Origin of the sequence: Mastigocoleus testarum BC008 (assembly GCF_001456025.1) — a bacterium.
GTDB classification, from domain to species: Bacteria; Cyanobacteriota; Cyanobacteriia; order Cyanobacteriales; family Nostocaceae; genus Mastigocoleus; species Mastigocoleus testarum.
The window spans coordinates 230,686-288,356 of sequence record NZ_LMTZ01000001.1; the positions used below are offsets into that span (position 1 = coordinate 230,686).

37 protein-coding genes and 1 riboswitch (1 of these 38 running past the window's edge) are annotated in these 57,671 nt (G+C 37.2%); of the genes, 18 read left to right on the forward strand and 19 right to left on the reverse strand.

Annotation, left to right across the window (positions count from 1 at the left end; translation table 11 throughout):
- Positions 1-145: 145 nt before the first annotated feature.
- From BC008_RS00805 to BC008_RS00815, 3 genes are all read left to right on the forward strand, one after another.
- Positions 146-1,174 (forward strand): iron ABC transporter substrate-binding protein, encoded by a 1,029-nt coding sequence (locus tag BC008_RS00805; protein ID WP_058182951.1) that lies wholly within the window; start codon positions 146-148, stop codon positions 1,172-1,174.
- On the forward strand, positions 1,175-2,767 hold the full coding sequence (locus BC008_RS00810; protein WP_027846269.1) for an ABC transporter permease: 1,593 nt from the start codon (positions 1,175-1,177) through the stop codon (positions 2,765-2,767).
- A gap of 91 nt (positions 2,768-2,858) precedes the next feature.
- Complete coding sequence (locus BC008_RS00815) at positions 2,859-3,914, forward strand: ABC transporter ATP-binding protein (protein ID WP_027846268.1); 1,056 nt, start codon at positions 2,859-2,861, stop codon at positions 3,912-3,914.
- Between the two features lie 340 nt (positions 3,915-4,254).
- Here BC008_RS00815 and BC008_RS00820 read toward each other — a convergent pair whose 3' ends face one another.
- Positions 4,255-5,718 carry an FAD-binding protein gene (locus BC008_RS00820; protein WP_027843557.1) on the reverse strand — a complete coding sequence of 488 codons (1,464 nt, stop codon included), beginning with the start codon at positions 5,716-5,718 and terminating at the stop codon, positions 4,255-4,257.
- A gap of 531 nt (positions 5,719-6,249) precedes the next feature.
- Here BC008_RS00820 and BC008_RS00825 point away from each other — a divergent pair.
- Complete coding sequence (locus BC008_RS00825; protein ID WP_027843558.1) at positions 6,250-6,426, forward strand: chlorophyll a/b-binding protein; 177 nt, start codon at positions 6,250-6,252, stop codon at positions 6,424-6,426.
- A gap of 252 nt (positions 6,427-6,678) precedes the next feature.
- On the opposite strand, the gene BC008_RS49210 is transcribed toward BC008_RS00825, so the two are convergent.
- Positions 6,679-6,831, reverse strand: a complete 153-nt coding sequence (locus tag BC008_RS49210; protein WP_161938058.1) for an ABC-2 transporter permease — start codon at positions 6,829-6,831, stop codon at positions 6,679-6,681.
- 237 nt (positions 6,832-7,068) lie between these two features.
- A riboswitch (cobalamin riboswitch) is annotated at positions 7,069-7,248 on the forward strand.
- Positions 7,249-7,269: 21 nt separating this feature from the next.
- On the opposite strand from BC008_RS49210, the gene BC008_RS00830 reads away from it, so the two are divergent.
- Both BC008_RS00830 and BC008_RS00835 read left to right on the forward strand, forming a co-directional pair.
- On the forward strand, positions 7,270-7,695 hold the full coding sequence (locus BC008_RS00830; RefSeq protein WP_027843559.1) for a DUF1636 domain-containing protein: 426 nt from the start codon (positions 7,270-7,272) through the stop codon (positions 7,693-7,695).
- A 147-nt stretch (positions 7,696-7,842) separates the two neighbouring features.
- Positions 7,843-8,379 carry a GNAT family N-acetyltransferase gene (locus tag BC008_RS00835; protein WP_027843560.1) on the forward strand — a complete coding sequence of 179 codons (537 nt, stop codon included), beginning with the start codon at positions 7,843-7,845 and terminating at the stop codon, positions 8,377-8,379.
- Positions 8,380-8,522: 143 nt separating this feature from the next.
- On the opposite strand, the gene BC008_RS00840 is transcribed toward BC008_RS00835, so the two are convergent.
- Together BC008_RS00840 and BC008_RS00845 are read right to left on the reverse strand one after the other, a co-directional pair.
- Positions 8,523-8,873: a 4a-hydroxytetrahydrobiopterin dehydratase gene (locus BC008_RS00840; protein ID WP_027843561.1), complete on the reverse strand. Its 351-nt coding sequence runs from the start codon at positions 8,871-8,873 to the stop codon at positions 8,523-8,525.
- A gap of 376 nt (positions 8,874-9,249) precedes the next feature.
- Complete coding sequence (locus tag BC008_RS00845) at positions 9,250-10,227, reverse strand: sucrase ferredoxin (RefSeq protein ID WP_027843562.1); 978 nt, start codon at positions 10,225-10,227, stop codon at positions 9,250-9,252.
- 1,786 nt (positions 10,228-12,013) lie between these two features.
- On the opposite strand from BC008_RS00845, the gene BC008_RS00855 reads away from it, so the two are divergent.
- Both BC008_RS00855 and BC008_RS00860 read left to right on the forward strand, forming a co-directional pair.
- Complete coding sequence (locus BC008_RS00855; protein ID WP_153009499.1) at positions 12,014-13,522, forward strand: hypothetical protein; 1,509 nt, start codon at positions 12,014-12,016, stop codon at positions 13,520-13,522.
- Between the two features lie 76 nt (positions 13,523-13,598).
- The gene (locus tag BC008_RS00860) at positions 13,599-14,726 is read left to right on the forward strand and encodes a DUF1822 family protein (RefSeq protein ID WP_027843563.1); all 1,128 of its coding nucleotides are present in this window, start codon (positions 13,599-13,601) and stop codon (positions 14,724-14,726) included.
- Positions 14,727-14,961: 235 nt separating this feature from the next.
- Here the strand turns inward: BC008_RS00860 and BC008_RS00865 are convergent, their stop codons facing one another.
- Positions 14,962-20,604 (reverse strand): nSTAND1 domain-containing NTPase, encoded by a 5,643-nt coding sequence (locus BC008_RS00865; protein ID WP_058182954.1) that lies wholly within the window; start codon positions 20,602-20,604, stop codon positions 14,962-14,964.
- A 1,059-nt stretch (positions 20,605-21,663) separates the two neighbouring features.
- On the opposite strand from BC008_RS00865, the gene BC008_RS00870 reads away from it, so the two are divergent.
- Positions 21,664-26,826 carry a chemotaxis protein CheB gene (locus tag BC008_RS00870; protein WP_058182955.1) on the forward strand — a complete coding sequence of 1,721 codons (5,163 nt, stop codon included), beginning with the start codon at positions 21,664-21,666 and terminating at the stop codon, positions 26,824-26,826.
- Between the two features lie 135 nt (positions 26,827-26,961).
- Here the strand turns inward: BC008_RS00870 and BC008_RS00875 are convergent, their stop codons facing one another.
- Positions 26,962-27,183: a hypothetical protein gene (locus BC008_RS00875; protein WP_027845933.1), complete on the reverse strand. Its 222-nt coding sequence runs from the start codon at positions 27,181-27,183 to the stop codon at positions 26,962-26,964.
- 234 nt (positions 27,184-27,417) lie between these two features.
- Between BC008_RS00875 and BC008_RS00880 the strand changes: the two genes are divergently transcribed.
- Together BC008_RS00880 and BC008_RS00885 are read left to right on the forward strand one after the other, a co-directional pair.
- Positions 27,418-29,400 (forward strand): ATP-binding protein, encoded by a 1,983-nt coding sequence (locus BC008_RS00880; RefSeq protein ID WP_036267756.1) that lies wholly within the window; start codon positions 27,418-27,420, stop codon positions 29,398-29,400.
- 147 nt (positions 29,401-29,547) lie between these two features.
- The gene (locus tag BC008_RS00885) at positions 29,548-29,955 is read left to right on the forward strand and encodes a response regulator (RefSeq protein WP_082650450.1); all 408 of its coding nucleotides are present in this window, start codon (positions 29,548-29,550) and stop codon (positions 29,953-29,955) included.
- 49 nt (positions 29,956-30,004) lie between these two features.
- Here BC008_RS00885 and BC008_RS00890 read toward each other — a convergent pair whose 3' ends face one another.
- On the reverse strand, positions 30,005-30,532 hold the full coding sequence (locus BC008_RS00890) for a GAF domain-containing protein (RefSeq protein WP_027845931.1): 528 nt from the start codon (positions 30,530-30,532) through the stop codon (positions 30,005-30,007).
- A gap of 674 nt (positions 30,533-31,206) precedes the next feature.
- On the opposite strand from BC008_RS00890, the gene BC008_RS00895 reads away from it, so the two are divergent.
- Together BC008_RS00895 and BC008_RS00900 are read left to right on the forward strand one after the other, a co-directional pair.
- Positions 31,207-33,030, forward strand: a complete 1,824-nt coding sequence (locus BC008_RS00895; protein WP_036267753.1) for a hybrid sensor histidine kinase/response regulator — start codon at positions 31,207-31,209, stop codon at positions 33,028-33,030.
- 171 nt (positions 33,031-33,201) lie between these two features.
- A complete protein-coding gene (locus BC008_RS00900) occupies positions 33,202-34,155 on the forward strand; it encodes an ROK family protein (protein ID WP_027845930.1) in 954 nt (317 codons plus the stop codon).
- Positions 34,156-34,522: 367 nt separating this feature from the next.
- Here BC008_RS00900 and BC008_RS00905 read toward each other — a convergent pair whose 3' ends face one another.
- Entirely contained in the window at positions 34,523-35,203 is a 681-nt protein-coding gene (locus tag BC008_RS00905; protein WP_027842917.1) for an HAD family hydrolase, read from the reverse strand.
- Positions 35,204-35,382: 179 nt separating this feature from the next.
- On the opposite strand from BC008_RS00905, the gene BC008_RS00910 reads away from it, so the two are divergent.
- The 3 genes from BC008_RS00910 (at position 35,383) to BC008_RS00920 (ending at position 38,470) form a co-directional block, all read left to right on the forward strand.
- On the forward strand, positions 35,383-36,159 hold the full coding sequence (locus BC008_RS00910; protein WP_027842916.1) for a glucosamine-6-phosphate deaminase: 777 nt from the start codon (positions 35,383-35,385) through the stop codon (positions 36,157-36,159).
- Between the two features lie 128 nt (positions 36,160-36,287).
- Positions 36,288-37,130 carry a YaaW family protein gene (locus BC008_RS00915; RefSeq protein WP_027842915.1) on the forward strand — a complete coding sequence of 281 codons (843 nt, stop codon included), beginning with the start codon at positions 36,288-36,290 and terminating at the stop codon, positions 37,128-37,130.
- Positions 37,112-38,470, forward strand: a complete 1,359-nt coding sequence (locus BC008_RS00920) for an O-antigen ligase family protein (protein WP_027842914.1) — start codon at positions 37,112-37,114, stop codon at positions 38,468-38,470. Before BC008_RS00915 ends, BC008_RS00920 begins: the two co-directional genes overlap by 19 nt.
- A gap of 259 nt (positions 38,471-38,729) precedes the next feature.
- Here BC008_RS00920 and BC008_RS00925 read toward each other — a convergent pair whose 3' ends face one another.
- The 8 genes from BC008_RS00925 to BC008_RS00965 all read right to left on the reverse strand — a co-directional run bounded on the left by BC008_RS00925 (position 38,730) and on the right by BC008_RS00965 (position 49,667).
- Positions 38,730-40,094, reverse strand: coding sequence for a pentapeptide repeat-containing protein (locus tag BC008_RS00925; RefSeq protein ID WP_058182957.1), 1,365 nt, complete (start codon positions 40,092-40,094; stop codon positions 38,730-38,732).
- Between the two features lie 655 nt (positions 40,095-40,749).
- Complete coding sequence (locus BC008_RS00930; protein ID WP_036265232.1) at positions 40,750-41,637, reverse strand: isocitrate lyase/PEP mutase family protein; 888 nt, start codon at positions 41,635-41,637, stop codon at positions 40,750-40,752.
- A gap of 326 nt (positions 41,638-41,963) precedes the next feature.
- Positions 41,964-43,520 carry a HAMP domain-containing sensor histidine kinase gene (locus BC008_RS00935; RefSeq protein ID WP_027842912.1) on the reverse strand — a complete coding sequence of 519 codons (1,557 nt, stop codon included), beginning with the start codon at positions 43,518-43,520 and terminating at the stop codon, positions 41,964-41,966.
- A 367-nt stretch (positions 43,521-43,887) separates the two neighbouring features.
- Positions 43,888-45,387: a phytoene desaturase family protein gene (locus BC008_RS00940; protein ID WP_027842911.1), complete on the reverse strand. Its 1,500-nt coding sequence runs from the start codon at positions 45,385-45,387 to the stop codon at positions 43,888-43,890.
- A gap of 1,090 nt (positions 45,388-46,477) precedes the next feature.
- The gene (locus tag BC008_RS00950; RefSeq protein ID WP_027842910.1) at positions 46,478-47,413 is read right to left on the reverse strand and encodes an alpha/beta fold hydrolase; all 936 of its coding nucleotides are present in this window, start codon (positions 47,411-47,413) and stop codon (positions 46,478-46,480) included.
- Positions 47,414-47,444: 31 nt separating this feature from the next.
- The gene (locus BC008_RS00955) at positions 47,445-47,951 is read right to left on the reverse strand and encodes a DUF4112 domain-containing protein (protein ID WP_027842909.1); all 507 of its coding nucleotides are present in this window, start codon (positions 47,949-47,951) and stop codon (positions 47,445-47,447) included.
- A 216-nt stretch (positions 47,952-48,167) separates the two neighbouring features.
- The gene (locus BC008_RS00960; RefSeq protein WP_063800726.1) at positions 48,168-48,494 is read right to left on the reverse strand and encodes a DUF4112 domain-containing protein; all 327 of its coding nucleotides are present in this window, start codon (positions 48,492-48,494) and stop codon (positions 48,168-48,170) included.
- Between the two features lie 234 nt (positions 48,495-48,728).
- Positions 48,729-49,667: a GNAT family N-acetyltransferase gene (locus BC008_RS00965; protein ID WP_027842908.1), complete on the reverse strand. Its 939-nt coding sequence runs from the start codon at positions 49,665-49,667 to the stop codon at positions 48,729-48,731.
- 287 nt (positions 49,668-49,954) lie between these two features.
- Between BC008_RS00965 and BC008_RS00970 the strand changes: the two genes are divergently transcribed.
- Together BC008_RS00970 and BC008_RS00975 are read left to right on the forward strand one after the other, a co-directional pair.
- Entirely contained in the window at positions 49,955-51,280 is a 1,326-nt protein-coding gene (locus BC008_RS00970; RefSeq protein WP_036265230.1) for an amino acid permease, read from the forward strand.
- A 482-nt stretch (positions 51,281-51,762) separates the two neighbouring features.
- Positions 51,763-52,749: a hypothetical protein gene (locus tag BC008_RS00975; RefSeq protein ID WP_027842906.1), complete on the forward strand. Its 987-nt coding sequence runs from the start codon at positions 51,763-51,765 to the stop codon at positions 52,747-52,749.
- A 150-nt stretch (positions 52,750-52,899) separates the two neighbouring features.
- On the opposite strand, the gene BC008_RS00980 is transcribed toward BC008_RS00975, so the two are convergent.
- From BC008_RS00980 to BC008_RS00990, 3 genes are all read right to left on the reverse strand, one after another.
- On the reverse strand, positions 52,900-53,286 hold the full coding sequence (locus tag BC008_RS00980; protein WP_027842905.1) for a hypothetical protein: 387 nt from the start codon (positions 53,284-53,286) through the stop codon (positions 52,900-52,902).
- A gap of 515 nt (positions 53,287-53,801) precedes the next feature.
- Positions 53,802-57,365: a WD40 domain-containing protein gene (locus BC008_RS00985; RefSeq protein ID WP_027842904.1), complete on the reverse strand. Its 3,564-nt coding sequence runs from the start codon at positions 57,363-57,365 to the stop codon at positions 53,802-53,804.
- A 46-nt stretch (positions 57,366-57,411) separates the two neighbouring features.
- On the reverse strand, positions 57,412-57,671 hold the end of the coding sequence (locus tag BC008_RS00990; RefSeq protein ID WP_058182958.1) for an AAA-like domain-containing protein. 1,033 nt of this gene lie beyond the right edge of the window; only the last 260 of its 1,293 coding nucleotides appear in the window; the start codon falls outside the window, past its right edge; its stop codon occupies positions 57,412-57,414.

Here is a 57,671-nt window from a genome sequence, read left to right on the forward strand (position 1 = left end):
ACAAGCCTGATGAACAAAGGGAAATTTACCCGAAAAATATATCAATTAAGTATTGGAATCAACTAAGTAGAGACCTAGGATGTGATATCTCTACGAATCAATTTAACTACCTGAGACATATAGTTTTTAATGGAGTCAGCAGTCTATGAGAAACATAAGACGGAAGTTTGTTTCCCTTGGATTAGCAGCCGTTGCAACTGGTTTGAGTTTTGCTAGTTGGGGTTTGGGTACAGAAACAGCTCAAGCACGTCGCAAAACTTTGGTAATTTATTCCGGTAGAAGCGAGAAGTTAATTGGTCCGTTAATTAAGCAGGCTAGAAAAGATTTAAATTTAGATATTAAAGTACGCTACGGTAAAACAGCTCAGTTAGCGATCGCGCTTTTGGAAGAAGGTAGAAATAGCCGCGCAGATTTATTCTTCGCTCAAGATGCTGGAGCTTTAGGTGCAATAGAAAGAAGAGGGCGTACTTTACCTATCTCATTCCGACAATTGAATAAAGTACCTGCTCGTTTCCGTTCCCCAAGAGGAAACTGGATGGGAATTTCCGGACGTGCTCGTACTATTGACTACAACACTAAGTTAGTTAAAAAAAGCCAATTACCAAAATCAATTTGGGAATTAACTAAACCCAAATGGCGTGGTAAAGTCGGCTGGGCTCCTACAAATGCTTCATTCCAGTCATTTGTAACTGGTATGCGAGTAATGTATGGCGACAAAAAGACATTAAAATGGCTCAAAGCTATGAAAGCTAATGGCACCAAAAAATACCCCAAAAATACTCCTATTGTTAAAGCATTAGGACGTGGTGAAATTCACCTCGGGTTGGTAAACCATTACTATTTAGCTCGGTTCCAAAAAACCAATCCTAAGTTCCCTGTTGCTCATCACTATACCCGCAGAGATCCAGGTGCAATGATCAATGTGGCTGGAGTATCAGTCCTGAGGACTACCGATCAAAGAAGAGACGCGGAAAGATTTATCAACTATCTACTCAGTCGTAAATCTCAACAATACTTTTCTTCTAAAACCAAAGAGTACCCCCTACGTAAAGGGATTGCATCTCCCAAAGGACAAGTACCTTTGTATCGACTCAGAGCGCCAAGAATCAACCTAACCAAATTACACACTCTCGAAGCAACCTTGAAGTTATTACAAAAAGCAGGAGTTATCTAAATGTCAAAAGCGGTTCGCCCCCCATTATTTCTCACAATAGCGGCGGTGGTGGTGGCGACCGCCATCGCCCTACCCCTAGTCTATTTAACGATCCGCACGGCATTTATTGGTGGGGAAGATTTATGGGAGTTAATTACTCGCCCCCGCAATTTAATGATTCTGGTCAATAGTGTCACCATGATGGCGATTGTGGCATTATTATCTGCAATTATTTCGATACCTTTGGCATTTTTAACGGTACGGACAGACTTACCTGCTCGGCGGTTTTGGTTAATAATGACAACATTACCATTAGCTGTTCCTAGCTATGTGGGTAGTTTTGCCTTGATTGCTGCTTTTGCACCCCGGGGAAGTTTTCTGCAGTTATTACTACAACCTTTTGGTGTAGAAGAATTGCCTTCTATATATGGTTGGCCGGGGACAATGTTAGCATTAACTTTGTTTACCTACCCATACATGTTACTGAGCATACGTTCTGCTTTGCAAGGTTTAGACCCTTCATTGGAAGAAGCTGCTCGTAGTATGGGTTATAACAGCAGACAAGCTTTCTTCCGAGTAATATTACCGCAACTAAACCCATCTTTAATTGCTGGGGGGTTATTAGTTGCTTTATATGCTTTGCGAGACTTTGGGACGCCATCCCTAATGCAGTTTGATACTTTTACACAAGCGATTTTTGTCCAGTACCAAGCCAGTTTTGACCGTGACTCAGCAGCAGCTTTATCTTTAGTATTGGTTGCAATTGTATTATTTATGTTGTGGCTGGAAAATCGCACCCGTTCCCGTGCAGGTTACTACACCCGGGGTTCAGCATCTTTGCGTCCAGCGAAAATGGTTAAACTGGGAAAATGGAAATTACCAGCCCTGATTTTTTGTGGAATCATAACTTTTTTGGGCGTATTACTACCTATAATTATCACTGCATTTTGGTTGATTCAGGGATTAAGCACAAATTATGAATTTATCGATCTGCTTTCACCAGCCCTAAATTCAATTACTGCAGCAGGACTAGCTGCAATTATTACCACACTGTTTGCTCTACCAATTGCCATACTGTCAATACGCTTTCCCTCAAAAGTTATCGCCATTATTGAACGTTCTACCTATGTATCTTTTGGGGTCCCTGGCATTGTAGTTGCCTTGTCTTTGGTGTTTTTCGGTGCTAATTACTTGCCCATACTGTACCAAACCTTACCAATGTTGCTCTTCGCTTACTTGGTGTTGTTTTTGCAACAATCAGTGGGAGGAGTACGTACTTCCTTGTTGCAAGTAAATCCCCAAGTAGAAGAAGCAGCACGTAGTTTGGGAAATTCACCTTTGCAAACTTTGAAAAAAGTTACGATTCCCCTAGTTAGCCCAGGTATTTTAAGTGGTGCAGTATTGGTCTTTTTAACTGCAATGAAAGAACTACCTGCAACCATGCTATTAGCACCAATAGGTTTTGATACCCTAGCAATGGAAATTTGGAAAGCTACGGAAAATGTTGACTTTGCTGATGCTGCTGCTGGATCCCTAACAATATTATTGGTATCAATGATTTCGACTTTCGTTGTCCTATCTCAAGAGAAAGTCAAAAGTAAAGCAAAGGTGTAAAACTATCTTGGAAATTATTATTTTGGAAGCAGAAAATAAGGAATTTCAATTTTTATTCTACTCCCCAATCTTTAGTTCCTAATCGCCAATCATGGAAAAAGTAATTCTAGAGTTAAAAAATATAACCAAAAGATTTTCTGAAAATCCGATCCCTGCTGTTAATGATGTATCTTTAACATTGCAACAGGGCGATATTTTAGCACTGCTAGGTCCTTCTGGTTGTGGTAAAACAACATTATTGCGAATGATTGGTGGTTTTGAGGAAGCATCCCAAGACGGAACAATAGAAATTGACGGACAAATAGTTTGCAGTTCTGATACTTGGATTGCGCCAGAAAAACGCGATATCGGGATCGTTTTTCAAGATTATGCACTTTTTCCCCATCTGACTGTTGCTCAAAATGTTGCTTTTGGTTTGAAAAATCTCAATAAGGAGCAAGTACAAAAGCGAGTGACGGAAGTTTTAGATTTAGTCAGCCTAAAAAACTTAGAGGAACGTTACCCCTACGAACTTTCTGGAGGACAACAGCAACGTGTAGCCCTTGCTCGGGCTTTAGCACCCCAACCAAAGCTGATGCTTTTGGATGAACCCTTATGTAATCTTGATATCCAAGTTAGATTAAGATTGCGACAAGAAATCCGGGACATTCTTAAAGCTGCAGGAACTTCAGCAATTTTTGTCACTCACGATCAAGAAGAAGCTCTTGCAATTTCTGATGTTGTTGGCGTCATGCGTCAAGGAAACTTGGAACAACTTGGTACTCCGGAAGAAATTTATACATGTCCGGCATCACGATTTGTTGCAGAGTTCGTTACCCAAGCAAATTTTCTACCCGCTACCCGTAAAGGCGAACTTTGGGAAACAGAAATTGGTTCTTTTCCTGTAGAAAGAGGTCAAATCCAAGATTCTGTAGCAGACACAGGAGAATTAATGATTCGTCAAGAAGATTTAATTTTGAAAGCAACCCCAGATGCTTCGGTAAATATTCGCAGTCGAAGATTTTTGGGACGGGAATACCGTTATTGCTTAGAAACTCTTTCTGGTAGAGAAATTCACGCGCGGACATTAACCCATACAGTTTTACCGGAAGGTGCATCGGTAGAACTTGCGATCGCGGATAATGCTGTACAAATATTTCCAGATTAGATTTCTCCAAATTACATTTTTGAGCTTCACATCCTCCCCATCCGTTTACTAAATTAATTCGGGTGGGGATATTAAAAAGCTTCTTCATTTGAGATTCGGCTTTAACCAGCAAATCATAATACCAATTTGGAAAAATAATGAGACAGATAGATTTCTGTAGAGACGTTGCAGAGGCTAACGCCGACGCCGCAGGCTCTGCAACGTCTCTACCGGAGAATCTGTTGCAATGATTTATCGAATTGGTATAACTTTCTTGAGCAGGTACACCAGAGTTATCATCGACAAATAAGTCACAATTCCTCTCATTATCAGTGCTGTACCAGAAAGATTCTTGTGTCATTTATTGATTGAAAATTCCCTGACCAGGAGTCAGAATATTTTTGGGATCGAGGGATACTTTTTGCCGTCGAAATTTATTCCAGCTTCGAGCAAAGTGTTCTATCCAGTCTTGTGGGCTGAATGGAAATGCGCTAATGCGGTAGCTCTTACCTCCTTGGTCTCGTGCTTGTTCAAATAAGGAGCGATTGGCAGCCACCATTGCTTGAACAGTATTTGGATCATCGGATGGAGCAGTGCGAAGAATACTGAAAAGATAAATGATCTCCTCAGACGGAACTTTAATAAAGGGACGGGTTAACTTACTGCGCAGAAATGGATACAACAAAATTGGTCCATTTACATCTGTGGATTTTAGATTTTGCAGCACTTGGTGAATATAAGATTCCACTTTTGAATTAGGAATGAAAAGATCTAGCCAAGGATGAGGAAACTGCCAAACACCACTTTCTTGTAAAGCAGCGACAAGCGGTGCTAGGCGATTTTGCCAGTCGAAATAACTAAATTCATCAATAGTCGTTCCACCATCAGGACTCAAGCCATCTAGCAATGAATCGCTGGGAGCTTGGGGTGGGGTATAGTAACTGGCAGCCTCTAAGAGATAGGTCCAGCCTGTTGTAGATGAAGGGTTTGCAATTACTTGCCCTTCGAGATAGTTAAATCGACCATCTGTGACAGCTTGATTTTGGTCTGCGATGTACTGTTGCAGACTTGTATAAGAAAGTTGATAAACTCTGGCATGGGTAGGAGCCCCAATTAGAGGTAGAGTTGTTTGGGTGATAATGCCAAATTGACCTAGACCTCCAATAAGTGAATTAAATAAACTAGGCTTTTTGTTTAGGGAAGATACAGTTGAAACACCTTTGCCAAGTATTGCTTGCACTTCTAATACGTTGTCGGCAAACAAACCAAACTTTTGTGTATGCCCTCCAATACCACCAACCTGTAAAAGCCCTCCTACAGATAGTCCAAGGTAATCAGGAAACACCTTAGGAGTTAATCCTTGAGCTAAAGTTGCCTTCAAAAGATCCAGTATCAGTACACCTGGTTCCACAATGACTTGTGTGGAACTAATGTGATGAATCTTATTTAAGGTTTTGGAGTCAATGACCACACCAGCATCAACTTGAGCTTGACCATAAGTGGTGTGTCCTTGTCCTCGCATTGCAACTTTGATTCCAAATCTGTTGGCGTAACGAATTATTTTTGCAATATCCCTTTTAGAACCTGGTTGTAATACCGCCATGGGGGTTTTTTTAATGATATGACCGAAATCATCAGCTACAGCAGCTAAAGATTCAGGGTCGAGTAAAAGTTGACCATCTAAATTAGGAATGGTGATTGAACTGGTAGATTGGGCTTGTACGTCAGTAATCCATAATTTCTCTACCGGGTCAAATGCTATGACACCAATAGTTGCCGTTGTTCCTATTAGTATGTCTCGACGCTTAATCCTTCCAGTATTCATGTTTAATAAAGTCTTAATACTAAAATAGTTTTAAAAAATTCCAACAAACAGGCGTGTAACTCGATCAAAAATCTGCCTGGATTGTAAATTTACCAAATCTCCAATTTCAAGAATTTTCCATGTAACTTAATGAAAGAAATGAGGTAGTAATTTCCATGTAGTGAAACCTAAATATTAATTACTTAGTAAGTTGGTAATTTGAAAGAATGTACTTATGAATTTGCTAAACCTTGACTTCGATAAAATGCCACTAAGGATTGGAGCATTATGTGGTTTCATAATCGCTGTTGGAATTTTGTCAACCGGTCAAAATATTTTTGCAACATAAGCAAATACATTTTATACAAGCTTTTCAATAGATATCAGCTAAAAATGGATAAACTTCGACCGCAGCGCGTAGCGATCGCAGTTAATTTAATCATAATTATAGTTAATAAGTATATAAACTCATTTACATTTATTAATAAAAATTCGCTATACTCTGAAATGTAAATTAACAAATTATGTTTTCTCCACTTTGGAGTCGCTATTATGCAAGATACAACCAAAACCGCAACTTCCGAACCCGGTAATAATGCTTGGCGTTGGGGCTTTACTCCCCAAGCTGAAACTTGGAATGGTCGTTTGGCAATGCTAGGCTTTTTAGCTGCTGCTTTGATTGAAGTATTCTCTGGTCAAGGTTTTCTCCACTTCTGGGGTATTCTGTAAGTCTTAATTTCTATAAGTCTTAACTCAGACAATATCAGACAGTAGATGAAGGGTAGTGTTTAATTATAATTACCTTTCATCTATTTACAAATATCCCTAAGAAGTTTAATTATTATTTTGCTACAAAATAACATAAGAAAGCACAACTTGTAGAATTGTTTTATAGATCGCTTTGATAGGCTTTTATTGCAAGGGTACTGAACACAGCAGTCAGTAAAAAACTCCATAGCAAAGCTTTCAAGAGTTCAACTGTCACCGACCACCAGAGGAAAGAGTACGAAGCGCCTGAACTGCAGAAGAAACCGGATTAAATTCTACAAAGCCCTGAAGCCATTCTGGAAAACCTTCTTTTGGTACATAACCGATACTCAAGAAAGTAAGAAGCAGCAACCAAGGAATCATCACATCTTGAATCGCCTCTGCAGTTATTGCGTACTGTAGGTATTACTTTTAAGCGCGAAGCGCAGGCTACGCCAACAAAAATCAAATATGAGTCCTATATGTTGTCAATAAAAGATTGTGAATAAATATCTTTATTATAGGAATTAGTTTTTTATTTTGTTGCAACTATTGAAGAGTCTAAAATTATTATCGTCAGAAATTCCTATTAATAATTTGATAACTTCAATCATCTTTATGTTACCTTAAACAAATAATGTTGGTTCTAATGGAAATTAGCCATTAGAGGTAACGGGGAAAGTTTGGTGTAATTCCAACACTGTCCCGCAGCTGTGATGAGGTCAGTTAAATGAAATCTTGTTTCATTTAATCTCTAGATCAAAATCTCTGAGTCAGAATGCCCGCCAACAAAAACATAACTTAGCTACAGTCTACGAGGTATAGATGGAAGCCCAACATACTATGTTTGTCTGCACCACCTGCGCCAGTGTATGGGAAGATGGAAAACGCATCGGTGAAAGTGGTGGCGAAAAATTATTTCAGCAATTGCAACGAGAACATCAAAACTGGGAACTAAAAGGAAGCTTTGCGATCGCACCAGTTAAATGCATGAGTGCATGTAACCGCTCCTGTACAATTTCTTTTGCTTTTCCAGGGAAGTCAACATATCTTTTCGGTGACCTTTCCTCTGAGCTATCAGAACAAGAAGTTGCAGGAGTGTTTGAATGTGCTAGCAAATATTACGCTCATACAGAAGGTTTGTTACCTTGGGCACAGAGGTCTGAACCTCTTAAGAAAGGTATTTTAGCAAAAATTCCAGCGCCAGTAGTAACAGCGGTCGAGGAAGCTGAAATGAGCGTAACAGCATAATTTATTTTTGATTTATTCTGCCGGTTCGTAGTTACGCTCTAGTGCTCTAGGGTAAATCCTAAGTAAATGAGTACTGTCTACCCTAGAGATAGTTGCAGCTGTTAACTGCATATGAAAAGCTGATAGCAGCTATGAACCGAATCTGAAATGAATATTCCCCGAATAGAAACCAAACGATTAATATTGCGCGGTTTTCAAGAAAAAGATCTCGATCCATACACCGAGATGTGCAATGACTCCGATGTGATGCGTTATATCGGTACAGGAATAACTCTATCTCGAGCGGAAGCTTGGCGCAATATGGCAATGATTATTGGTCATTGGTACCTACGGGGTTATGGTTTGTGGGCTGTAGAAGAACGTCAAACCGGAGAAATGATCGGTAGGATTGGTTGTTGGAATCCCGAAGGCTGGGTTGATTTTGAAGTTGGTTGGATGCTACGTAAAGCTTATTGGGGTAAAGGTTTTGCCACAGAAGCCGCTCGAGTTGTAATGGACTATGCTTTTACAAGTTTGCATCAGCCTCGAGTTATCAGTTTAATTCTTCCTGAAAATCTGGCTTCTCAACGCTTAGCTCTAAGACTAGGGGAAAAATTGGAAGGAAACACAGAAATATTAGGCAATAAAGTCAGAATTTACGGAATTTCCCGAGAAAAATGGCAAGCGATTAAAAGTAAGAATTAAGAAGTAAGAATTAAGAAGTAAGAATTCAAAAGTCAAAAATCTTTCTTCTCTTGATATCTCATGAGAACCCAGTCTCTGGAGTTCTGGGTTTATTTCTTCGATCAACAATCAATGACCAATTACCAATTACCAATTACCAATGACTATTTAACCAATTGTTCAGAAATTTTATCTGTTTTTGCAGCCATCACAAAATCATTTTGATGGAGACCACCAATATCATGGGTCCACCAAGTTACTGTGACTTTACCCCACTCAGTCAGTAAAGCTGGGTGATGTCCTTGATTTTCTGCTTCCTCACCAACTTTTTGAGTAAAAGCCAAAGCTTTCATAAAATTAGAAAACTTATAGCACTTTTCTAAACGTTTTTCTCCATCTTGTTCTTTTATTTCCCAATCTGTTACTTGTGCTTGATATTGTTTTATTTCTTCGTCATTTAACTTGGAACTATTTCCCGAACAAGCAACACATTTTTGTTGTGAGAGATCTGCCATTGTTTTAACCTCGATTTACTACCTAGTGAGATTGGGTATCTCACTTTGAGAATTTATACTTTTACGATTGATTCTGCAATCTCTCTGTAGTCACAAATTAGCGACTGCTTACCAGTAAGAAGGGATAAAATATTTGTCAGCTTTCGGTTCAGAAGCCAAAAAAATTATCCATAAAAATGGATAATTAATCTTACGGTTATAGGATTTGATTTACTTATAATCTAGCTATAAGTTTATCAACTATATTTTTATATTCCATTTGTTCGCGTGCGTAATCGTTTTTTAAAGCAATGAATTTTATAAAGTTGTGATAGCACCTACGGATATTATCCTGTGCTACAAAATTGGAATACTTCCCTTTACTCCCAAGAAAATATTATGCAACACAAGTGGCTGATTGACTTGAAGTTAATGTTAGACTTGCGACGCTATATTTGGCACAAGTAATTTTTTCTGTTGCATTACAAGCGGCTTGTAAAGTTATACTTTTGAAATCATCTTTTACCAACTTTGCTTTAAAAGTATGTAGGGATTCATCTGGCTTTTCAAAACTTAGTCTAGCTTGGAAAATACAACCATCGGGACTTTCTTTTAAGATTTTAGCTTCAACTTTGTAATTGAACCAGTCCCACCCATGAACAAGCATTAATTCTCTTTCTAAAACTTGAATTGGTCTTGGCAAAAATCCCCAACCTCGATAAACTTTAATTAAATTTTCAATCTCGCCACTACGGGTCAAAATAGATTGAAATGAATTTAAGTCAAGTTTGCCATAGTATCTACCATCGGGTAGATCTATCATAGTTGGTGCAAACCTATGTCCTCCAAAATGGCTTGATTTCCAAATTCTCACATTTTTCAAGCCCATTTCGGTAATTTTATTCGATGCATGGAAGTAAAATCGACCACCATACCTCGCACAACATTTGTCATGGCTACCATGAGTACAAATGAGAAAATCTCGGGTGATATCCGTACTTACTTCATATCTGGAAGGTTTTCCCTTTAACCATTTTTTTATGGTTGTTGCCGCTTGCTCAATATTTTCTAATTTAAATTCTCGTTTGCTGTAACCGTTCCCTAAACCTTTATTACTTTCATAAATTAAAAGCGTAGTAGAATCTACTTTATGGGATATATTATTAGCAATCAGCAAAAATCGAATTGGTAGTTCGGCTTTCTTACATTCTTTAACTAAAACACTTAAATTCTCAGGTACCCATTTAGAATGAAAAGCTGATGACATCCAAGGCTGAGGACATTCAATCAAAATATAAGTTTGATTATTGGTTGCAGTTCCAATCAGTTCTTCTCCTTGTTTTCGTGAATTATCAGCACAAAAGAAATTGCTCATTTTTACCCTTTGAAATTGAATAAGTTATGTCTAAACAAACAAAAAATTAAAAATTCACTACAAATCTGACTAATTATAGTATCCTTAGATTATGTAATTAACTTCAGGCAAATAGGGTAGAATTACATAATTTATTGACCAAAATTACTTAAAAAATTCACTACCAATAAGCGTTCCTCCTGCATACTTTTAGGGAAAAGGATAGAAGGTTATTTAAATACAATTTTTCTAAATAATTAGTATTAGGTTTTTTTTTGAAATAATACTCATAAAATGTTCTTTTGATAAAGCAGATTATTTGCTTCAATAGATGCTTGACAGAAAATTTATTGGGTTTGTGCATAACAGCCTTTTGACAATCGGTCAACCCAATACTTGGGGTATCTGAATTTTCGTCCTTTCGGTATAACCCTTATCTTCCAAGTGCTAACGCTAATTTTCTTTAAAAAGAGAAAATACGTTAAACTCAAAAAAGTAATGTGGAGATTTGAAGGGGCAACACCAAAATAATGAGCCCAAGTTTCTATTACCATCATAACTAAATCTTTCATAAATTAGATATTTTTCTCAATTAACGTTGTGGCTGTTTATCCACTTCATCATCTATTTGTGCCTTATTATCACTGGCTGCTTTTATTAGGGTTACAAAACAGCATTTATTTAAGTGATATTATTTAATGCTAGTTTTTGTCAACTGTATCGCGAATGATTCTTGGTTTAATTTGTACGTAGGTTATACTTTTCAAAGTTGATAGTAAAAATTTTCAATTATTTACCGATCCTGGGTCTTTTATATATCCAAAGCTTTTGAGTAAAAATGCCTAATGGTGCAACAATTAGAGTGAATAGAACGCTCACTCAAAAAATATTATCCTTCTAAATTCGTCTTACCCCCTGAAACTCTATTGATAATTATTATCAATTTTTTCTGCCAAGAACCTGGTAAATTAAAAATTCCTATGGAATTTAGCAGTATTGATAATTTCTAGCTTTTAATGCTGCAATATCGATTTTTTGTTGTAAAAGGCTAAATTACTTAAAAAATCGATTGTTAACTTGGGTGTTCACCTCCTTTCTTATGCTAATTTATGGAGTATTTGGCAAGTATAGTAGATGAGAAAGATTGTTTTAGTTATATATTCAACTTTTTAGTCATTCTGACATTGATACCCAAAACCGGAATTAATACTAGTAAAGTCTTTACTAGGTATCAACCATATGACCGAAAATAATGGGATACAAGCCCCGTCCTTAAGCGGACAGCTTTATATTTCTTCCAAATTCTTCTATTAACTCGCTAACACTAATACCACGCCTACTTGCTTCTTCCTTCATGTTTCCCCAAACAGAATGAAAAGTATGGTTAGCCCATATTTGCTAATCAACAGAAAATCTTAGTTTCAGTCCAAGAAATTAGTCTTATTCCTATAAGAAGTTACCCAATTGAGTGAAAGGGGGAGTGTGGGAAGAGAAGGAGGCGTTTTTGTGGGAAATCACCTCGATCGCTAAGAAGAAATTCAAAAAATATAGTTTAATTTAATATCCTAGTTGCGCAATCTATGTAGGAAAGCATAAAAAAATGTATGGGTCGTCAAAAATGCACCTATACAGATACATGGGTTCAAAATCTTAGTAAAAAGACGCCAGTAACAAAATCGGCTTTCTTGTGGCTACCATGTTTCATAAATTGTCTAACTTACCCAGTTTATACATTACAAGTTGTGTTCTTGTTAAAAAAAAATTTATTGAGAACACACAAAATAATAAGATGCTAGCTCAAGGAACTATGGTTACCACATCAAGATATTGGAATATTTGCGTCATTAGCCCTCCAATGTATGAAAAAAGTAGAGTGAGAGGTGGTTATAAAGATGTCAAGCTAAATTTAGCAGAAGAATTCTTTAAAGTTCAGTTTCCGGACTTAGCTGTCTTAGAAAATCTTCCTAGTGAAGATGAAAGATATGTCCAAAGGATTTTGTGGCAAATTTTCTATCATGGCGAGACTATTAGAGAGCGCGCTTTAGCCGGATTATGTCTCAGGTGCTATATATCCCAGAATATCTTAATTGCTTGTCGTAAAATCGCAGCTTATAAGCCCGGAAATGAAAGACCGTTTACGTACGTCGATTTACTCCCATTCGTCCTCAACGATGATGGTAAGACCCTCATCGTTTTGGACAGAGATGGGAAAAATCAAATCATGTTAGGTGCTAATGGGGAATCTCGCTTACTGGAAAAGGAAGGAAGGTTTTTTAGTGTTGAGATTATTCGAACATATAATCCCGAACTGAGCAAAAGTCAAAAGCTAGATAATTGGGTAATGAGACGGACTCCCCAGTGTCTTGAATTGAAGAAATATCTGTGGAGTTTTGGATATCGTACTCCTAGTGATTGGGCATTACTATGTAGGGATATTCCTAAGACCCTTGAGCCTCTTTTAGAGGTTAGCGATCGCAAGATTGTAGAAGTTTTTCATGCTGTTTATCGTCGCGACAGACTAAACTCGGGAAAGCAAGGATTATCTTCAGAACCGACAACAAAACAATTGCAGGAAATGATCCATTTACTGGGTCGTCAGGATCTTGTTTTTTCTACCCAAATACTTATTTATAATCTCAGAAGAATCGCGGATATTTTACGTCAAGATAAGCTTTCCAAAGAAACAGGAAGTCCGAGAACAGAATCAACGGAAATACCTGAGTATTCGGGTAATAATTTTATGCTTAATCCAAGTAATTATATACCCAACCCAAATTTACCACCTTCTTATAGTAACGATCCTGAAAAAATGGAATATCAGGATTTGCAAAATCTCTGTTCTGACTTAGCTATAGAAGTTTTATCTCAAGCAATCGCCCAAAAAATTGAGCAGAAAAAATTATCTTTAGCAAAAAGAAAAAAATACGCCTATTTTGCAGAAAAATTCCCGGAAGGACTACGGCTATATTACCAAGAAAAAAATCCTCGCAACTTAGGTGAAATTGCAAAATTATGGGGTATTGAATGGCATAAAGCCCGCAGAATTTTTAATTTAAGAGAACTTTTGACTGATATTCAATATTTAAGTGAGGAAATTTTTATGAATAAAATTATCCAACAACAGATAGATTCGCGTTTACAATTGGTATCCCAAGACCCAGATTATCTTAAGGAGGTGGCTGAGGCAATTAGAGGTTTTATCTACGATCTCGCTTTTGAAGAAGCATTTTCTGAAATTTTTACCCCTAAAAACCAAAGTAGAAATAGTTTATTTGCCCAATTGTTACGACAGTATCTCGACAATTCCAGATATTAATTGATAATCAATTAATTAATATTATTAACCACCAAAGAAGATTCATTTACTGTATATGAGAAATAAGGAAAGGAATATGATAAAATCATCGTTACCAATTCCCAGAAAACTAGCATCGCGACTAAAAATTATTGGTTTAGAACCAGAGGATTTTGAGAAAGCGAGAGAAATAAGTCAGGAAGTTAATGACGAACGATGTCGATGGCAAACTTATTTAAATGCATTAGCCTTATTAGGCTTTGCTGAATGGTTACAAGGGCAAATTCCAAATGTAAAAATAAATTCAGATAAATGCTCAGTATTACAACCTGAATGTACAACTAGCAGTAATACTATTTATCACCTACAAGTCGGTGCTTTTAAATTATGTTTAATCGTTGTTTATGAATTAAAGCATGAGTCTTTGAAGATAGCTCATGAATCAATTCAAGAAGTTAATCTAGCTTCACAATTTTATGTGTTAATTGAAGTTTTAGAGGAACAAGAAGAACTAATAGTTCATGGATTTATACGTTACGACGAAATTGCAAAATACCATCAATCGCTCCAGGGAGAATTAGAGGGAGTAAATTATGGTAAAGATTTCAGTGTACCCCTCTCTTGCTTCGATCCGGAGGTAAATAATCTGTTGCTATATACCCGGTTTTTGAAAGTAAATGCGATTCCTTTACCGGGGTATGGGCATAGTATAATAGATGCCACAAACAAGAAAATCAAGTCTTTGGTTGATATTGGTAAATGGTTGGGCGGAATTTTTGATGAAGGTTGGCAATCTTTAGAGGATTTTTACCCTCCTAGTTTATATTGGGAGGAACGTAAATCTTTATCTTGGGGACCTGCTCGAAGTAAATTCAAAAGTACTCAAAATCTTGAAATAACAGGGAGTAAAAAATACGATTTAGGGCTGAAATTAAAAAATAAAAAAGTCGCTTTAGTGATTCGCGTAAAACCTGATGATGAACTTAAAGATGAGAAAGATGTAATCGTACAGGTTTGTCCTGATGAGGTGCAGCAATATCTCCCACAAAACTTGAAGCTCAAAGTCATACTTAACCCAGATACTGAAAACTCAGACACTGAAGAAGTAATTGCAAGAAGTTCTGATAATTTTATTCAACTAGAGTTTAATGAATCTCCAGGGAAACAATTCAAAGTTGAAATTAGTTATGAAGAACTGGCTATAGTCGAGCAATTTGTGTTGTAACAATTACTTTTAAGTCAATTATATTAATTTGTAAGGATTGGTAATGGATAATTGGTGGTAACGCATGACCGATCCCAATCAAAAGCTGTAGTAGATCGCAAATAAGTGAGGTAAAGTTAAGCCCCAAAGGTAGAGATCGAGTGGGTTCAAAGAGTGTTCTACTCCTGACTCCTGATTACTGTTAGCAAAGCGGGGCGCGACCTAGCGTAAGCGTACTGTAAGTATTGCGCATAATTTAGCGGTAAAAGTTAACTTCACCACATAAATATCGCTCGTTCTCATTGACATCAGGATTGTTTCGCAGATACCCACGTATTAAGTTACATCCTTCGTCAATCAAATCTACTAGATCGAAGTTCCATAGCATCACTTTACCGTGACTTGATGAAGAAACAATTGTTTTGCCGTCGGGAGAGAAGCTGACGCTACGAACCCAACTGTCATTTCCTTTTAGGGCTTTGATTTCCCGACCGGTCTTTGCATCCCACAGTCGCAACTTACGGTCAGCAGATCCAGAGGCAATAATATTACCATCTGGGGAAAAGCTGACGCTGATTACCTTGTCGGAATGTCCTCTGAGGGTTTTAATTTCTTTACCTGTGTGGGTGTCCCAAAGTTTTATTGTGTTATCAACCGCTCCAGAGGCTAAGATTTTACCGTCGGGGGAAAAGCTAAGACTTCTAACTTCCCCTGAATGTCCTTTGAGGATATGAATTTCCCTTCTAGTGGAAAGATTCCAAACTCTAATGGTATTTTCATTAGAATTAAATGCGATAGTCTCACTGTCTGGGGAAAATTCTAGTGTTCTTACCCTTGTAGCTTGACTTTTATCGTTCTTAATTTGTTCCGGAATTAAAAGATTCCATATTTTGATGGTTCCATCCCTATTCCATATCGTTACGCTACCATCATCTGTACCAGAAGCAATCATTTTTCCGTTGGGGGAAAAGTTAACAGTATTTACTCCGCTAGCATGTTTTAAGGTTCTAATTTCTTTACCTGTAGAACTATTCCATAGCCTCACGGTGCGATCGCAAGATGCAGAAGCAATTATTTTTCCGTCGCTGGAGTAATCAATATCATTGATGGAACTGGAATGAAGCTTGATGTTTTCTTTTCTTCCCCCACTTTCAACATCCCGCAGTTTGACGCTACCATCACGGGAGGCAGATATAATATTTTTTCCGTCAGATGAGAAATTAACACTGGTAATTGTTCTATGGTGTCCTCTAAGACTTCGTATCTGCTTTCCTGTGGAGGTATCCCATAATTTTACTGTTTTATCCTTGGACCCAGAAACTATGGTTTTACTGTCTGGGGAAAAACTAAGGGTAGTAACTGAACGAGAATGTCCCCCAAGAATTTGAATGTTTTCTCCTGTGTTCGAATTCCAAAGCTTAATGTTATTATCTGTCGAACCAGAGGCGAGGATTTTACCGTTGGGGGAAAAACTGAGGCTGGTAACTGGGTGAGAATGTCTTTTAATCGTTCTGATATTTCTTCCCGTATTGGGATCCCACAGTTGGATTGTGCCATTTTGTGAACCCGAAGCAACAATTTTCCCATTGGGGGAAAAACTGACACTACCAATTCGGTGAGAATCTCCAGTCAAAGTTTTAATTACTTCGCCTGTGTTAGGGTTCCAGAGTTTAATAGTTTGGTCAACAGAACCGGAAGCAATTATTTTGCTGTTGGGGGAAAAGCTAATGCTGCTTACTTCTCCTGAATGTCCTTTCAGGGTTTGAATTTGTTTTCCTGTATCGGTGTCCCAAATTTTTATGATATTTTCGTCAGAAATTGAGGCAATAATTTTCCCATTGGGGGAAAATCTAATTTCTCTAATGGGGCGGTCATGGGCTTTTAGAGTCCGAATTTCTTTCCCCGTAATCATTTCCCAGATTTTAATTATGCCCTGTTCTGTTCCAGAAGCAACTATTTTTCCCAATCCTTGGGAAGTTTCTACATCGACGGGAGATAAGCTAAAACCTCTAATTTCACCGGAATGACCTTTGAGGGTATGAATTTCTTCTCCTGTGTTCCGGTTCCAAATTTTCAGCATCCCTGCACGAGAACCGGACGCAATACCTTGAGCTAATCCCTGTGGTGTTGAAATGTTGATGGGAGAAAAACTGACACTAATAACTTCATATTCATGTTTTTTAAATTTTTTTCTTTTTTTAAGAATATTATTGTCAATAGTATTCCAAATCCTGATTGTACCGTCAATGGAACCAGAGGCAATAGTTTTACCATCGGGGGAAAAACTGGTGCTTCTGACTCGATTGGAATGTCCTTTAAAAGTCCTAATATTTTCCCAATTTTTAGTATCCCACAGTTTGAGAGTATAGTCATTGGAACCAGAAGCAATGGTCTTACCATCAGGTGAAAAGCTAACGCTATTAATTGCACCCCTATGATGTTTAAGGGTTTGAATTACTGTACCGGTATCAACTTCCCAAACTTTGATTGTGCGATCGCTCGAACCAGAAACAATTAATTGACCATTGGGAGAAAAGTTGGCATCAATTACTCCCCCCCTATGACCTTCCAGGGTTTTAATTTCTCTTCCTGTGGCTACATCCCAAAGTTTTATCGTGCTGTCACTCGAACCCGAAGCTAGTTTTTGACCATCGCTTGAGAAATTAACACTATAAACTTCATGTAAATGACCAGTGAGGGTTCTAATTTCTTCTCCTGTATCCACATCCCATAGCTTGACAGTAGCATCACTAGAACCCGAAGCAATAATTTTACCGTCTGGGGAGAAAGCAACACTAATAACTCTTGATGAATGACCGGTAAAAGTCTGGATCGTTTCTCCGGTTTCAACATCCCAAAGTTTAATTGTACTGTCAGCAGAACCAGAAACAATTGTTTTACTGTCTGGGGAAAAAGCAACATCAATTACCGCACTTTTATGACCAGAGAGAGTTTTGATTTCTTCTCCCGTATTCGGATTCCAAAGCTTGATGGTGAAATCTCCAGAGCCAGAAGCAATTAAATTCCCATCAGATGAAAAGTTAACACTAATAATATCCCTTAAGTGTCCCTTAAGGGTTTTAATTTGATACCCATAAACGGTTTGATTTAATGTGGATATTACCTGCATGCGGGTTTCAGAGGGGATCCACGGTTTCAAGATATTTTGCTGGAGTAATTTACCTGCTTTGATTGCTTCCGTTAAAGCTGCTTCGTGGTCATTCTGAGTGAATAACTTTTCCGCAATACTGCTTATTTTCTCAACTTCAGCATCAGTCCTACGAATTTCACTGATACCAGCAAAGGTGGAAACTAACATCAAACCACTAACCAATCCAGAAATAGTCAGGTGTCGTCCGCGTTTGTGTTTGCGTCGTTCTTTATTTCTTTGTCTGACACTAGCACAGATAAAATCTTGCTCTACTAACGTCAATTCCTCAGGACGTTGTTTTAACCAATCTTGAGCGACCGCCAATCGAGTACCTTGTAATAAGGCTTCTGGATCGTACTTTTTATTTTCCCATTGGCGTACTTCCGGTTTCAAACGTTCTTGCCAAATTCGAAACTCACGGTTGCGTTCGATCCAATCCCGTAAGGTCCCCCACTCCCGAATCAAGGCTTCATGGATAATTTCTACGGTTTCAACTTGATTTGTTTTATCCCATCCAGTTACTACTAAACGGCGATCAGCTAAGCATTTGACTAGATTCCAGTTATTTTCTCCTACTTCTGCACGAGTCGCCATCCGTTTGGTATCTTCCGTACCCTCCCCAGGACGTAGCAATTGAATAAATATCCGTTCGGCTTGTTGTTTTTCTGCAACAGATAGGGGCTGTAATACTGAATCTGCATATTTGGCTAGGGCTTTATCTAAACCACCAATTTCCCCATAAGCGCGATGAGTAAGATACCATTTATTTGGTTTTTGCCAAAGTTGCGTCAGGGTGAACTCCAACAAAGGTAAACGCCCTGGCTGCTTTCCTAGATCGTCAATTAACTTACTAGTTAACCCTTGTTCTAATTCTACCTTCATTTTTTCTGCCGGTTTTTCTATTGCTACCCGCAATTCAGAAGGTTTCATGGGGGTAAGTAACATTGGTGGGTATGTCTGCAAATTTTCACCCATTGGTTGATAATCCAGTACTTTCCCCATGAAATCAGCCCTGAGGGTGAACACTAAAGTAAAACCTGGAGTAAATTTAATTGCATAAAGTAATGTATTTAAAAACTTTTGACGCTGTTCTTGTGCAGCCAAAGTATATATTTCTTCAAATTGATCGGCAATTAATACTAAGCGTTCCAATGGGCTGGAGGTACTAGAATTGACGATGTTTTCCACAATTTTGCGTAATTTTTTCTCATCGTCATGCAGATCGATTTCCAATGCCAATTCCTTTAACCTATAACTGTTTCCTGTGGTGGTGTCCTCCTCTTTACTATGTTCTGGCTCTTGGGATTTATAGTGGGCGCTCAGAGCTACAGCTAGTGCATCAAAAGGATTTTTCCCCGGGCGAAAAGATACAATCTTCACTCGATGGTTATTTTTCAACTGAGGGACTAAACCCGCAAACACAACAGAAGATTTACCACTTCCAGAAGCCCCAACTACAGGAACTAAAGGTTTATTCAACACAGCTTTAACTAAATCTGCGATAAACCGATCTCTACCAAAGAATAATCCTGCATCTTCTTCTCGAAAAGCAGATAGACCCTTATAGGGAGAATCGGGAAGTTTACCGGTAAGTCCACCCAAATCTTCCCAGGTCGGTGGTGGTTCTGTAGTATTTTGACAGATAATCGGTAACCAGTTTACTCCTGGAAGTTGGTTTTTAGTATCTTCAATATCTTTAAGTTCTTGGAGTTTGATCCTTGCATCTCGCATGGAAGCAAATAAAGACTTACCCCGAGCAAAAGAAACCAGAAAATACTCGAGAAAATATTGAGCAATTTTATCTGGAACGGCTTCCCGCCAAACAATAATGTAAGGTAATTTCAAATCTGACAGTTGTTCGGCTAAACCAAGTCCATCGCAAGAATTGAAAATTGCTAATTTCAAACCTTTGGTATTCGATGCACCCGTAGGACTGATCGCTTCACGGAAAGTATTCCTAATTTCTGCAATACTTAAATTTTCTCGCTGATTAATTTCAATAGAAGCTACCTGATTTTTTCGATCCGTTTGACTATGGCCACTATAAAATAGAATATCGCAGGGTTCATCCCATAGCTGAATTAATTCTGGACGTTTTGGTTGTGAGAGCAAAATTAATTCTGCTCCCCGTGGCTTTAACTTTTCAATTAGTTTTTTATCGGTATCGATATCTATATTGCGACCATCACCAAAAATGCTGGTAATCCTAACTCTTCTAAATACTTCCTCATGTTTCTGGCTTGTAATTTTATGTTCTGATTCATTTAAATATAAAGCAACTTCTACACAGTAATTGCCTGGAAAATAGTCCCATTCTCGCCAGGGTAACCGATGCAAAATATCCTTGGTTAATTGAGATGTAATATCCTGAGTATTGATATTAAGTATAGTTTCTGAATCGAAATTTAATTCAATTAATGATTTTAATTGTAATTTTAGATTTGAAAGCCAATCATTTAATTGAAAACGTAAATCTTCGGCAAGTTGATCGCATTCTTGATATTCGTCAAACCAGGAAAAGTTAGTAGTTTGCTTAAGCTTAAAACCCATTCTCACAGGATTAACTAAGCTGGTGTAGCTGTTTTTCCATTTTTGATATGATACAGGGATTTCAGGTGCTGGAGGGAGTTGAATTTGTCGTGTGGTAGATTCGCTATTACTACTAATTATCTTTACAATGTTAATATTGTTACTAAAACCTCGTTCAAAACAACCATCACCAAACTTTAAACTTACTAAGTTTTGCATTTTTACATCCCTACTATCATTAATTTTGCACAAATCTTACTTTCGTCCCAAAGGTAGAATGTATTATCAGTGCAAGTTTGTTTTTTTACGTTTGTTTTTGTTAAAATAACTCGTCAGTGTTTGAATTATCACCAATAAATAAAGAATAGAATTTTAATTTATTATCCTAATATAGAACAGCTGTTTATTTACTTACTTTATGTTAACTATAGATAAAATATAATCTCCATCTAGTTGTAAAAATTAGACATGAATTAAACAAAAAGGAAAAGATAGTGACCTACACAATAAACTAAAAACTCAAGAGGGTAAATTATCTATCTCCAAACAAATGCAAGTGTATACAAATTTAGCCATTGAAAGACAAATCTAATTTAATGCTGCAGATAAATCAAATATTAATCTTATATCTCTGAAAAATATTACTAAATATTTAGATAAATAGAGACAAAATATCATAAATAAAGAAGGAAGAAGGTCAATTAGTTGGGGTTTTAAACCCACTTAGCTCAAGGAAGAAAGTATTTGGATGCGCCCGCAAGGCGTTCACGTAGTGCATACAAACGATTGTGGTATTTTTATTAAGTTTAATTCTTTTTACTAACGTAACCCTGGGCTAATATATTCCTTCTTCCTTTCGCCGTTTGCACGCAGCAAGCTGTTCACGTAGTGCGTCCAAACACGCAGTGCGTCCAAAGGCAGATAAACAAAGCTCGTATCCCTAATCCTAAAGTCGAAAATATCAAGTCAACATCGGAACCAAAAAAAAGCGCAGTGAATATGAGAAAAAAGGATTTAAAGTATAGTAATCTTATTTGCCAGTATTCTTGGTTAAGTAAATAAGGACTAAAATTTTCAACTAACTAAAATTTTCAACTAACTAAAATTTTCAACTAACTAAAATTTTCAACTAACTAAAATTTTCAACTAGATTAAGATTGTCAGTCTAAATCTCAAATTCTAAATCCCAAATACTTAAGATAAATCAAGATATAGGAAGATTTAATTAATAGGATTATATTATATGACGATAGTCGCTACTTTTCTAGATAGTCGTTTATGTCAGAATATGAATCTGGTGTAAATTCATCCACTTCCGAGCAAAAGGGAAATTTTTTTGTTGTCGGTATTGGTGCATCAGCAGGTGGACTCCGCGCCCTAGAGGAGTTCTTCGAGCATATGCCAACGGACAGCGGAGCTGCTTTTGTAGTAGTTCAGCACCTGTCACCAGACTTCAAAAGTTTGATGAAGGAATTACTAGAGCGACGTACCCGTATGGAAATATATCGGGTAACAGAAGGAATGAAATTGCAAAGGAATTCAGTGTATTTGATTCCTCCGGGTAAAAATTTAGTCTTAAAAAATGGAAAGCTACATTTATTAGAGCAAGAAGAGCGCAACCGTCACGGACTGAACTTTCCCATCGATATTTTCTTAGAATCTTTGGCTAAAAACTATGGGGAAAGAGGGATTGGTGTGATTTTGTCGGGGACTGGTAGCGACGGAACAAAGGGTTTAAGGGCAATTAATGAAGCAGGAGGGTTTGCAATGGTACAAGAACCCACAACTGCTGAATTTGATGGCATGCCTCGAACAGCCATCGCTACGGGAGTAGTAGATAGAATTTTATCACCCCAAAAATTAGCTCAGACGATCTATCAGTTGGTACAATCGCCTAATTCGCCAGATAAAAGTGATACTAACCCAGTAGGATTGTTCAAACCCCATAACTTGGAACGTATTGCCAATATTTTGGCACAGCACGAGCAAACCGATTTTTCTCATTACAAAACTAGTACTCTCTCTCGACGGATCCACCGCCGCTATTTGATAAGTGGTTGTAACAATCTAGATGAGTTTATTCATCTGTTAGAAAACTCCTCCCAAGAACGGGCAATTTTACGGCACGATTTGCTGATCAGCGTAACTCAATTTTTTCGCGATCCACTGGCGTGGAATTTTTTGGAAACTGAGGTGATTCCCCAATTAATAGCTAAAGCCAATCCTCAAGAAGAGTTACGTTGTTGGGTGACTGCTTGTGCAACTGGGGAAGAAGCCTATTCTCTGGCAATGTTGCTTGATGAAGCGGTTACTAAATCCAATAAACCAGTAAGATTTAAAATTTTCGCCACTGATATCGATAAGACAGCATTAGAAAAAGCTACCCAGGGTATTTATCCCCAAAGCATTAGTAACGACATTAATCCCCAACGATTGGAACGTTATTTTTTGCGGAAGGATAATTGTTTACAAGTAATTCGTAAACTAAGAGAAAAATTATTATTTGCACCCCACGATATTACTAAGGATGCCGGGTTTACCCGGATGAATTTAATTAGCTGTCGCAATGTATTGATATATTTGCAGTCAGATTTACAGCAACAAGTATTACGCAATCTTCATTTTTCTTTGGTATCTAAAGGAGTTTTATTTCTGGGAGAAGCAGAAACTTTAGGTCACATCGAACCAGAATTTCAGCACCTAGATAAAAAAAACAAAATTTATCAAAAACGGCGAGATGTCAAACTGAATATACCCATTAGGGGTGTTGAAAAAATATCCCGTCAACTACTTACTTATGTTCCATCAAAAAACCAATCGGAAAATCATCTCGAACCGATTTTGGATAGAACCTTGAGCGCTTTTTTAGAGAAATACAAGGCTACCTGTTTTTTAGTAGATCGCGAACATAAGATGTTTCATTCCTTTACCAATGATGGTATTAACGTTCTGAAGGTACCTTCTGGGAAAACGACAACTGATATTACTAAAATGATCGTTCGCGATCTACAATTGCCTTTAATTACAGCTCTTCATCGTGCAAAGCGAGAGCGATCGCCAGTATCTTATACGGGTATTAAAATAGAATTAGAAAATCGGGAATGTAGCCTGAAACTGGAGGTCACTTATCATGAAAGCAATAAATTAGCCTCGGATTTTTTTTCCATTGTCATTCAGGAAGATGAAGTCTTCCATCAACCTTCAGGAGAGAGGTTTGAGGCTGATGCTGAAGCTTCCCAAAGAATTATAGAATTAGAGTATGAGCTACAGCAAACCCGTGAGAATCTGCAAGCAGTAATTGAAGAACTAGAAACTACTAACGAAGAACAGCAGGCTACCAATGAAGAGTTGACAGCTTCTAATGAGGAGTTGCAAAGCACTAATGAAGAGCTACATTCAGTGAATGAAGAACTATATACGGTTAATGCAGAATATCAATCAAAAATCGGCGAATTAACTGAATTGAATAATGATATTGATAATTTGCTGCGGAGCACGAATATCGGGGTGGTATTCTTAGATCGAGATTTAAAAATTCGTAAGTTTACTCCCGCAGCTACTGTTGCTATTAATTTAGTTGAAGCAGATATTAATCGTCCCCTAAAACACATTACCCATAATCTTAACTGCCCTAATCTGCTCGAATTACTCAAAGCAGTCATTGAAAGCCAAAAAGGTTTAGATAAAGAAGTTAAGTTAGTGGAAGAGGATTTTTATTTATTGATGCGAATTAATCCCTATCTGCTCGAAGATGGTCATTTAGATGGGGTAGTAATTTCTTTCATTGATGTTGACGAACTCAAAACCATTCAGCAACAAATTTACTTAGTTAATGAAGAACTCAAAGAATCTCAACTACAATTACGTCAACTCAATCAAAAATTAGAACAAAGAGTAGAAGAACGGACTCAAGCTCTACAAAAATCAGAAGTGAGATTAAGAGCAATTTTAGCTACAACTTCTTCGATGGTTTATCTCAAGAATACCCAAGGGCGATATTTACTAGTTAATCGACAGTATTTGGAATTACTGAATCTAACCGAAGAACAAATTTTAGGTAGTAGTACTCGCGATATTTTTCCCGAGCAGATTGCTGATGTGTTAAACGCTAACGACCGGCAAGTTTTAGCTGACAAATCAGTTTTACAATTTGAAGAAGAAATTCCTGTGGCTGACGGTAGCCTTCGCACCTATATTTCTAATAAAGCACCTTTAATTGATAATAATGGCGAAGTTTATGCTATTTGTGGGATTTCTACGGATATCAGCGAACAAAAACATACCGAATTAGAATTAAGGGAAGGGGCAGCCAGAGAAAGAACTTTGCTTAGTTTAGTTGAAAAAATCCGCCAAACTCTAGATTTAGACGAAATATTCCAGACTACAACCACAAAAATACGAGAAACTTTAAAATGCGATCGCGTTGCCCTGTATCAATTTAACTCTAATTATGGTGGGGAGTTTGTTACCGAATCAATGGCTAATGGTTGCATTCCCCTTATAGGAGGAGATCTATTACAAAACCCTTGGAATGATACCTATTTGCAAGAAACCGCAGGGGGTAGATATAAGAATCACGAAACTTGTGCTATTGATAATATTGATGAAGCCGATTTTAGCGATTGTCACCGCGAAATTTACCAACAATTACAAGTAAAAGCCTTTTGCATTGCTCCTGTTTTTCAAGGCGATACACTTTGGGGATTGCTCGCGGCTTATCAAAACACATATCCCCGTCAGTGGAAAGATGGAGAAGTTCGTCTGCTAACTCAAACTGGTATTCAATTAGGTATCTCCATCGCTCAGGTCGATCTATTTACCCAAATTCAAAACCAATCCTTACAATTACAACAAGCCAAAGAAACAGCGGAAGCGGCGAATCAAGCTAAAAGCGCTTTCATTGCTCATACTAGTCATGAATTACGAACTCCTCTGAATGCAATTTTGGGATTTGCCCAAATTCTCCAACAAGAAATAGGTTTTAATGCAAAACAGCAACGAGGAATTGAGGTGATTCAGCGTTCTGGTCAACATTTGCTGACTTTGATTAATGACATTCTCTATATTGCCAAAATTGAAGCAGGAAAACTCAATTTAGAATCAACAGATTTTATTCTGTCTTCGTTTTTAAATAATTTAGAAGCAATGATTCGTATTCGTTGTCAGCAAAAGGGAATTGAATTTGAGCATCTTATTCTTTCGGATTTACCCCCAATAGTACGAGGAGATGAAACTCGTTTGCGTCAACTCCTACTCAATCTTCTGAGTAATGCAGTTAAATTTACCCCTAGAGGAAAAGTCACTTTTAGCGTCGGCTATGTTCGAGATTTTACTAAAGACAACCGGGATGCGATCGAGACAGATAACGCTGATAAAATTCGTTTTCATATTGCAGATACAGGAATAGGTATTCCCTCAGATAAGTTAACAGAAATCTTTTTACCTTTCCAGCAATTAGACCATCATCAATCATCTCAAGAAGGTACAGGACTTGGTTTGAGCATCAGTCAAAGTATTGCCGAACAGATGGGTAGTAAAATTTACGTTACCAGCACTTTTGGAGAAGGAAGCGAATTTTGGTTTGACATAAATTTTGCTCATGGGCAATATTCTGTAGAGTCGCTAGCAGATAAGACTAATAATCTTAAGATTACTGGCTATCAAGGAGCAAAGCGTAAAATTTTAATCGTAGATGATTTAGATAATAATCTAGAAGTTTTAGTTAGTTTTTTGACACCTCTGGGCTTTGAAGTCATCCAAGGGAGTTCGGGAACTGAGGCGATTGCTAAAACCGAAAAGCATCAGCCAGACTTAATCATTTTAGATTTGATAATGCCTGAAATGGATGGTTGGGAAGTAACCCGAATCCTGAGACAAGAATCAGCTTGGCAGGGTTTACCCATTATTATGGTTTCTGCCAGTACCCTTTCTGCCGATGAATCCCAATGTTACCAAGCAGGAGCAAATGCTTTCCTCGCAAAACCTTTAAATTTTGAAGAATTACTGAGACTTTTAGAACATTATCTCAAGCTTGAGTGGACAACTCAGGATGGTTTAACGCGGTCGCTCCTTAGTTCAAAAACTTCTAGTTCGGAAACTTCCAGTTCAAAAACTTCTAATTCGGAAACTTCTAATTCAAAAACTTCTAATTCAAAAACTTCTAATTCGGAAACTTCTAGTTCAAAAACTTCTAGTTTGGAAACTTCCCAAATAAAAGCTAGCAACGATTCGGAATCGATAGTTATCCCTACAACACCAGAATTGAAACAACTGTTGGAACTGACAATGGAAGGAGATATCCGAGAGGTATTATCCCAAATAGAACAATGGGAACAAAATCAATCTCAATTGATGCCTTCAATCCAACAAATACGACATTTAGCCCAAACTTGTCAGCTGAGAAAACTCAAAGAATTACTCAAACAATATCTCAAACGGTAGTAAGTAGGTTAGCAAGAAAAATCATAACTTATTTGTAATAGCGTTTTGGCGCTAAAGCGCTACTACGAGCCAAATACAAACATTTTATATTTATTTACATAGTTTACTTTTTCTCGCCTACTTACTTAAATTATTTTATTCAAATTTTGCATAAACTAAGTCTCTAATCAACGGCGTCCTTAAACCAACATATTTTGAGAGAGTTTGACTATCTTCTGGACTAAGAGAAGATACTTTTTCAACTTCATCAATTAATTTTTGGATTAATTCACTATCCGAAAGCTTCAAAAGACTTCCAGGATTTGATGTCTCTACGAAAGCCCAGATCATACGGATAATCTTTATGTCTACATCCATTTGTGTAACAAGGAGCAATATAAATATAATAAGCTCAAATCTTAAGAAATACTTAAGAAAGTGTCATTACTTAAATTATCGTGCGTATGAATTAAGCCTTAATATACTAAAGATATAAAGTATCATCTATCTAGAGATATAATTTACATTGCAGCATTATAAAAGCAAGACTTGTTCTAGGTACAGCTGTAGAGCATCCTGATAAGATTTAGGTGAAGAAGCTCCTGGAAAATTTTGAATCAGATCGAACTACTCAATCGAATAACTCGCAAAATCAGACAGTCCCTAGAGTCGCAAGACATCTTAGATGCGGCAGTAACAGAAGTTCGAGATTTTCTCAAAACTGACCGAGTGAAAATCTATAAATTCGATGAAGACGGTAACGGTCAAGTAATTGCTGAATCTATAAATGGCGATCACCTCCCATCGCTCAAAGGGTTGCATTTTCCTGCAGGAGATATTCCACCTCGGGCACGAGAACTATTTCTTAAGGCAAGAGTTCGTTCTATAGTTGATTTGGAAGAACAACAAATATGTCTAAGTCAACCAGATAGGCTTCCATCTACAGCTACCGACGAATTAACGGTAGAACAAGTGCGTCAATCTTTTCTTGACAATCTACTGCAACGTCCTGTAGATCCCTGTCATGTGGAATATCTCACGCTGATGGGTGTTAAGTCCAGTCTAGTGGTTCCCCTGGTATGTAACGAGGAACTTTGGGGCTTACTCATTGCTCATCACCGTCGTGCTAAAGCTCTTTCTAAGAGCCATCTAAAAATTATCCAAATTGTCAGCGAACAGCTAGAAATGGCGATCACTCAAGCCAATTTATTTAATAAGGTTCAACAAAAAGCCCAACGAGAAGCTTTAATTAATCAAATTTCTCAACTCCTACATTCTCCCTTAGAAAACGACAAAATTTTACCTACGGTACTATCAAAAATAGTTCCTGCAATTGGTGGAACAGGGGGTTTATTATGTATGAATGGTGCCGAAAAATCGGAAATTAGCTTCTACCAATATGGTTCTTTACCAAACCTTTCTACATCCGATTGGTTACAACTGCAAGGTTTAGCTCTGAACGACACAAAAGTCAGAGTAATTGATAATATTGAAGAACAAAAATTAATTAAAACTTTATTACCTGCTCTTAAAAAAAATAAACTCCGTAGTTTACTTTTAATGACCCTACGTTACAAGCAAGAAACTTTGGGCAATCTAGCTATTTTTCGTCGGTCGATAGATACGGAAAAACTGTGGGCAGGTAATTATCAAGATGATGAACGACAACAACGTCCCCGTCAATCCTTTGCAGAGTGGAAAGAACTCACCCAAGGAAAAGCTCAACCTTGGAAGCTACATGAGATGGAATTGATTGAGTCCCTCGGTAACAACTTGGGCATAGCAGTCATGCAAGATCGACTTTACCGTCAGGAACGAAAGCAGCGCTTGTTAGTAGAAATGCAAAACCAAGAGCTAGAAAATGCTCGTAGGGAAGCAGAAAAAGCAAGTAGTCTCAAATCTGCATTTTTATCTTCTTCAAGTCACGAATTACGGACTCCCCTCGCTTCAGTTCTTAACTACCTTAAACTTCTCAAAGAAGGCTTCTATGATAATGAAGAAGAATTATTAGAGTACATTGAAACTGCTCATACTTGGGCAGAAAATCTTCACTACATTGTTAATAATATCCTTGATATTGCCAAAATTGAAGCAGGAAAAATGGAAGCCGATCTGGAAATAGTTGAACTTAAACCCTTATTAAAGGAACAATATAAACTTTTTCAATCTGAGACTATACGACAAGGTATTGAATTGACCGTGGACTGTCAAGTAATAAGTGTTTGTGCTGATAAAATCAAGCTAAAACAGGTTTTGGGCAACCTTTTAAATAACGCTTTTAAATTTACTCAGCAAGGAGAAATTAACCTCAAGGCTATTAGCAAAAGTGAAACTACATCTTCGAAGGAAAAGTCTTTAGTAGAAATTTCTTTAGCCGATACGGGTATTGGCATTGAACCCGACAAACAAACTAATATTTTTGATGCCTTTGTTCAGGAAGATAGCTCAATCCACAGACGTTATGGGGGTACAGGTCTGGGGCTAACCATCTGCAAAGAATTAGTAGAACTCATGGGAGGTGAGATTTTACTCTTCAGTGAAGGTAGAAATCGAGGAACAACAATAACTGTTACCTTACCGCGAGCAGAAGAATAAGCAACCCACGGCTAAAAGTCTGTGGGCTTCAGCCCAGTTTAAAGAAGTTAGTCGGGATAATATTTAACTGTCCTTCCTGCTGAGAACCAATCACCGGACTTCCGGGCTGGCTTACGAACAGCCCCAAAGCTGCAAATGAGAAAAAATATGAAAAGTTTAAAAATTTTATTGGTAGAAGATAATTTAGCATTAGCTAAAAGCACCGCTAAACTGATTAAACGTATTGGCGGACATCAGGTTCAGCTAACTGACGAACCTAAGACTATCTTTGAACTGTGTACGGCAGGGGAAGTAGATATAATACTAATGGACATCAATCTACCGGGGGCATTTTGGTGTGGAAAAGAGGTCAGTGGTACTGACTTATCTCGTTTACTAAAAGCCAACAAAGAAACAGCTACCATTCCCATTATTCTTTTGACAGCTTATGCCACGTTAAGGGAACGCGAATCACTTCTAGCTGATTCCGAAGCGAACGAGTTCTTTGCTAAACCAATCAACGATTATGCTGCTTTAATTAAGGCAATAGAACTACTAGTTGACGCTTCCCTTTAATGATGGGATTCTTAGCTAACGAGATTCCAACGAGTGCTTTACAGATTGTTCAACTTCTTAAAATAGTAGGAGATGTAGCTAAAATTTGTGCTCCTTGTTCCATGACTTCAATATCTGAAATTGACCAATTACGAGGTGCTTGACAATGGTGAGCAACTAATAATCCCCACAAGCCCTTGGGGGTTAGAACCGGTACCACTAAATTTGCACGAACCTGTAGTTCTCGAAGGAATTCACGGTGACACTGGTGAATGGATGCGGTTTCAATATCATTTATTGCTCTAACCCGGCCTTGCAAATACATAGCGGCATATTCATCATTAAATGATTCATCCGGACCTGTGGAACCAATAATTGAGTATTTGCTTTGATTCAAAGATTCAAAAGTTACTTGTCCGCTCCACTGATTATAAAAATAATATAAGACTACGCGGTCAACTTGAAGTGATTCTCTAAGTCGATCAGTTGTTTTGATAATTAGCTCATCTCTTTCTATTCTTTGTTTAACTTGTTGTAGTACCTTTTCTAAACCTACATCTTTATAGCTATTATCCTTGGGTTGATTAAAGTTTTGCATCGTCACTCGGTAAATTAAAGTTTAGTGAGTTAATAAAATAAAAGGTCGATTTATGAAAAAGACAAAATAATCCGATCCAATTTTCAGACAAATCAGTTGAAAATCAGATCCACTGTATAGATATAGAAAAAGAATTAGATATTTATTTAAATTATGCAATGAAGCTAAATTTTTGCTTCAGGTTCTGGGTGTCAAGTTTCAATTTCTTTGCTAGTACTATTAAATTCTGAAATTTTTGTTGTCATATTTGTGACAAGTTAAAACAACATTATTTTTGTAAATTAGTAATTATAGCTGAAATGACCGCTAAACTTTAATCTTTGTAGAGTATCAAAAAGTGAGCGAGTAGGGTGATACTAACGAAAATACAGTCATTTTTTTAGAACATCTTCATTCACAATTTCCAGGGGCTAAATCTTTAATTTAATTACATGGGATGGCGACCAGAGAATTCTACTTTTTCTGCCATTATTTCTCTGTTGTTATAATTTTATTTAAGTTGCCAGTCAATAGTAAAATTTTTAACATTATGAAATCAAATTTCGTATGGTATTTGCCCATGAATCAATCTGGATAACTATATTTCAGTTAATGAAAATTGTTATATAATTTAACATCAAGGAACAATAACATTCGATCAAAAAATTTGAATTCTGGCTTTTGCTCTTAGACTTATGCCTTATCGTCAACAGCTATTGTCCAAATCGGTAAAAACTTTAGCCAAGTTAATGGGGAGTTCATCAGGAGAAGGTTCTGGCGAGCAAAATCAGGAAAGTGGCGAACTAGAAAAGTTTTCCCAAGCTAGTGATTGTTTTGTCACCGATTATCAAGACGGCGAAGCAAGAGCAGAAGTAGACGAGAAAAAGACAAACTCAGAGGTCATTTTAATCGTAGACGATAGCCCCGATAACCTACTAGTATTATTTTCCTACTTAGAAGAAAAAGGGTTTAAAGTCTTGTTAGCTGAAGACGGTGAGAGCGCTTTACAGATTGCTCAATCTAAAACCCCGGATTTAATTTTGTTAGATGTTTTGATGCCTGAGATTGATGGTTTTGAAACCTGCCGTCGACTCAAAGCGAAACCTTCCACGAGAGAAATACCCGTAATTTTTTTGACTGCACTTTCAGAAACTGTCAATAAAGTTCAAGGATTCAAATTGGGAGGTGTAGACTATATCACAAAACCTAGCGAACAAGAAGAAGTTCTAATACGCATTCAAACTCATCTTAATCTGCAAAGAATGCGCTCTACCCTAAGCAAGCAAAATCAGGAACTAAAACAAAGGTTAGATTTTGAAGCCTTGGTACGCCGTATCACCGATAAGTTGCGCGACAGTCTTAATGAAAGCCAGATACTAGAAACTGCTACCCAGGAGCTAGCTCAAGTCCTCCAACTCAGTAGCTGTCAAATCGAACTTTACGATTCACAACAGATAACAGCAACTATTGCCTACGAACATAGTATTACTCTGCCCCAGTGTCAGGGAGCCAGGAGAAATATTAAAGATTTTCCTGAACTTTATCAACAACTGTTAGAAAAAATTCCGGTTCAATTAGTAGAAAAAATTCCTCAATTCAATCCTCAAGAGATTCAAGTTAATCGTTTAGCTTGCCCGATTTTTGACGACCGCGGTATTATCGGTAATCTTTGGGGGCTTAGACCGCCAACAGAGCTATTTACGACTTTAGAAATTGAACTGATGCAGCAGGTGGCTTCTCACTGTGCGATCGCTATTCGTCAGGCTCGATTATACCAAGCTTCTAATCAGCAAGTCGCACAATTGGCTAAACTCAATCAGTTGAAAGATGATTTCCTCAAAACTATTACTCACGAATTAAAGGCCCCTATGAGTAGTATTCAGTTGGCTACACAAACAATGGAAACTCTATTAACCAATCAACAAAATCCTCATAGGTCTCCTATTTTTAAGCGAGTTATCAAGATTTTCCACGAATCATGTCAGCGACAGAAACAACTGATAGACGATTTACTTACTCTTTGCTATATAGACGCAAAATCCAAAACTGTACAACTAGAGTTAATCAATCTAAATCAGTGGATTCCCTATGTTGTACAGTTACATTTAACACCCGTTCGCAATCAGCAACAGCAATTAACTCTAGATTTAGCTGAAGAAGAATTACAGATTGCGGCAGATCCAATGATGTTGGAACGGATCGTTCGAGAATTATTGCACAATGCTTGTAAATATACTCCAGTAAATGAAATAATTACAATTCAAACTGAAGCTAACAAATCAGAAATTTCCCTTCGTGTTATTAATACGGGTGTAGAAATCCCTGTAGAAGAGCAGGAATTAATTTTTAATCAATTTTATCGCATCCCCAATAACGATCCTTGGAAGTATGGTGGTACTGGGTTGGGATTAGCATTAGTAAAAAAACTAGCACAGATTCTACAAGCAACTGTTGATGTAGAAAGTAGAAATCAGCGGGTTATTTTTTGTGTTAGATTTCCGGTGGTGCATCACTCTTAGGATTCGTGATAGCGTAGGGTGAATCCTTAGGAGCGAGCCTGTCACTAAAGCTTCGACATTAGCCTAGACAGTGTTCCCAAGCACTCAAGAAGTTTAAGCCAAAGATGAAATGTATCTGTTTTTTATTCATGCTATTTTTGTATGAGCGTAAAGCCTATTTTCCATATAAAAGTGAAAAATATTTTAGCGCTTGATTTTGGTGGTACTAAGCTAGCTGCAGGATTAGTCAGTTATGCCTCAAAGGAGTGGCTGAATTACAAACGTCGCTTATCTCCTACAAACGCAGATGCTAATACTGACCTGACCATAATGTATGAATTAATCGACTCGGTATTGGAAGGTCAAAAACCCGACGTTATCGGTGTCAGTTTTGGCGGACCTGTAGATGCAAATACTGGCACAGTCAGACTTTCCCATCATGTCAAAGGTTGGGAAAACATAGCTTTAAAACAACTGCTTGAGGATAAATTTGGTGTTAATGCAAACGTAGATAACGATGCAAATGTTGCAGCTTTAGGAGAATATCGTTTTGGTGCGGGTCAGGGTCATAACAGTTTATTTTATATTACTGTCAGCACCGGTGTTGGTGGTGGATGGATCCTAAATGGTCAACCCTGGCGCGGTTTTGAAGGAATGGCTGGTGAAATTGGACATGCGATCGTAGATCCTGACGGACCTTTATGTTTATGTGGGAAACGGGGATGTGTGGAAAGGTTAGCTTCTGGTCCTTATATGGCGCAGGACGTAAAGGAAATATTGAGAAAGGAACCAAAAAAAGCAGAAATATTGAGGAATTTAGTAGAAAATAACTTAGATTTAATAACGGGCAAAATTATCAGCGAAGCCGCAAATCGTGGGGACAAGTTAGCGCAAGAATTTTTATTTCGGTCTGCTTGGGCTTTAGGTGTCGCTATTGGTAATGTAGCGAATGTAATTAATCCCCAACTATTTGTATTGGGTGGTGGGGTAACAAAAGCAGGGAATTATTTCTGGGAAGTTCTACAAAAAACAGCCCGAGAAACTGCTCTACCAGAGATAAATTTTGAAGTTTTACCAACAAACTTGGGAGACGACGCACCTTTATGGGGTGCTGTAGAGCTAGCGCAGATGGGGATTGGGAATTAGACTGGGGACTAGTACTCCGCCACATAAGTTCTGAGGGGTTTGTAGTTGGGCTTTAGCCCCGGCAAAGTCTTGATATTAAAGCGCTAAAGCGCTACTACGAACCTTAATTTACCTATCAAAATTAATGTGGTGGACTACTAGGTATTGGGGATTAGGGATTGGGGATTGGGAAAGTGTGGGGAGTGTGGGAGGATGGGGAAGACCAAATTACCAATTACTCGTTACTCACTACTGTGCGCTGTCGCGCCCCGCAATACCTATAGCTGCGCTACCTTGCGGATCCGGTACGCTACCGCTGGGCGCTAACATTACTCATTACTCATTACTTATTACTCATTACTCATTACTTATTATTCATTACCAATCGTCAAATATTTACTCCAACGGGATCCAGTCCAATCTGGGAATTAAGAAACGTCCACATCGTCAAATCATTGAAGTCGTAAACAGTCATAAATACACCCATTTCCAGCATTTTTATTGGTTCGCCAGTTGAAGCTACACCAATTGTCCGGATTCCAGCACCAAGCGCCGAAGTAATTCCACTGGGAGAATCCTCGAAGGCGATCGCATGTTCGGGACTAACCCCTAACCTTTCCAAACCTACTCGATATGGTGTGGGGTCTGGTTTTGCTGCTGCTTCTTGTTCCGCAATTACGACAGTATGAAAAATTTCTTCTAACCCCAAAATATTGAGCATAAATCTAGCATTTTTGGTCGGTGCGTTGGTAACTAGTGCTCGCTTAAGATCGTGTTTTTCTGTCATTGCGATTAAGCGAGAAAAACCATCAATAGGTTTGAGTTCGTGAGCTTTATTCCGAAATCTTGATTCTTTTTCCTCTGCCAACTTCTCACCTTCTTCCGGTGATAAATTGGGTAACATATCTTTGATAATTTCTGGATTTAGCCTACCAGTAAAACGAGATTTGTAAATTTTTTCATCAATTTCTACGTCATACTCGAGGAGAATATCCCGCCAAATCTGGTAATGAATTGGGTCTGTGTTGATGATTGTTCCATCCAGATCGAAGAGAATTGCGCTTAACATGCCTTCTTTTTAAGAGCTAAATAGCAGTTAATGTAAACAACAGTAAACATTATCTTTAGATATTTTACATTTTCTTGTTTCACTTCGTAATCATAACTGCAGTATTTTAGACAAACATATATAAAATTGGATTATCAGCACGTGTCAAAAAAGAATGCAAATAATTTATACATTGAAATATGTCGAGTGCTAAAAAACTTTTTCGCATCAATGAGTTAAATGTACGAGTTTATAATTCTGATACTGAACTAGCAAAAGATGCAGCCCAAGTAGTTCAGAAAACTTTAGATAGTACTCTCAAGGTTAGGGAAACAGCTAGAGTAATATTTGCCACAGGTAACTCTCAACTTAAATTTTTAAATGCTCTGACTAGTTTAAATAATATTGACTGGTCGCGGATTACTTGTTTTCATTTAGACGAATATCTAGGGATTAATGCTGAACATTCTTCCAGCTTTCGCTGCTATTTGCGGGAGAAGTTAGAGAAAAAAGTTAAGCCACAAAAATTTCATTACATTGAAGGGGATACCTTAGAACCTTTAAAGGAGTGCGATCGCTATACTCAATTACTCCATTCTCAACCCATTGATTTATGTTTGCTGGGGGTGGGAGCAAATGGACATCTAGCATTTAACGAACCATCAGTTGCTGACTTTCAAGATTCCTATATGGTAAAACTAGTAAAGCTAGATACTGTAAATCATCAACAACAAGTGACCCAAGGGCATTTTCCTAATTTGGAAAGCGTACCAAAATATGCCTTTACTTTGACCATTCCTACAATCTGTTCTGCCAAAAAAATACTTTGTCTCGCACCAGGACAGCATAAAGCAGAAGTTGTAAAGCAAATGTTATTTGGAGAAATTACAAAAAAATTTCCGGCTTCTATTCTTCGTCAAAAACCCCAAGCAACTTTATTTTTAGATGGAGATTCTGCGACTTCACTTGATATGTAACGGATTTACAACTTAGACTAACTATTTTCAAGCAAATATCTATTACCTGATAACCAAACACCAATACCTAATTCCCAAATAGTAGAATAAGGTACAGGTTTAAGCTGTAGGATGTGGAGGAAGGCAAATTGGATGAACTAAGGACAGCTCTAGAAATAGCTACTGAAGAGGAATTGCAGGATTTGACCGCGATTTTGTTCAGTCGTAAATTTAATCCTCTAGATTATGTGAATACACCCGAACCAATAGAAATCCAAAGCCAAGATCGTAAAGCTTGGTTAGATTCTCTTGAAGAACGCTTCCGGTTTTTAGCCGCAGATGGAATTACTGTTTTACGTGGAAAAACCAAACGAGTAACTTACCGCGAAGCAATAATTCAGGTCTGCAAGCACCTGAAAATTCCTTATTCAACTGAACTAACAACCATTGATTTGGAAGCTGAAGTATTTTTACACCTCCTAGGAAAAGTATGGAGGAAATTACCTAAGAGCGAGCAGCAGCAAATGACACTCCGCATCCAACGTCATTTGGCGCAGTCGGAACTCAAAGAACCTTTACCTTTGACATTGCAACGCGACCCCTTAGGCTTGATTTTTAAAGCTGGTAGCGCACTTGCTTTAACTTCTGTGGTACAACCATTTTTACTCAAACATATTGCCCGTCAATTTGCTGCACATTTTGCAAGTTATCATATCGCCAGACAAACTGCGATTAAAGGTTCTGCGGCTGCTGTAAGTCAATTTAATAATTATGTCACTTTGCATATGGCTCGCCGGGGAATGGCTCTGAGTGCTGCTCGTTATGGCGCTGTTCGCAGTACATTAACTTTTTTAGGTCCGGTTATGTGGATGTGGTTTTTTGCGGATTTGGGTTGGAGAGCGGTCGCAACTAATTATGGTCGTATAATTCCGACTATATTTGCTTTAGCTCAAATTCGTTTGACGCGCACAGAATGCTGGGAATTAGCTTAAAAAACCCTTTTCGACATCCAAACCCTCGTTTGCAGTTCTCCTGGAATTGCACTCAGTTAGGATTACTACTGTTACCTTTGTTTCCAACTCTAGGAGCTGTTACCCTGGGTTTGGCACTATTGACTGGATTAAGACAATTTCAGAAGATTGTAAACCGCCCAATTAATCAGGGCTTTGCTCTGCTGGGTATTATTTTAATAATTGTAACTATTTTCGCCCAAGAACGAGTAGTGGCTGTGTTGGGCTTATTTAATTTGTTGCCATTCTTTTTGGCATTTATGGTCTTTGGAATTATAATTCAAACGACTATACAACTTCGAAAGTTATCTTGGATCTTAGTTACTACGTCTTTACCAATAGTCTTGATTGGTTTTGGACAATTATTTTTTGGTTGGTCTACCCCAGCAGAATGGGAAAATATTTTTGGATGGACAATCATCGCAGGGGGAAATCCTGTAGGACGTATGGCTTCGGTATTTATGTACGCTAACATATTTGCCGGTTATTTGACGATTGTGTTTATTTTGGGTTTGGGTTTGTGGTTAGAATATTTGCAAAGTTTAAATCTTCAAAGTTCAAATCTTCAAAGTTCAAATCTTCAAAGTTCAAATCTTAAAGAAGTTAAACCAGAGTTAATAAGACGTATTTCGCCAAATTTTATTTTTCTAACAATTGCAGTCATTATTAATTTTGTTGCATTAATTTTAACTAATTCTCGTAATGCTTGGGTAACAGCACTGTTAGCATGTTTCGTCTATGCAATTAATCGGGGTTGGCGCATTTTAGTTGCTGCTGTAACTGGATTTACAAGTTTTGTATTATTAGCAGCTTTTGCACCTTTAGCGATCGCCAAATTCTTTCGCCGGATTGTACCAGAATTTTTATGGGCGCGTTTGAATGACCAAATGTATCCAGATAGACCAGTGGAGCTAATGCGTACTACTCAATGGCGATTTGCTTGGTCGTTAACTCAGGAGCGCCCTTGGACTGGTTGGGGATTAAGGAATTTTACTGCACTGTATCAAGCCAAAATGCAAATATGGCTCGGTCATCCCCACAATTTATTTTTGATGCTATCTGCAGAAACTGGTTTACCTGCAACTATTATATTTTGCAGTTTGATTATTTGGATTTTGGTTGCAGGAATTAAAGTATTTATCAAATTTATTAACTACCAAAAGGAAGACCGGCTAATATTTTTTAGCTATCTTGTGGTTTTGGGTGGGTTAATTTTATTCAATACCGTTGATGTTAGTCTTTTCGATTTACGTCTCAATACAATCTTTTGGTTGTTAATGGGTGCTGTTAGTGGAGTAACTTACAGGTATCAAAGAAATTAAGTAATAGTTAGAGAATAAGTAAAAATACTTCTAAGAAAAATCCCCCTCTAAGAAAATAATTAGGGGGATTATTAAATTCATAAAGGTAAGGCTGTTAAAGAAATCAAAGTATTACTACCAGGACTTACACAACTGGCATATTTTTCCTGTAGGGTGTGTGACGCTGTGAAAATATCTGAACGTAAGAATCAGACTTATAGCGTCACGCACCGACCACCAATTGTGACACTTGCGTAAGTCCTGACTACTTTCATTGGAGTCAAATAATTGTATTACCTGGAAGAATAGTGTCTGTTAAATTTGCACCAGTCAAGTCCGCTCCATTTAAGTTAGCTCCAGTGAAGTCAGCTTTGCTCAGGTTTGCATCAATAAGCAGAGCATTCATAAAGTCACCGTTGACTGCAATACCATCAACAAATGAGATCCCCGACAGGTCAGCACCAATTGTATCTGGGTCTTCACCATCACTTAATATGGCATTTGTTAAGTTTGCTTTTTCTAAAATAGCGTCTTGCAGATTCGCATCATCTAGTTGAGCGCCAGTTAAATTAACCTCTGTTAGGTCAGCTCCACTGAGATTGACTCCAGTCAGATCGGCTCCTGCGAGGTTTGCACCCTTTAATTTGGCTCCAGTCAGATCGGCTCCCGTGAGATCGACTCCACCTAAGTCGACTCCCTCTAGGAAAGCGTTATCGAGTTCAACTCCTCCGGTAAAACTAGCTCCAGTTAGGATCGCATTATTAAGATTTGCATTACTCAGGTCGGCTCCATTAAAGATAGCATCGGTTAAATCTGCATTTTCCAGAAAGATACCTTCCGCTGAAACGTCAGTAAAGTTAGCACCGTTGAGAACGGAGTCAGCCAAACTAATACCATCTAGGATAGTTTTTGTATTAGCGTCAAAGTCACGGAAGTCAGCACCACCAAGATTTACATCTTCAGCACTAAAGTTAGTTAAGTCAGCACCTCGAAAGCTGGAGTTTGTTGAAGTTTGTCCTCCTACTGGTAGGGTATCAGTCCATTGGACGCCACTGAGATTTGCCTTATCAAAAATAGAATTGTTGAGATTATTATCTGTGAAGCTAACTCCCGTAAAATCAACCCCTGTAAAGTTTGTGTTAACTATGATGTTAGCTTCAAAGCTAGCTCCTTGTAAGTTTGCGTCTGTAAAAATAGCATCTGTCAGGTCTGCAGCTTTGAGATTGGCTTCAGTTAAATTTGCTCTGCTAAAGTTAGCCCCTGTTAAATTTGGTCGATTTTCCTGTTCGCCGCTTAGTTCGGCTTTGAATAAGTTTGCGTCCTGTAATTTAGCGTTAGATAAATCGATTCCGTTAGTACTAATCTCTGATAGATTTGCTTCCCGTAGGTTAGCACCACTCAGATTAACATTCTCTAATGTTGCTTTAAAAAGATTTGTTGTTGGGAAGTTTGTATTGGGTCTAAAGTTGGCGTTACTTGCGTTAACGTTTAACCAACTTGTTTCTTCAAAGTTAGTTCCCCTAAGCAAAGTGCCAACAAATGAGACATCAGTTAAAGTAGCCTTAAAAAAGGTAGAACCATTTAGATTATCACCATCAAAATTATTTCCAACCAGATCTTGTTCGCTAAAATCGAGAACTGCCATGGCTAAATACCTTTAATTGTTGATGTTAGTTCGGACAATCAAAATAGGGAACTAAAAAGTAAAACATCCACTTGTTACAGTGGACGTTTAAGTGATTCAAAAGCATGGTTAAAAATAACCTATTAGGAATAGTAACTTGATGTTGAGCTCATATGCCAAATAAATCAGCCTTCCGAACTCGAATTTTATCGATTTATTATTACAATAAAATGTGTTTACTAAGCAAAGTAATAAATTTTCAAATCCACACTTTATAAGAGTTTTCAGGTTTATTGTTTGAAACAATCACATATACATCTAAAGCAAATTAATATACATTACACTTCAGATTTAACTAAAATAAATATGTGAAAAGACTCGCTTCATCTTACTTAACGCGCTATTTGCGATCGGTTTTATCTCGCTCTAGCACAAGTAAATTTTAATTACCTCACAAAGCTCCCATTAGCAATTAAATCACTATTAAAAAATTAGAGCTTACAACTTAATTGTTGTTTGACGATAGAAAAAATGAATAGTATTTATTGGAGTATTCTTATAGATAAATTATAAAGTAGATTAGGTTACGGCAAAAAAGAATTTTATTGTTGGAATAATTCAAAATCCGCCGTAATCTAGCGATGCTAGCTAGGTGATGCATCTGTACCGATTCAAGTTACTCATCGTTTGTCTCAGTGACAGCGAACTGTTTTTCTAGCTGCAAATATTTGGGGACGCCAATTAATTCTTGGAATTCTTGGAATTTTATAAAATCGGGAAAATTCGCTGTAGTTCCTTCTGCTTTCAACTGACTCAGACAAGCAGTCATCGTTTTTGTGACTGCTAATAAACCAGATAACGGGAAAAATACTATTTTAAAACCCATTTCTTGCAACTCAGAAGCTGAGAGTTGGGGAGTTTTACCACCTTCAACAATATTCGCTACTAAAGGTACATTGGGAAAAGCTGCAGCAATCTTTTGTAATTCATCTTTAGACTGGGGTGCTTCAACAAATAATACATCTGCTCCAGCTTTGATATATTCCTTCCCACGACAAATAGCAGCTTCGAGACCCAAAGGTGCGCGGGCGTCTGTGCGAGCAATCACTACCAAACAGCTGTCAGCACGGGCTTCTACTGCAGCACGAATTTTATTCGCATGTTCAGTTTCAGATATTACTCGTTTGTTTTCAAAATGCCCACATTTTTTGGGAGATTCTTGATCCTCTAAAATTACTCCCGCTAATCCCAATTGCACAGCATCCCTAACAGTCCGCATGACATTTAAGGCGTTACCATAGCCAGTATCCAAATCAGCAATTAGGGGAAGACTTATGGATTGGGCTATTCTTCCCACACTGTAGAACATTTCAGTCGCACTCAAAAAACCGTAATCTGGTAATCCTAAAGTCGAAGCAGCGATTCCAAAACCACTTGTTGCAGCAACTTCAAAACCAACCTGTTCCACTAGTTTGGCGCTCAGACAGTCATATACCCCCGGAATTACCAAAATTTCTGGACTTTCAAGTAATTTTCGTAGTCTATTAGCGGCAGATATCGGCATTTTGATTGTGAATATTTTGATTTATTTTGAAATATTTTGAATAATATTTAAGATATAGCGCTACGCGCAAGTCGAAAGTCGAAATATGACATGCTGTCACCTTGCGGATCTCCCGACGCCGCAGACTCTAGCTTGGCGTGTCCGTATGACAAATAGAATTTACAAATTTACAAATTTCCTAATCTTATTACGTGGTGCTACGAAATTACCCAGTACTATAAATTTGGATCGGTTACTTAATCTAAATTACTTAATATTTACTTTTTGTAGATAGTTTTGGGAATTTTATCAGTAACAGCAAACTCAGCATAAGCAAGAATTTTACTTTACTTTAAGTTAATCGGCTCAACTGGCAAAACCATGCAGAAGTTAGCACCTTCTCCCAGCTTGCTATGTAGTATTACCTTTCCATCATGAGCTTCTGTAATAATCTTGACAATAGATAATCCTAACCCAGTACCTTGGGAATTATAAATACTACTCGCGCGAGCAAAGCGTTCAAAAATCCTTTCGTGCTCTTGCTCATCAATCCCTTCTCCCGTATCGCGCACCCAGAATTTTACTGTATTTTGAGTAATTGAAGAACCAATTGTAATTTTATCAGTACTTTTTGTATGTTGGATTGCATTTTGTACCAGGTTCATAAAAGCTTGTGTTAGCCGTTCGGGATCTACTACAATATCTCCTACGGCAACTCGATCTACGCGCCAATTACGTTCTCCCGAAGCTTGAGCCTTAGCAAATAATTCTTCGCTGAAACTACTCACATCAACTGTTTCTACATTTAAAAAGTCTGGACGTTCCGCTTTCGCAAGTATTATTAGATCTTCTACAATTGAGCTCATTCGATCCAATTCATCGAATACCAACGTGACATTTTTTTCCACTTCTTCCGGAGCGTCATTACATATTAGCTGCAAATAGGCCTGAATAATAGTAATAGGGGTTCGTAGTTCTTGTCCTGCATCATTAATAAAATAACGTTGAGTAGTGAAAGCTGCTTCCAATCGATCCATCATGTCATTGAAAGTGCTTGCTAGATCTGCAAGTTCATCTTTGCCATATACTGGAACCCGTTGACTTAAGTCGGATTCACTAACAGAACGCACAGTGGTACTTAAAGAACGTAAAGGAGCTAATACCTTTCCAGAAGCAATCCAAGCAAGCATCAAAGCCCCTAACATAACCACGCTCATCACTTGAACGACAACTGTGGTCGCTTCAATTGTTTCTTGACGTTCGTCAGCTACAGTGTGAGCGATGACAAATACTCCTAAGTTCTTACCTCGTATTTTTACTGGTTGAGTTATGTAGATTAGACCACCTAATTTGGGGTCGGCTAATTCTTGCTCGCCTCTTTCTGGTTTAACTAATTTAGCCCAACGACGCATTAATACTGTATCTCTATCGAAAATTTCCGGTCGTCCTCGGGGATTTGATTTATAAAATTTTCCATCAACGAAAGTCATAAAAAATGTTTCATCTTCTGGAAGTTGTTCGCTCAAAAATAGATCGAAAAAATTTTTTAGTTCTTTATGGGAAGATGGACGCACAAAACGAGGATCGAAAACTTGACTTTTGCTGAAATTTGGGTGCTTTGCTAAATCTGATGCAGATAGCGAAGTATTAGCTTCATTTTCTATCAACGTATTAAATACAAGTATTCTTTTGACCAAGTCCTTACGAACTCGCTCATCAACGCGAATATACAATAATTCGCGAAATATTGGGATTGAGACAATAGAAATAATAGTGATAGTCAAAACATACCACACGAGAATGCGGGTTCGAGTCGCCCAAAATAAGCCCCGCTTGGGAGCAGAATCTTTTGCAATTTGTCTGTTATTAGACTTACTTGTAAATAACGCTGAATTTAAATGCAATTCCAATAATCCTATTTTTTCTTATAGTTTTTATGCTCCCACCAAGTATAAGTTTCCGACATCCGGTAGAATTTATAGCCTATGGGTAATATTTAATACCATAATACTTGTTAGGAAATCAATAAGAGGTAAATAACAGCGGAAAATCGTCAAACTCACTACTCAAAAGCTGGTTCGGTATATAGATTAATGTATTTTTTATACTGAAATTAGCGACTCAAAAGACAAAAAAAGAGATTAGTAAATGCACTTAAAAAACACAATTAAGTGCATCTCTTTAGTCACTTCGTGCCAGAAAATACTGCGAGTAAAATGCCCTATGGCTAATTCTATATGCCCAGCGCAGAATTTTTATGAATCTTTATTTTTAGAAATCTTTGTCAATAAATACCGTCGCACTTTTTGCAGATTCTAAAATTGTAATCAGTCCGCTACCAGGATGGACTGCACCACCAACCCAGTATAATCTTTTAGTATTATGAGAACGAATAGGAGGACGGAAAGGACCTAGTTGATTCCAGTTGTGGCTGAGATTAAAAACTGCACCGAGATGAACTTTATAGTCATCGACCCAAGTTTCTGCTGTATAACAAGTTTCGGTTACAATATGTTTTTCTACATCTTTGAAACCCAATAGATGCATCCTGTTGATAATGAAATCACGATATGATTTTTGTTTGCTTCCCCAATTTACATTATGGGAAGTATTGGGAATTGGGACTAATACATATAAGGTGCTGTGACCTTCAGGTGCGTTACCCGGATCGATGATGCTGGGATTACACACATAAAAAGAAGGATTTGTTTCATCTAGCGCCGAATCATCTAACCAAGGTTTTTGTCGTCTGCGAATGTGTTCGGAAAGATAAATTTGGTGGTGGGGTAAATCTTCATAGCGTTTATTTATTCCCAAATACAACATAAATGTGGAACAAGAAAATTGCATGTGATCGAGTTTTTTGTCAGTATAGCGGCGATCGCGGACTGAATCTGGCAGTATATTTTTCACAGCATGAGCAAAATCTGCATTTACCACTACCGCATCAGCTTGAATTTTGTTTCCTTCTTTTAGTTCAATACCCCGAGTCTGACCATTTTCAATCCAAACTTGTTTAATAGGACTTTGTAAATTAATGGTGACACCTAGATCTGTTGCAGCTTTACCCATCGCAGCTGCAAGATTGCGAAAACCTCCTTCAGGATGCCATACTCCATCAGCAAATTCCAAATAAGGAATCAAACTAAAAACGCTTGGGGAAAGAGTTGGATGCATTCCCAAATATTTGGAAGGGTAGCTCAAAGCATAAACTAAGCGATCATCTTGAAAAAAGCGCCAACAATGCTGATATAAACTTTCCCAAGGACGAAACGGTATTGCAGCAAGAATTTCATCAAGCCGTAAATAACCTAAGATAGAACGCGGTGGAGTACCCAAATAAGCGTCATAACTAGCATCGTATTTGCGAATATGTTCTTCATACCAACGTTCAAAAGCTGCGGGTAGATCGGGACGCATCGCTGCTAGTTGGGTTTTGAAAGCATCCAAATCGGATGTTAGATCGAGTTGAGTATTATCCCAAAAGCAAATCCGAGTATTGGGTTCTAAACGTTTAAAGCTAATATAATCAGATAACTTTAACCCCGAATCTGCGAATAAATCTTCGTACAAACGGGGTACTTGTAAAATTGTTGGTCCAGTATCAAATCCATAAGCTCCGTCATTAAAGCCGCGCATTCTACCACCGACTCGATCTGCTGCTTCGAAAATCTGTACCTTGTAGCCCAAATGAGCTAACCTCATGGCTGTGGCTAAACCGCCAGGTCCTGCACCGACAATAATGATTTGTTTGGATTGCTTGTTTGACATTTTGCTCGGATCGAGATCTAAAAAATTATAGACACGAAAGAATTACAAATAGAAAAATTCCTTTCCATCTACCTATAACTCAACTTTAACCGAGCAGGAGTCCTACACCTAAATTGTACTCAATTAGGTGTGCGGAGGAATGCCGGGACAAAAACGGTGCATCCTCCGACAAAATCAGCCTTTAGCCGATAGAGGAGAGAGGATAGCGCTGTTTTTGTCTATCTCCTTTTGAGAAGTGAGTCGATCCAGTCTTCGACCAAAGATGTAATAGTCTTATCTCTATCCGCCGCATAAGCCCGTAACTTATTTAATCTTTTCTCAGACATCCTGAGACTTAATCTCTTCTTTTCCATATTTTGAATAAGCTCATTCATGTGAATGAGGAATCGATCCCATCCAATACTAAATAATGGCATCTATCCTTACATGAAAACGATTTCTCTACTTGAACACCAGAATAAATAATTATTATTCCGAGAAAATACCATTAATTAAATATTAAATATTAATATAAAAACAATAAAAACTACTTACAAGCACTAATAATTACTTTGTTTTTGCTGCTTTAATTACAGTTTTTATTTTTATAGATAAAGTTGCCAAAATGGCAACCTCAACCAAAATTGGCAGGATATCTTATATAAAGATAAACGACTTCAAGGGTGTTGTTGTCAGGGTGTATCACACCATTTCAATAAATAGTTGATACATTGTCTACCTTTCTCAAAAATAAAGATTAGTCACAAAATCATCTAAATACTAAAATTTAGATAATTGTAAAACAATAATCAGGTTTGACATTTGCCGCGATGAGAATATCAAATATATACGAATGCTGTTCTTGACCCACACGTTAGCCCCCAAAATAAAGTACAGCATGGTTTATATAAATTCTCTACGCTTCAGCGACAAATGTCAGGGTGGGAGTTTGAAAGCGATTGATATGCTTCCTCCCACCTTTTTTTTTATTCATTAATACTGTCTAATATTTATGATTTTTATGAACAATAAAATTTGAAATAAATTATGTTTGACTCATAAGATTTAGACGTTGTCATGCAACGTCTTTTTTTTAGAAAATAAGATTCGATTAAATAAAATCAGTTCCCATTAAAAATTCAATAATTTCTTCATTAACGACCTCAGAAGCACCTGATGAAGCATCGTGACGACAATTTCTTAAAACTTTCAACTGAGAGTTAGGTAAACATTGATTTAACTTATAACCATGAGCAATAGGAAACCAACTATCTTGCTCTCCCCACAATATTAATGTGGGACAATCTACAGAGTTTAGGTTATTTTGTATCTTGCTTAATAAACCAGTTTTGTTGAACTTACAATTTTTGATTTCTCGATCTGCTATTTGTAGTTCTTCAGCTGCTTTGGTTAAAGTCCCGGGAAATTCAATAAACGGATAAGTTATCCAATAAATATCCTCAGGAGTTAATATTGATGGGTCAAACAGCACCTCACGTCGTTCAATCGCCATAACTTCTCTAATCAGGGGTGCGAATAAATACGTCAAACGCAAACGATCTATTATTTGAACTACTTCTAATGGGGTGTGGGAAAATAATCTCATGCCCCAATGAGGCAAAGCTTCTGTAAAGATTGGGACATTCACCACCACTAATCGCCCAATAATTTGAGGATGCTCTTGAGCAAGCGCTAAAGCAATCAACGCTCCTAAAGATTCTGCAACTACCGTCGCTGGTTCGTCACATAATTCCTTAATAATGCGCTCAAATTCAATCGCTTGGTGACCTTCAACCTCTCGACGATCTTGGGGTTTTTCCGAAAAGCCAAAACCTTTAGCATCAAAGCAAATTACCCGAAAATGTTGGGACAATGGCTCAATACTTTTACGCCAGTTGTAGCTCCAACTACCAATACCATGTAATAAAATTAGTGGCTTCCCTACTCCTTTTTCTCCGTAAGCTACTTGCATGGGATAGCCACTAGCATCAGTAATCGTTAAGTATTGTCTACCTTTGGGAAAGGTTTTTTGCCACCAATCTTGCATTTATTTAAAAAAATAATCTATTGTGTGTGCTTTATTTGCCTGTAAATAATCCTACCAAAAAGCTAGTTATCATTACTGTTAAGGAAACTAAACCGATAGTGAGAAGTAATAAGCCAGCTACCAACATTACAATAAACCATACGTTACGATCCCTTTTGCGACCGGGAAACTGTAAATGTTCTTCAACTAACTTGAGATTATAGTCGTTAGCTCTCCAGGTAAAATCAAACAGATCCCCCAAAACTGGTACTGCCCCGATTAGGGCATCTAAAATAATATTCAGGACCATCTTAGCTAGCATTCCAGCAGGAGCACCCAAACGTGCAGCTTCTACAACAATATAAGCGGAAAGTAAAATTCCTAGGAAATCACCACCTACGGGTAGTAGTCCTATAATCGGATCCAAACCAAGACCAATACCTGTTCCCGGAATTACGATCGCACTATCTAAAATACGACTTAGAGCACGCAAGCGTTTGAGAGCGCCTGCTTTACTATTTGGGTCTATAGTGGAAAATTTTGATGGAGGTAAGGACATAATAGGATTTGATCAGTGTATCTCCCCCACAGAGCATATCTTACATCATACTGAATCGTTAAACTGAATTTCTAAATATTACATAACAAAGTTTTCTACAATAGATTCGCGTACCACTTTAAGAATAAGAATTTAATAACCTGTAATTCTAAAGTTTGGAATGGTGCGTTACTGCAAGTGTTCTTCAAGTAGCTTAAGATTATATTCGTTAGCTCTCTAGATAAAATCAAACACGTCTCCTAAAACTGGTATTACTCCGATTAGGGTATCTAAAATAATATTTAGAAGCATTTTAGCTACTATTTCAGTAGAAGCACCTAAACGTAAGGCTTCCACAACAATATAAGCAGAAAGTAAAAGCCCCAAGATATCACCACCTACAGGTAGCAGCAATCCTATAATCGGATCCAGACCAAGACTAATACCTGTTCCCGGAATTACGATCCCACGATCTAAAATACGACTTAGAGTACGCAAACGTTTGAGAGCACCTGCTTTGCGATTTGAATTTATAGTGGAAAATTTAGATGGAGGTAAAGACACTATAGGATTTTCTCAGATCGTATATTGCACCTCTGAGTATAGAGGACGAAAATTTCAAAATCACCGCAATAAAGCTACATTATTTTTACTTTATGCAGACATATAACACAATACGGTTCAGATAAGACTAAATCGGTTGCTATAGACGTTGCATGCAACGTCTCTACATGCCCAAAATAATTATGGTTCAACCTTAACTGAACCGTATTGACATATAACAACCAAATGTATCTCTCAACGCCAATCATCAATAACAAAGACATCAGAGCGATTGTAAGCAGGTTGATTTGGTTTATGCATAGCCACAGCTAATCTATCAATTTTAAAACCAAGAGCAAGTATTTTTTTATAGGCGCGATCGCGTTCCGTACTCATTCCACAAATTAAACGAGATAGTTTTTGTTCCATAGCAAATTTTTCACACTCTCGTAAGAGTTGCTCGAACCACTGCTCAGTCTCTTTACCTGGACGCACAGCTGCAAACTTCACGTAACAAGTATCTTTACCTGCTTCTGTATTTTCTCCACAGTGACAAATTGCAAAACCTAACAAGGTATCATTACCCCAAAGCAGAATAGTATCGCCTAAATTTTTGCTGTTTACTGTAGTTATTTCACTTCTAACATCCAAATTATCGTAAATTGTATCTGTTAATTCATAACAACTTTGGAGAGATTCCATTTGCTCCAAATTACTTAATTGAGAATATTTAATTCTTTGCAAAGCTTGTTGGTAAGGTTGAGGTTGTTTGGAAGTAAATGCAATCAGAAAACGGGGGTAAAAACCAAATTTTTGATATAAGCACAAATGCTTAGGGCTGTTAGCAAATGTACAAAATCCTGCTTGTTTAATGTTCCAAGATTCAAAGCATGCGATCGCAGGTTCAATTAATTTTTTCCCAATACCTTGCTCCCAAAAATCTGGATGTACAATAAGGGGACCAAATAGTCCAAAACTACCCCAATTAGTAGCTATATTAACTCCTACTATTTGTCCATCAATTTCTGCTGCAAATGCTGCTTCTGGATTGTTATACCAACGATTCATATAGTTTAGATCGCTACCATAATTCTCCGGAATTGGATGTTTAACAAATTTACCAAAAGCAACCCGAAAAATATAGTTAGCTTGCATTAGTTCGCTTTCTTTGAGCAGACGAATAGAAATTGACATCTAAAGGAAGTGGGATTATTTAGTAATTAGTAATGGGCAATTTAGTAATTTTTTGTTATTTATTAACAAAGTTAATAAGCATTATAAGCTGTGTCACAGACACATAATATTCCAAATAAATAGATATGCTATAACGAATAAGGTGAAAGGAAAGAGGATAAATATTTTTATTCATACATTAAGGAAGAAACTTAGTTATTCCTTTCGACTTAACAATTATTAAAAACTTTTTGTTAAAATGATTTACATAAGTTAATTTCTGGTTGGAAAAATACACTTACCCTAGCATGACCCAAATAAAAACTAATATCCAGTCTGATGAACCAAAAGTTACTCGTCTATTTTCTCATTTAGAAAAGGATGGTAACCAACTAAAACATCACCCCGGTAGTGTTTTTGGAAGTGCGGCTTTGCTTGCAGGGAATACAGTTGGGGCAGGAATTTTGGCGTTACCAGCGGTCACTTTACCAAGTGGTATAGTTCCATCTACGGCACTGTTATTTGCAGTTTGGCTATATGTATTGATCTCGGGTCTTTTAATTGCAGAGGTCACCTTAAATAGGATGCGTGTAGAAGGACGTCCGAATTTAGGCTTCTTGTCAATAGTTGAAGGTACACTGGGTACATTTACTGGTAGGTTGGCTGGGGGTGCGTTCTTATTCTTTCATTACAGTTTGTTAGTAGCATATATAGCTCGTGGTGGTGATATTCTCTTGGGTGGAGCCTCTCACTTATTGGGTATGGATGGGGCTTTACCGACGTGGGTAGGAGCAATAATGTTTACCTCGCTTTTTGGTAGCATTTTGTATCTTGCAAGAGACAGATTTGTAGAGAAGTTAAATAGTATCTTTGTTGTTATTGTTGTTTTCTCCTTTTTAGGGCTAGTTTTTCTAGAGGGAACGCAGATTCACCCAGTACGTTTCTTATTTCAAGATTGGCGAGCTTTACCTGGGGCTGTTTCCGTAATGTTGGTGGCGATGTTTTTTCATAGCGTCGTACCAGTCATCGTTAGCCAATTGGAAGGGGATATACAAAAGATTCGCAAGTCAATTGTTATTGGCTCTTCGATCCCTCTAGTTATGTTCTTGGTATGGAATGCTGTAATTTTAGGAAGTATTAGTCCTCAAATCGTGGAGAATATTTCCTCGGGGGAAACAGTTTTCGACCCCTTACAGTTCCTCTACACCCATGGAGCACAGAATATTTTGGGAGTACTAATTCCTGTATTTTCAGAGTTTGCGATCGTAACTTCTTTTATTGGCTTTTTCTTTGGTTTACGGGATTTTTTCCAAGACATGAATTTGTTTGAGATTAATCAGCCCGTTCCCCGTTTACCAGTAATCTCATTGGTGATGTTTCCGCCGATGAGTTTATCACTAATTAATCCCAACATATTTTTTGGTGCTCTAGATTATGCAGGAAGTTTTAGTATCTCAATTTTAGGGGGAATTCTTCCAGCGTTGATGAGTTGGAAACAACGGGAAACTGATCGCGATTCAAATAACGACCATCAAATTCTTGCTCCTGGTGGAAAAATTACCCTAGTTTTAACAATTGCGATCGCGCTGGTAATTATAGTTAGGCAAATTTTACTAATGAGTCCCCAGTTTTAAAGTTCTAGTTGCTTGTAGAAATTTAATTTGCTTGTAGAGGGGTTAAGGAGGATTTACCCCTCCACTAGTTTCAATATTTCTGACTTCGGTGAGAAACAAACCACCAGAGAACAATGCATCACTAAGTAATATTTATAACTTAATCAATAAGATTAGTTGATTGAGATAAACTTATCCCATACTTCTTCCCCATTGATTGTAAAAGTATTTGTAGCAGTAAATTTTTTGATTAGGAAATAACCTTAACAACAAGGATGACGCTTTCTTAATACCCTCTTATACTTATAGCTGTCAAGACTAACAAGCATCAAATAACCTTGCTACTTGACTATAGTTCATTAGTACTATACTTTGGTTTTGGCGAGACTAAACTTCGCTAGGTTTCTTCACAGTATGGACTGTTTAAGTATCAGTGAGGAGTTTTTGTTCGCTGAAACGCCATAAATCAAGTTGTAACTTGTAATGTCTAAGGGTGAGGTTATATGGGACACAGATCCAATTTCGTTATTATCCAAAACAGGGAAATAAACATTTACTATTCTCATTGGGGTGCAATTTCTATTCCCAAAGATATTTTTTATGGTCCCCAAATTACCATTGACTATATTAAGTCTTTGCAACCTGTAGAAACCTTATTGGATGACCTATGGTGTGAAGGTGCAGTACTCGTAGATACTCATGAGAAACAGCTGATATTTTGGGGTGGTGATGGTTATGAGTATCCAGCAGTTCGTAAATATTTCATTTCCCTGCTCCAGTTAAATTGGGAAGGTTGGGGAATTCGCTGGGCTGAACAGGGAATTATTGATATAGCCCAATATTTAAGAATAGATATTTCGCAAGTACAAACAGATATTGATTATTATCACTGGAAAAATTATCGAGGTTGGTTGGAAAATAGCAAAACCGATTGTACTGAGACTCTTCTCACAGTTAAATATCATCCAGAACTGATTTTAGATTATAGATTTGATAATTATCTTACTGAGTTACTTTCCACCGGTTCAAGTTTATTTGAACTCCTTCAAAGTTGTGACCCAGTAGCAATTCCAGATGAAGAGAAAGTATGCAGTGGAGCATATTTAAATTTGTTTGAAAAAGAAATTTGGGTATGGTGGGGTAGACCAACAGATGAAAGAGTTGTAAGTAAAATATTAAGACACTGGGATGGTTGGACAGTCAAGCGTCACACAGAAGGTTTACCTTTTCAAGTAGAACTTTCAGGTCGTAGTTCAGATTTTATTCGGATGGAAGCAGAAACAGTAATTGAGCAAATATTAGATGACATAACTAAAAATGATAGATTCGACCCCAGAAAATGGATTGATACTATTGCATCTAATTGCGTTAATATCGAATATGCAGATATTTGGATCAATCCCGATACATTGAATAATTCTCAGCCAGAAATCACCGAGCGGGAAAAACAACAAGTTTTGCAGAGGATAATTAAATTATTGGAAGATTGAGCATTGAAAAATTTAAGGAATAGATAATGGGTAATGGGTAACAGGTAATTGGTAATAAAAACCTATCCATTACCCTCATCCCTTCTTGATACTCCAAAACTTCATAAATTTTTGATTAGCTATCGGTCAAAACAGTAAAAGGATGGGTTATCATCCATCAGTTTGAGCTTTAGATGCTTGCAGATTAGTCAGAGTTTTCCAGGTGTTTGCACTGGTATCGAAACATTTCCAAGTTTCCTTGCTTGGGTCTTTATAGCAAAATAAACAACGGTCATCAGCATCGAAGTCATCAGTCAAGTAGTAGACAATTCCGCGAAAAGGATAAGTTTTTCGACTCAGTCGTTTTGCAACTGCTTGATTAGGACATTCGACCACGAATACCGGTTCTGCTTTTAAATGAGCTAGAGAAAAAAAACACATTCTTAAGATAGCCCGAAGCCAACTTTCCGAATGCTCAAAATAGTCATCAATGATTTTATTCGTTAGAGCTTGCTCCAAAGATCGATCTTTTTCTTTAGAAGCATGAAAATCAGACATAGCAGCACCTATTGCTACACCATTGGTTCGAGATTAAACTAAAAGTCCGGCGAATGACAAGGGTATGAGGTAAAACAGGACATCGCCGGTAAGAGTAGCAAGGCAAGCAAACAGTGAATTGAAGACAAACATTCAGCATAAATGTTAAAAATTAAAATATTTGGACTTATTTGCTTATCCAAAGCTACCCATTCTCTATTCTTACCAAGAAAGTACTTAATTACCAACCGTATTCGAAATAGTTTGTCATCAAATATAAATTAAGTTTAGAGAAATCTCGATTTATTGTTGTTTGTAATTGGTAATTAATAAAATCGCTATTTCTTTTGAAGGTGCATCAATTCATGCAACCTAGCAAACCGTATCAGGACATGAAAGGCGACAACTTCTCAGGAAAGTATACGTTTCAATTATTCCAGTTAAGCAACCAATTTAAAGGACATTCAGTAGACAATTAACCCAAATAATGATAATCATTCTTGCAAATGTCTTTTTTTTTGTAAGTCCATTAAATTTTATTTAATATATTGATGGCAAACTTTAAGTCTTTTCAATTCTTCAGGGTGGGTAACAAAATAATCTTGAAGCCAAATACAACCATCATTAATTAGTTGCTCTAAACTAACCACAGACCACAGACGAGCAGTACCATCACGGGAACCAGTAACGATTTGTTTACCGTCAGGACTAAATGCAATACTATGTATCTGGTCACCATGTCCTACCAATTCTTGTCGCATAAAATTACTGTCTTTATCCCACAAGCGAACGGTGCCATCATAATAAGCTACTGCAAGTAACTGTCCGTTATTAGGAATGAAAGCAATATCTTTAATGCCATATTGGTAGATTTCTAATGCTTTGATAAATTTACCATTCTTATCCCACAAACGGATATTACCATCGCGGGAAGCTGCAGCGATGTAGTTTCCATCAGGACTAAACGCTAGACTTACTACCCAGTCTTTGTATCCTTCTAATACTTTGATAAATTCACCATCTTTATTCCACAAATGAGCAGTTTTATCGCGAGAACTAGTTATAAATTGTTTTCCATCAGGACTAAATGCAACACTTTCTACCCAGTCTGTATGTTTTTTTATTTGTTTGAGGAGATTACCGTTGTTATCCCATAAATGAATATTATTATCCCTAGAACCAGTTACAATTCTTTTTCCATCAGGACTAAATGCAATACTCAAAACTTGGTTATCATGACCATTTAAGACTTTAACCAATTTCCCTTCTAAGTCCCATAAACGAATCTTACTATCGCTTGAACCGGTAGCAATTTGATTTCCATCAGGACTAAAAGCAATGGTGTAAACTGATGGCGTTTTTTTTGTCATTGGCGATTCTGGAATTTGCCATTCCCTAATCAACTTCCTATTTTTATTCCATAAGTAGACTTTACCATTAGCTGATCCAGTAGCAATTATTTCTCCATTGGGACCACCAAAAGCAACAGTAAATATTTGACTGTCAATCTTTTGGAAAATATTTTTTGGCTTATTTTTAAATAATTCCCATATTCTTGCAGTCGTGTCATGTGATGCACTAATAATATGTTTGTTATCAGGTGTAAAGACAACACCATATACCCATTTTGTATGTCCTCTTAATACTTCTTTACTCGTATATAATTCCTGATCATCATCTTTCTTCCATAAGCGAACGGTATTGTCACTGGAAGCTGTAGCAATGTACTGACCATTGCGACTAAAGGAAACACCATTAACTATACTAGTATGTCCTTCCAATTCTTGAATAAAATCCTTTTGTAATTTCCGGTTTGGATCCCACTTCCATAGACGAACAGTTTTATCCCCAGATGCAGTTGCAATTAACTGACTATTTTTACTAAAATCAACACTTTTAACTTCATCTTTATGACCAATTAATTCTTGGATAAGTTTACCTTGCTCATCTAATAATTGAACATTACCTTTTTTTGAAGTTGTGACAATTACTAATCGATTAAGGGGAAATACAACGTCAATTACCTTTATTTGTTCATCTTTTTTCTGTAGAAGTGAAAGTGACGATTTTTTTTTATAATTCTGTGAATTCCAGGAGGTAATTTTATAGGTTGATTCATAGTCGTATTTATTCTCATATGAGACAGTAACAATGCGTTTACCATCAGGACTAAAAATAGCTCTGCTTACTTTATAATTTTGCTCATGTTTGAGTGTCCCAATTTCACTACCAAATAAGTCCCATATTTTAGCCGTTGTATCAGTAGAAGCAGTAATAATGTATTTGTTATCAGGACTAAAATTGGCTCTAAACACTACACCTTCTTTTTCTTTATGTTTAAGTAGAGCTAATTTTTTACCATTTCTATCCCATAACTGAGCAGTTGTGTCTGTAGAAGCAGTAACAATATATTTGCCATTAGGACTAATGCTGACGCTGTTTACTTCCCCTGTATTCTCTTGATGTTTTAATTGATTGCGTTCCTGAATATTATCTAATATATGTTGTAAAGCTGAAATAGGACTACTAACTGGATAACTCTCAAAGGAATGAATATCTTTGGTTAGTTTTTGTAATTTGTCCCCAGCTTGTATAGCAGATTTCAAAGCTTCTATTTGCCGATAAGCGAATAAATGTGACGCAAGATTTCCTAATGATTGTATAGTGTTGAACTCAAGGATTGCTTTTCTATTTTGTTCTGCTGAGTTGACAAATAAAGCAGAAATCATTATGGAAAAAGATAAAAATAGAACTCCAATTTTACTCCGTCGATTAGCTTTTTTATTTGCTTGTAGCAAAACTTCTTGAGCTTTTTTTCCTGCTTCTTTTACTTCTTTGTTTTCGTATGCTTGGCTTGCTGCTAAAAACTTATAGTCAATGATGCTAAGATTTTTATTTCTTGACCAATTTAAAGCAACCTGCAACGCTTGTCCTCTTAATAAGCGGGATTCATCTTTGTAACCCGATGCTAACCATCTATTAAAAGATTCTGAATAAGGTCTGAGATTTGCTAATTGCTTATCAACCCAACTCAAATTAAAAATATGTTTATAAATACGATTATAAATTTTCAAACTACCATTACATTTAATAACTAACCCCGATAAACATAATTCAAATTGTTCGGGACTATTATTTCTTGCAACTTCTCCATTTTGTAAAATTCTTTGATAAATTCCTAGCAATATACTAGAAGAGCTTTCATCTTTCAAAATCCTGTCTCTAATAGTTCTTAAATGTTCTGGTTCGTCTTGATACTCCCAATTATCAATAATCAAATTATTGATAATTTCACTCACTCTATGTTCCTCTAAAATTCCACTATTATCAGAAATATTATTGACAATCAAATTACATAATTTTTGTGTCAAAAATGGCTGACCATTTGTCCAGTACCATATTTGTTTTAATACTGCTTTTGGATTCTCTACTTTTCCTAACAATCCTTTAATTAAAGATGAAGAAGTAACTTCTTCTAAACTAAAAGGAGTCAATTCAATTGCTTGGCCAATATTAAATGGTGTACGTTTTCTATCCGCAATCAAATCTCTGGGTGTTGCAACTCCTAGCAAACAAAAAGTTAGACGATTATAAATCGGATTATCTGCACGCAGGTTATAGCATCCACGGATAAAAGCGAAAAAGTCATCGCAGGGAAATTTTAAACTAAGAATACTATCAATTTCATCGATAAAAATTACAATATTTTGATTTATTATTTGTAGCAATATCCCTTCAATAAACTTACTTAGTTGTCTAATGGGAGAAATATTTTTTTGTTCATCTAACCAAGTATCTAAATCAAAATCTAAATTAACTTTTTCTATCAAAGTATCAATAAAATCAGCATACCATTGTTCTGGTGAAGAAAAATAAGTATCAAACATGGAAAGGTCTATGCTGACACAAATTATTTCATCTTTTTGTAGTCTACGCATTGTCTGTACGCGCAAACTTGATTTACCTGTCTGACGTGAATTCAAGACATAACAAAATTTTCCTGCTTTGAGACTTTTATAAAGGTTATCGTCTGCTGGTCTTTTAATATAAGTAGAAGAATCTTCTGGTAAAGTCCCCGAAAATCTATATTCGTAAGCCATACCTAAAATTTTTTGATTGTAGTGTTGATAAATAAACTTAAATCTTTTAAGACAAAGTTAAACGACTGCTGAAATATTGACGATATAAATTACAGCGTGGTGTGACATAATTCCCTTGTAGTTTTACTAACCCCATTTTGTGTAACTTAAACGCTAGTTCCGGAGCTATATCTACAGGTTTTGATGAATTTACGCTCATTAATAATGCATTTGCAAGTTGGGGATATTTTCTTAAAGTTTGGAAATGTTTTCCTAAATGATTTTGAAATATTCCCCCGTCTGTAGGAGCCATTGTTAATAGTTTTT

Coding starts and splice junctions, on each gene's coding strand:
- BC008_RS00805 (WP_058182951.1), top strand. CDS start 146: ATGAGAAACATAAGACGGAAGTTTGTTTCCCTTGGATTAGCAGCCGTT.
- BC008_RS00810 (WP_027846269.1), top strand. CDS start 1,175: ATGTCAAAAGCGGTTCGCCCCCCATTATTTCTCACAATAGCGGCGGTG.
- BC008_RS00815 (WP_027846268.1), top strand. CDS start 2,859: ATGGAAAAAGTAATTCTAGAGTTAAAAAATATAACCAAAAGATTTTCT.
- BC008_RS00820 (WP_027843557.1), bottom strand. CDS start 5,718: ATGAATACTGGAAGGATTAAGCGTCGAGACATACTAATAGGAACAACG.
- BC008_RS00825 (WP_027843558.1), top strand. CDS start 6,250: ATGCAAGATACAACCAAAACCGCAACTTCCGAACCCGGTAATAATGCT.
- BC008_RS00830 (WP_027843559.1), top strand. CDS start 7,270: ATGGAAGCCCAACATACTATGTTTGTCTGCACCACCTGCGCCAGTGTA.
- BC008_RS00835 (WP_027843560.1), top strand. CDS start 7,843: ATGAATATTCCCCGAATAGAAACCAAACGATTAATATTGCGCGGTTTT.
- BC008_RS00840 (WP_027843561.1), bottom strand. CDS start 8,873: ATGGCAGATCTCTCACAACAAAAATGTGTTGCTTGTTCGGGAAATAGT.
- BC008_RS00845 (WP_027843562.1), bottom strand. CDS start 10,227: ATGAGCAATTTCTTTTGTGCTGATAATTCACGAAAACAAGGAGAAGAA.
- BC008_RS00855 (WP_153009499.1), top strand. CDS start 12,014: ATGGTTACCACATCAAGATATTGGAATATTTGCGTCATTAGCCCTCCA.
- BC008_RS00860 (WP_027843563.1), top strand. CDS start 13,599: ATGATAAAATCATCGTTACCAATTCCCAGAAAACTAGCATCGCGACTA.
- BC008_RS00865 (WP_058182954.1), bottom strand. CDS start 20,604: ATGCAAAACTTAGTAAGTTTAAAGTTTGGTGATGGTTGTTTTGAACGA.
- BC008_RS00870 (WP_058182955.1), top strand. CDS start 21,664: ATGTCAGAATATGAATCTGGTGTAAATTCATCCACTTCCGAGCAAAAG.
- BC008_RS00875 (WP_027845933.1), bottom strand. CDS start 27,183: ATGGATGTAGACATAAAGATTATCCGTATGATCTGGGCTTTCGTAGAG.
- BC008_RS00885 (WP_082650450.1), top strand. CDS start 29,548: ATGAAAAGTTTAAAAATTTTATTGGTAGAAGATAATTTAGCATTAGCT.
- BC008_RS00890 (WP_027845931.1), bottom strand. CDS start 30,532: ATGCAAAACTTTAATCAACCCAAGGATAATAGCTATAAAGATGTAGGT.
- BC008_RS00895 (WP_036267753.1), top strand. CDS start 31,207: ATGCCTTATCGTCAACAGCTATTGTCCAAATCGGTAAAAACTTTAGCC.
- BC008_RS00905 (WP_027842917.1), bottom strand. CDS start 35,203: ATGTTAAGCGCAATTCTCTTCGATCTGGATGGAACAATCATCAACACA.
- BC008_RS00910 (WP_027842916.1), top strand. CDS start 35,383: ATGTCGAGTGCTAAAAAACTTTTTCGCATCAATGAGTTAAATGTACGA.
- BC008_RS00920 (WP_027842914.1), top strand. CDS start 37,112: ATGCTGGGAATTAGCTTAAAAAACCCTTTTCGACATCCAAACCCTCGT.
- BC008_RS00925 (WP_058182957.1), bottom strand. CDS start 40,094: ATGGCAGTTCTCGATTTTAGCGAACAAGATCTGGTTGGAAATAATTTT.
- BC008_RS00930 (WP_036265232.1), bottom strand. CDS start 41,637: ATGCCGATATCTGCCGCTAATAGACTACGAAAATTACTTGAAAGTCCA.
- BC008_RS00940 (WP_027842911.1), bottom strand. CDS start 45,387: ATGTCAAACAAGCAATCCAAACAAATCATTATTGTCGGTGCAGGACCT.
- BC008_RS00950 (WP_027842910.1), bottom strand. CDS start 47,413: ATGCAAGATTGGTGGCAAAAAACCTTTCCCAAAGGTAGACAATACTTA.
- BC008_RS00955 (WP_027842909.1), bottom strand. CDS start 47,951: ATGTCCTTACCTCCATCAAAATTTTCCACTATAGACCCAAATAGTAAA.
- BC008_RS00965 (WP_027842908.1), bottom strand. CDS start 49,667: ATGTCAATTTCTATTCGTCTGCTCAAAGAAAGCGAACTAATGCAAGCT.
- BC008_RS00970 (WP_036265230.1), top strand. CDS start 49,955: ATGACCCAAATAAAAACTAATATCCAGTCTGATGAACCAAAAGTTACT.
- BC008_RS00975 (WP_027842906.1), top strand. CDS start 51,763: ATGGGACACAGATCCAATTTCGTTATTATCCAAAACAGGGAAATAAAC.
- BC008_RS00980 (WP_027842905.1), bottom strand. CDS start 53,286: ATGTCTGATTTTCATGCTTCTAAAGAAAAAGATCGATCTTTGGAGCAA.
- BC008_RS00985 (WP_027842904.1), bottom strand. CDS start 57,365: ATGGCTTACGAATATAGATTTTCGGGGACTTTACCAGAAGATTCTTCT.